Genomic DNA, 57671 nt, shown 5'->3' on the forward strand with positions numbered 1-57671 from the left:
CCACCTGGATGCCGAATCCATCCTGTGGCTGGAGCAGTTCCTGCACCAGTACAAGGGTGCCGTCATTGCCGTCACCCACGATCGTTACTTCATGGACAACGTGGCCGAGTGGATCTGCGAGGTCGACCGCGGCCACCTGTACCCGTACAAGGGTAACTACTCCACGTACCTCGAGACCAAGGCCAAGCGTCTTGAGATTCAGGGCGCCAAGGATGCCAAGCTGGCCAAGCGCCTGAAGAACGAGCTCGACTGGGTGCGCTCCTCCCCCAAGGCCCGTCAGGCCAAGAACAAGGCACGTCTGGAACGCTACGACCAGATGGAGAATGAGGCACGCAACAACAAGAAGCTCGACTTCTCCGAGATCCAGATCCCGGCCGGTCCGCGTCTGGGCTCCACCGTGCTGGAAGCCAAGCATATTCACAAGGCCTTCGGCGAGCGCGTGCTCATCGACGACCTGTCCTTCACGCTGCCGCGCAACGGCATCGTCGGCGTGATCGGCCCGAACGGCGTGGGTAAGTCCACGCTGTTCAAGACCATCGTGGGGCTCGAGCCGCTCACCAGCGGTGAACTGAAGATCGGCGATACCGTCAAGATCAGCTACGTGGATCAGAACCGCGAAGGCCTGGATCCGAACAAGAACCTGTGGGAGGCGGTGTCCGGAGGCCTCGACTTCATCGAAGTGGCCGGCGTGGAAGTGCCGACCCGCGCCTACGTGGCCAGCTTCGGGTTCAAGGGCGCCGACCAGCAGAAGCTGACCGGCGTGCTCTCCGGTGGTGAGCGCAACCGTCTGAACCTGGCCCTGACCCTGAAGCAGGGTGGCAACCTGCTGCTGCTCGACGAGCCCACCAACGATTTGGACGTCGAGACTTTGGAATCCCTCGAAAACGCACTGCTCGAATTCCCGGGCTGCGCCGTGGTGATCTCCCACGACCGTTGGTTCCTCGACCGCGTTGCCACGCACATCCTCGCGTGGGAGGGCGATGACGACAACCCGGCCAAGTGGTACTGGTTCGAAGGTAACTTCCAGGCCTACCAGGAGAACAAGGTGGCTCGCCTCGGCGAGGACGCGGCCCGTCCGCACCGTCTGCACAAGAAGCTCGTGCGCGGCTAAGCCCACAGCTAACCTGAGAACAAGGCATATTGCCTGTATTCATCGAAAACCGTCCTGAAAGGGGCGGTTTTCCTATAGCTGTGCATAACCGGCCGTTTACCTTCCAAACAGGCTCGTTACATTTCGCTCCTGAAACTCTTAACCCTCGCCGGATAGACTGCCAACCATACGTTGGAATAATAAAAACCGAATATCGAACAGGAATCGAGGAACACTATGGCTCAGGCGACCGCCGTCACTCCGCTGGATCATCTGGTGAAAGTGTTGAAGTTGGGTGAGCCTTCCGCTTACCGCAATCACACCTATATCAACGGCGAAAGCATGTACTTCCCCACCGGCCGCGTTTACGGCGGCCAGGTCATCGCCCAGTCGGTGGTCGCCGCATCCAAAACCGTCAACGCATCGCGTCTGCCACACTCGGTGCATGGCTATTTCATCGCCGCCGGCGATATTCGTCAGGATCTGCTGTTCGACGTGGAGAACCTGCGCGACGGCCGCTCGTTCTCGGCTCGCCGTGTCAATGTCACCCAAGCCGAAGGATCGATTTTGACTGCTATCGCCTCCTTCCAGGAAACCGATCAGGAAGGCGTGGAGTTCGCCGATCCGATGCCTGAAGACCTGCCTGATCCTGAAATGCTGACCTCCGCCAAGGAGCTTATGCAACCGTTCGCCGAAAAGTCGCCGTTCGCCAATTACTACGCCGAAAAGTCGCCATTTGATATTCGCCACGTGACACCCACCGTGATGCTGCGAGCCGATAAGGATTCCGCTGAGCATGATTCCGGCAAGCAGATGGTGTGGATGAAGGCCGACGGCCATGTCGATGTGTCGCAGGTCATGCACCGCGCGATGCTGGCACTCGGATGCGATCAGGTAATGATGGAACCGGTGCTGCGCCGAGCCGGGCTGTCGATTTCCACACCGGGCATCTCGTACGCTTCCATCGACCACTCGATGTGGTGGTATCGCGATATCGACATCAACGAATGGCACCTGTATGTGCAGGACACCCCGATTGCCGCACACGGCCGCGGCCTGGGCATTGCCAAGGTGTATGCGCGATCCGGCGAACTGGTGGCGGCCATCGCGCAGGAAGCCATGGTCCGCGTGCCGCAGAAGTAGACGAGTCTCGTCTGACTATTATTGCAACGGTCCTCTTTCTAGAAGCGGAAGGAGGACCGTTGCACGGATAAAGGGCTTATTGCCGGTATGCCTGAGCCATATCACGGCGACGCTTGGTCTCTTTCATTTTGGGATTCTCCGGCCCCTCGTTCGGCGGTAATTGGCACAGCCATTCGCCCAGTATGCCGATAATCATATCGGCGATGCACACAGCGGCAGCAATCGCGCATTCGGTGATGGCCTGGGAATAATACTCCGCCTCGATATGACCGATGCTCATCAGGATTTGGCCGCCGTACCAACCGGCAAGCCCCGCACCTGCCAGACCCAACGCCTTGGCCAGTACCAATGTATACACGGCGATGGTGGGGTTGATGAAGCTGTGCGGGCGCTTCTTGGGATCGGTATTGGCGTATTTATGCACCTGCAAGGCCATTACCAGCACGATGATGCCCAGCACGGCCAGCAACCCGGTCACAATCCATGGCGCACCAATCAGCGACAACCCTGAACTTTCGCCGTAGGAAGCCAGACCGGTGCCGGCCAACAGGCCAAGTCCGGTACCGATCACATACTGCCACCATGGCGTTCGTCGTGTTTTCACGTCCGGCCTCCTTATCTTGTACTCCACGTCCACCCTACCGGTTGAACCTGATTCACGCTCGCAGCATGATTGCATCAGAGGACGCGTCTCGCATCACTGCTGCGGCATCACCCAGTTGTCAGACAGCAGTCCGACCTGACCGGCATCCGGCGCCATAGCCAGCAGGAAGGACACAGGATCGCCTCCCAGCATGGCATCAGGATCCATGTCTAGCCAAGGGGCTAACACCGATGCGTGGCTGTGCGCAGAAGGCCAAGGAACACTGCAATTCGGCTCGTCGGAGGTCACGCCTTCCATATCAACCAAATCAAGATCGACCGCCAAATCATGAGCGGCCTCGATACTGCCCAACACGGCAATCAGGTCTGCCGCAGGCAGTTTGGTTTCGAGTTGCACCACCGCGCTCATGGCGTCCGGACCATCAAAATGACTGACGTGGTACAGCGGGGAAATGCCCTGCACCTGATTGCCGGGCACACTGTCAAGCGAGACGATGGTTTCGCGGAATATCTTTTCCGCATCATGCGATGCCGAATCCAACGAAACAATCGCCTTGCGCGAGACGGGTTTCTCATCCGTTCCCGCCGGCGGGAACTGGCTTGCGAAGCGAGACTGAGGGTGGTCTTCTTGTGCGCCGGCCGACAACCCCCAACCAGCAGGGGCAGATTCCTTCTTGCCCGCGTGGCTGCTCAGCATCCAATCTTCGCTTTCCAGCTGCACGGCATTGCGGTCTGGAGCGACCGCCAACAAACTGGCCACCGGTCCGCCGTGCGCACCTGCCAGCTTGGCATTGGGATTGAGCGCGGCCCATGGAGCCAGCACAAAAGCACGCTGCCATGCACGCGGGTGAGGCAACGCCAAATCGGGATCGGCGCTGGTAATGCCGTCATAATCGATGATGTCAAGATCCAAAGGCCTGGAGTCCCAATGGTTCTCGCGGATACGGCCATGATCCGCCTCAATGCCTTGCAATGCGGCAAGCAGCTCATGGCTGCCCATCTCAGTCTCCAGCTCCACTACGGCATTCAGGAAGTCCGGCGTGCCATCGGCCATACCCCATGCGGCAGTACGGTACAGCGGAGAAATACCGGTCACCTGCGTGCCGGGCAGTGCGTCGATCTCCCGCACTGCGGCCCGTAGCGTGGATTCCACCTCACTCACGTTGCCACCCAGCGCCACCACTGCGCTATGCATGGAAGGGATGACGGGGGAAACCACCGACGAAGCCGGTTCATGCAGCTGCTCCGACAAAGCTTGTTCCGCATCGCCGCAAGCCCCATCACGCACCCGAGTAATGGAGACGGACACATCATCGAACGCCACGACGATCGGCGCATGCGGCTTATGCACGGTGACGTCAATCTGCATCACAGCCGGTGCATCGGCAAGAATACGATCGGCGATGAGCTGAGCGAGCCGTTCGATAAGGCCCACATGAGGCCCCTCGATGACGGCGACGATATCTTTGGCCACACGGCCATAGTCGATGGTGTCGTTGAGATCATCGGATTGGCCGGCCCTCGTCAGATTAAGATGCAGCGTGGCATCCACGACGAACGTCTGCGGCCGCTCATGTTCAAAGGCGAGCACGCCGTGGGTGCCATTGGCATGCACGCCGGTAAGTGTGATGGTATCCATAATGCTGCTTTCTACGAGAGATACTGGCGCCAGATGTTGCCGGCTATGACGGCGGCATGGCTCTTGGCCACGTCATGCACACGTACGGCCCATGCGCCATGTTCGGCGCTGAGAGCCGACAGCGCAGCAGTCACATCGTCGCGCTGGGCCATGGTCGGCCCGTCCTCGCCGACTGCACCGGCCTCGGTGAGCATCGCCGAAATAAAGCGTTTGCGCGATTGACCAATCAGTACCGGGTATCCGGTGCCGCGGAAGGTCTCGAGGCCCGTCAGCAGCGGCAGGTTGTGCTCAATGCTGGGCTTGGAAAAGCCCAGACCCGGATCAATGATGATGCGTTCCGGCTTGACTCCAGCGGCCAGTACACCGTCAACCTGGCGCATGAGTTCGTCATGGACGTCGGTCAGCACACCATGCTCGTATACGGAAGTGTCCTGATCGGGGTTCGCCCCCTTGGATCCGGCAAGCCAGCCACGCCAGTGCTGCACGATATACAGGCAGTCATGGTCGGCAATCACATGAGGCAGATTCGCGTCCAGCGTACCTCCGGAGACGTCATTGATGATCTGCGCTCCCCCATCCAGAGCCGCTGCGGCCACGGACGCGCGGGTGGTGTCGATGGACAGCACCGCACCGGCCGGAATCAGCGCGTTGACGGCACCGGTGATGCGGGCCAGTTCATCCTCCTCAGACACTCGCTTGGCACCGGGACGCGTGGATTCGGCGCCGATGTCGATGATGTCGGCGCCGGCGGCCATCATATCGCGACCATGTTGTGCGGCCTTGGCCGGGTCCAACCACAGGCCGCCGTCCGAGAGCGAGTCCTCGGTGATATTGAGCACGCCCATCACCATGGTGTGCGATGCGTCGTGCAATGCTTGCAAACCAGTCATTGTGTTCCTTTCTGCTCCTGCTGGTGGGGGCTGCCCAGCCATAGGCTGACTGAGGGTGGTCGGGCTGTGGTTTACCACTCCCAGTCGGCTGTGCCGCCAGCCCCCGCCAGCAGGCGGCCAATTTATTGATGAGGTCTCTCCCTCAGTCAGCCTTACGGCTGCCAGCTCCCTCATCAGAAGGAGCTTGTCTCCTCCACTATTTATCCAGAATCAGGCTCATGGCCTCGGCTCGGGTGGCGGGGTTGCGCAGCAGGCCACGCACCGCGGAGGTCACTGTACGGGCGGAGGACTTCTTGATGCCACGCATCGACATGCACAGGTGCTCGCATTCAGTCACCACAATCACGCCGCGTGCGCCCGCATATTCCACCAGCGCATCGGCGATCTGCTGGGTCAATCGCTCCTGCACTTGCGGGCGGCGAGCATACACCTCGACCAATCGGGCAAGCTTGCTCAGACCCATCACTCCGTCTTTGGCCGGAATATAGCCGACGTGAGCCACTCCATGGAACGGGAGCAAATGGTGTTCGCATACCGAATACAGTTCGATGTCCTTGACCAGCACCAGTTCGTCGGTATCGACGTCGAAATGCTTCTCCAGCACATCGGCCGGCGAGGCCTGCAGGCCGGCGAACAGCTCACGGCAGGCACGGGCGATGCGGTCGGGTGTCTCCACCAGTCCCTCGCGCTCGGGATCCTCACCGATCGACTTCAGGAACAGGCGTACTGCCTGACGCACGCCTTCTTCGTCGTATGAAGATTCCTCCCGCTGGCGACTTTCGGACCCAGAACCACCCCCAGTCGGCTGCGCCGCCAGCCCCCGCCAGCGGGGGCAAGATTCTATATATTCGTTCATCTTCATCTCTCCCTTGATACCGGCTTTACAACGACGTCGGCCCGATCTGGCATACGGACGAAACCATATGCCGGATCGGGCCGAACAGTCATCGAATCACTCTTCCGTCTTCATACCGACTGAACGCTTGAGACTGTCGGGAATCTCCACCGGAGGCTTATCGGAGTCGGGGCGGTGTTCGTTGGACAGCCACACCGGACGGACCGGAGCCTTCTTGATCGGTGCGAAGATCTCCGCGAGCTCCTTCTCGTTGAGCGTTTCCTTGACCAGCAGCTGGCGAACCAGTTCGTCGAGGATATCGCGGTTCTCGTTGATGATGGTCCACGCTTCGGTATGCGCGGTTTCCACGAGCTTCAACACCTCGTCATCAATCACCTCGGCGGTGCGATCGGAGTACTTACGCGGCTGCAGACCGTCCATCACGGTGGTCTGGTCATCGTCGTCGCCCCACTTGATGGCACCGAGCTTGTCGGAGAACCCGTATTCGATCACCATGGTGCGGGCGATGTTCGTGGCCTTCTCGATATCGTTCGAGGCACCGGTGGTTGGATCGTGGAACACGATCTCCTCAGCAGTACGGCCGCCCATAGCGTAGGCCATCTGGTCGAGCAGCTGGTTGCGCGACTGCGAGTAGCGGTCGGAAGTGGGCATCACGGCGGTGTAGCCGAGTGCACGGCCGCGCGGCAGAATCGTCACCTTGGTCACCGGATCGGTGTTGTTCAGGGCGGCGGCCACCAGAGCATGGCCACCCTCGTGGTATGCGGTGTTGCGCAGCTCTTCCAGGGCCATGCCCTTGGACTTGCGCTTCGGACCGGCCTGGACACGATCAATGGCCTCGTCAATGGCACGGTTGTCGATGAGCTGGGCACCGGCGCGGGCGCACAGCAGGGCAGCTTCGTTGAGCACATTGGCCAAGTCGGCACCAGTGAAGCCCGGGGTACGCACGGCGACCATGTGCAGGTCGACATCCGGCACGAACGGCTTGCCCTTGGCATGCACCTTCAGGATCGCCTCACGGCCTTCCAAATCGGGTGCGGCCACGCCTACCTGACGGTCGAATCGACCCGGGCGCAGCAGGGCGGGGTCAAGCACGTCGGGACGGTTGGTCGCGGCGATGATGATGAGGTTAGTGTCGTTGTCGAAACCATCCATCTCCACGAGCAGCTGATTCAGCGTCTGCTCACGTTCGTCATGGCCACCACCCATGCCGGAGCCACGCTTGCGGCCCACGGCATCGATTTCGTCGATGAAGATAATGGCGGGAGCGTTCTTCTTGGCCTCGTCAAACAGGTCACGCACACGGGAGGCACCGAGTCCGACGAACATCTCGACGAAGTCGGAACCGGCCATCGAGTAGAACGGCACGCCGGCCTCGCCTGCGATGGCTCGGGCCAGCAGCGTCTTACCGGTTCCAGGAGGGCCATACAACAGCACGCCGCGCGGAATGCGAGCGCCCAATGCCTTGTACTTGGACGGATCCTTGAGGAAGTCCTTGATTTCCTCCACCTCGGCCACGGCCTCATCCTCGCCGGCCACATCGGCGAACTTGGTGGTGGGGGTCTGACCTTCGAGCAGCTTGCCGCTGTTCTTCTTGCCGCCCATGCCGAGCATGCCACCGGCACCGCCCATGCGGCTCATCAGGAACCAGAACAAGGCGAAGACGATGATGAACGGCAGAATAGAGGTGATGAGGTAGCTCATCATGCTGGTCTGCTCGATGTTGGAGGTCCAGCCCTTGGACAAATCACCGTTCTCCACGGCCTTGGCCACCTGAGCGCCCTGCGCAAAGGTGTAGTAGAACTGAACGTTCTTGCCGTAGTTGGTCACCTTGCCGGTGTCCGGATCCTTCTTGGAATAGTCGTTCTTGAGCTCAAGACGGACTACCTGCTTGTTATCCGTGATTTCGGCGTAGGTGGCTTTACCCTGGTTCAACAGCGCAAAGCCGTCTTTGGTGTCGATGGTTTTGGTGCCGCTGCCAGCAAACATCTGGAACATCAGCACGACCATAATCACCAGTACCGCGCCCCACAACCACGGCGACTGCCAGACCGGCTTGTTCTCATTGCCGTTCTTACGGCCATTGTTGTCGTTGCCGCGGTTGAACGGGTTGTTGAATGGGTTGCCGTTGTTGCGGTTATTGTTCGAGTTCGGGTTATTCCCGTTGCCCGAACCGGGCCCCTGGGGGAAACTCATGCTTGCACTCCTTGGTAAACGGACGGCTTGAGGACCGCGATCGAGTCGAGGTTGCGGTAGCGTTCGTCGTAATCGAGACCAAAGCCGACCACGAACTCATCCGGAATCTCATAGCCGGCGTACTTCACATCCACGTCCACCTCTCGGCGGGAAGGCTTGCTCAGCAGAGCAAACACCTCCACGGAGGCGGCGCCACGACGTTTCAGCTCCTCGACCAGCCACGCGAGCGTGCGTCCTGAATCAACAATATCCTCTACGATCACAATGTGCCGTCCGCGAACATCTGCGGACAAATCCTGACGAACCGTAATCTCACCACTGGATACTGTGCCCGAACCGTAACTGGACAGACTCATGAAATCAATCTGCACAGGGATGCTCATGGCCTGGCTGAACTCGACCAGCGTGTTCACGGCCCCCTTCAGCACGGCAACCAGCAGTGGGTCCTTGCCACGATAATCGTCACTTACCCGCGCGGCGACCTCATGGATTTTGGCATCGATCTGTTCTCTGCTGACCAGCTCGTGGTCAATATCTTCCTCAACGTCAGCGATTCGCATGGGCTCTATCTTGGCACACGCGAATGACGTGTTTCTGGCGCTTTGCTGAATATCCGCTGGGAAGTGCGACCGCCCCCTGACCATGCCAGTCGACGACCAGGCGATTGATGGCCTCGATTTGCGCGGAACTTGCGCTGATACCAGCCCGGGAGAGCGCATGGGCGATGGCTCGAAGACGGATTGCCTCATGTGTCGATTGCAGCGGTTTGACGGCAATGACCAAGCTGGGTTCTCGCTCCAGATCATTCGACTTGTCCGTCATGCCGGCAACGGAGGTTCCTTGTGATTCCGCCGTTTTCAGGGTGCTGCCAAGGGCTTCGATCATGGTCTTATCCGCCTGTTGATCCAGATACTCCTTGTCCAGTCTCGCCAATCGTGCGCCGTTGGCGATATGCTGCGTTACATCGGCACCGGCGAACCGCTTGATTGCCGGCAACAGGTCATGCCGGATACGTGAGCGGAGCGGGTAGTCTCGCGGCAGCTCGCCATCCACATCATCGCCGTTGGTGGGATCGTCCCAATAATGAATGTTCAAATCCTCGCAGATGCCGGTGGTTTCGGCTCGAGAAACGCCGATCAGCGGTCTGAGAAACATGATGCCGTCGCGGTGCATTACCTGCGGCATACCGGCCAGCGCATCAACGCCGCCACTGCGCAACAGCCCGATCAGCACCGTTTCCGCCTGGTCATCCAATGTATGAGCCAGCAACACCACAGCGGCATTCAGCTCGCGTGCCGCACCGCACAATTCCCCATACCGTGCCTCACGGGCGGCAGCCTCGACGCCTTCGCCCTGCACATGCACGCTGGCTGTACGAACAGCAACCGGGGCAAGGCCACAATCGCGGCATCGTTCAGCGGTCAAAGTCGCCACCCGATCGGAGCCTGACTGCAAACCATGATCCACGATCACCGCACCGCACCGCAAACCAAGACTAGCGCAGACAATTCGGCAAACCGCGGCCAGCGCCATCGAATCACGCCCACCCGAGCAGGCGACCAGCACCAAAGGCGCGTCGGGGGCCGCCTGGTGCTCACCATGCCGGGCAAATTCGGGCGACTGCATCCCTAATCCGGCCGATTCCAATGCCAGCCGGACGGCACCAATCGCCTTACGCAATCGAGCCGAATATGCCATGCCTCATCACCCGCCTTACCGTTACCGTTCGGCCATCACAGCTCGGCCAGCTTAGTGATGAATGCGCTGATGGCATTGCTCGCGGCCCAGTAATCCGCAGGATTATTAATCACCACCGCAAAAGACAACGCTCCCCCATGCGTACGGGACACATTGCCGGCCATCGAGGTGACCGTATCCAAACTACCGGTTTTGACGCGAAGCAAGCCGGCGACATCATCACTGGTGTATCGCTTCCGCGCCGAACCGACCAGACCAGCAACCGATAATCCTTCGGCCGCAGGGGCTCCATCGCCGACCGTCAGGTTACGCTGCTGCACGGCGGCCAATGTGCGCACGGTCAGCTGAGAGCCAGGAGACAGACCCGAGCAGTCGGCCATAGTAAGACCGTTGATGTCGATTTTGAGGTTGCCAAGCACTGTCCGCACCGCTTTGGTGGCACCTTCCGGGCTGTTGTTCTCCGAGCGTGCCAGTGCGGTGAGTCTGCCAAACTCCTCGGCCAAGGTATTGTCTGAATGACGCAACATGAACGCCAGGATTTCGGACAACGTTGCGGAGCTTACCGAAGTTATGGGGCTTGCGCCCTGAGGGGCGGCGTGTGCCGCCGGCTCCGCCTCCACGGTGATGCCGTGCTGTTGCAGCAGACCGGAGAACGTCGCGGCGACGTCCGCTGCAGTGTGCGGCGATAGTTCAGGGTATCCGGCCGAGGCATCCGGGTTGGCGGGCGCGGGCATGCTGTCGGAATATTGACGCCCGCCATCGATGGCCATGGATGATACCGATGTGAAATACGTGGTGTATTCGCCTAGCACGCCACCATCGGCGTTGCGCAGGCCCGTGGGTATGCGGGAATCGCCGAATAATGTGTCGTCGTAGTTGACGTGCACCGTGGTGATGCCGCGTTGCGCAAGGGCCGCAGCCGTGGCCTGCGCAAGAGTGTTCAGCCCGGCACGGCCGTTAATATGGTCGGCATCGGAATCGCCGGCAGACAGCAGCATGTCGCCATTGCCTTTGAGCGTCACCGTGTCGCTGCCGGTATCAGATTGGGTAAGAAACACCTGCGTGTCCAACGTGGCGGCCATGTTCAACGTGGATGATGCCGCGAGCGCGGTAAGCGTCTTCATAGTGGATGCGGGTTCGCGCGGAGTGCCTGACTCGTGCTCGGCGGCGACAGTGCCCCGGGCATCCTCGACCACCACCGAAACATCAGAGCCCACGCCTTCAGCCGCCAGCAGCTCGTTCATCACTTCGCCCGCAGCCGCGGCGTCGATAGTCTTGGTAGCGTCAAGGGAACCGGCGATGGTGCCTCCTTGCTTGGCCGAAACGGGGTCAGCGAAAGTGGGGGCGTCGACCGGTTTGAGGGTGAGCATACCAGGCATGACATCGTACACATCTGCAATGCAGTAGCCCGCGAATAGCGCAATCGTTATCAGCACGGAGATGATTACGGTAATCGTGCGTCGGACGGATCGGCGCGCGCTATGATTCGCCGCTCCACGCCGTTGGCGACGTGACATCGCAGTGGACGTCATCAGACTCCCTATCTCACGGGTCGGTTATTTCTGTAGTGATGCAAATGAATCGAGCGTGCTCACGATCGACAGTATTCGCGCCTCCAACAGCTTACCGCCCAGCCATGTCCCAAGCGCCAGAACACCGATGCCGTTGGCTAATGCGACCGGAATAATCACCAGCCAGCCGGCGATCCCCGCATGGATGACGAGCAGCACGATGGCGGCGATACCCGTGGGCAGCATCAGCAGCATGCTGCCAAGCATATAGACGAACGGGAAGAGGCCCTGAGCCATCGCTCGGCCTTGCGGCGAGGAGAACGGCTTGTCCATTGACGCCACGGGATACATGAGCACACAGGAGGTTATCTCAGCCACACCAAGACTGCTGAAGCCCACACCTAGGCCCACGGCAAGGAAGAACAACCCGATGATGAGATCGTCCGGCTGAGCCCAGCGCCCAGCAGTCACGCCGACTATCACTACGCAGCCCACATACAATAATGCCATGTAGACGACCATGATGCCGACATAGACTCGCACTCGGCCGAGCCTATCGGCCCAACCACGCACACCAGCGATGACCTCCATGGTGAAACCGCGGCCATCGTAGGCAAGACCATTGCTTTCCACAATGGACATGAACCATCCGCACCAAATCATCGACTGCCAGACGATTGCGTGTATACCGTGCGCCTGGAAGGCAAAGATAATTATGAACAGCACCGGCATGGCGAAGATCATGACCTGACGTGGGTCCCGCTTCAAGTAGGTGAGCACGCGTGCGGAAATCGCGCCGGACGTGGAATCGGGCATCCATGAGAATGCGCCGACGCCTTTCACGGTTGCGCTCTGCCCAGCGACTCCAACCGTCAGGCGTTCACGACGCAGGCACCATGTGCACACAGCGAAGCACACAACCCATGCAACCACCAATATGGCGATGCGCGCGAGCGCTGGCAACCATGCACCGGACAGCACATCGAACGGCAATTGGAATACCGCGCCGAACGGGGTCCATGCCATGACCGCCGCGGTGGCGCTCCATGCGGATGGATCAAGCCCGAACGCGATGCCGGAATTAACCAGAATATTCGGCAGCTGGCAAATCACCACGAACAGGAGAACAATCACAATATAGAATGTGCTTTTGCCTCGTTTGCTGGTCACCAGTGTGGTAGATAAGGCGATCAGCATTTTGGAAATGCTCATCATTGTGATGACGGCGAGCGGTGCGGCAACGAGCTCGGCGATCACCACTGCCGGGCCCATGGCACGGTAAGCCAGCGACCAGAGCATCAAGGAAATCACACCTGTGATGGCGGGGAGCCCGGATAAGCCAGAAAGCAGCAGGCCGAATTGCAAATTGCGATCTGCAATACCGTAGAGTGCGAATTTGCGCGGGCTCATGGTGGACCCTTCGCCCAACATCATGAGCTGAATCAAACCGATGAATACGGTGATTGTCGCACCGACCAGCACGGCGACCATGTTGACGATGCCGCCCGGCCCGAGAATGTTGAACGGATAGCCGTCCGAGTCCATGGTGGAAGGCGGGAGCATACCGACGAACCATGCGAGTATACCGGTCCCGATAATGGTGCCAGCGGCGAATATTGCGGAAAGAACGTAGGCAACCGTCTGCCATACCGATTTGCGCAGCGCCGCGAGGGTGAGCGCCCAACGCAGTCGGACCAGAGTGATTGCGGTACTCATTACCGGGCCTCGTTGTCTGCATTGTCCGCATTGTCCGCATTGCTTGCGCTACTCGAGCCGCCGACAATATCAGGATGAGGCTGAACTGTCTCCTGAGTGAAGGACTGAAGCGGGGTTGATTGGACGAGTTGCGATGCTGATTGCGTGGACGCAACAGGCTGCGCTGCCGGCTGATTGGGCTGTACTGCCGGCTGACCATCATGCGATAGACCACCATCGAGCCATGCGAGATGTGCCGCTTCATGGCGTCCACCAACCAACTGCAGGAAGCGGTCTTCAAGCTCTTCGCCGGAGGCAACCTCGTCCACCGTGCCGGCCGCGCACACCATGCCGTTGTTAATCACAGCCACATGCGTGCACATCTTCTCGACCAGTGTCATCACATGCGAGGAAATGATAACCGTGCCGCCGGTTTGCGCATATTCGACCAGGATGTCTTTGAGGTTGGCGCTAGATACCGGGTCCACGGACTCGAACGGCTCATCCAACACCAGAATGCGTGGGCTGTGAATCATCGCGGAGGCCAAGCAGATTTTCTTGGTCATGCCGGCCGAATAATCGGTGACCATAGTGTTGGCGACCTGGGCCAAATCGAAAGCATTCAGGAGGTCTTTCGCGCGGCGAGTGGTCTCCTCACGGCTCATGCCGCGTAGCATGCCGGAGTAGATGAGCAGCTGCAGGCCGGTGAGACGATCGAATATCTGATCGGATTGCGGCATTACGCCGATCATGCGTTTGGCGGTGTTGACATCGCTCCACACGTCGTGGCCCAGAATCATGGCGGTGCCAGCGTCCGGCACCAACAGACCGGTCACCATGTTAAGCGTGGTGGTTTTTCCGGCACCGTTCGGGCCTACAAGCCCATAGAACGAACCAATTGGGATGTCGAGCGCAAGCCCGTTGACTGCGATCTTCTGGTCGAAACGTTTAAATAGGCCACGAATCGACACCGCGGCAGTCGGATTCGGCGGCCATGCCTGCGGTTGTGGCTGTTGCGGCATCATCGGCGGCTGAGCAGGTGCGTCTCCAGGCCTCATCGCAGATTGAAATTCGGCATTCCCCTGGATATTGTCTAAGTTCATACACCCACTATAGTCCTTCAGCAGAGCAAAGCCCCCAGTAAATCGATATTTTGCCCTATTGACGAACCTTCAATGAAACAAAACCACAAGTCAATCAAGCTTTTGCTCCGCTGACAAACTTTCAGTGAGGTAATTCTGCGAGCCACCCAAGATTTTGCCCCGCTGACAGCCTCCCAGCGAAGCAAAATCTCCAGTCAATCGATGTCTTGCCCCACTGACGAGCCCTCAACGAAGCAAAACCACGGGTTACTAGTCGAATCACCCCGCTGACGGCCTCCCAGCGAAGCATATTGCCGAATAACTCGATGTTTTGCCCCGCTGAGACCCAACTAGCGAAGCAAAATCTCCAGTTAGTCGACGCCTTGTCCCACTAACAAGCCCTCAACAAAACAAAACCTTGGGCAATTGGTTGATTTGCTCCGCTGGACCTCATCAGCCTTTATGCGCGATGGGCTTCCACTGGACCTTGGCGAAGATGGCCTGGAATGAAATCGGCACATAGCTCAACATGTAAATAGGGAAGCTCAACACGTAGGCGAGCAACTCCTTGTTGGAGGCACCAATCTGATCGCGCTCAACGATGATGGTCAAGGCGGCCAGCGCCATCAGACCAAGCACCGACGTGACGATACCGTTCGACCAGCCAAGCAACGATTGCAGCTGGCTCGGCCAGCTCACAAAGCCAAAGGCGGCAAACAGCACACCCATAATGACGCGAATCACACCCAGCACGGTGAACGGGCACAACATCAAAGTGAAATCAATGCAGGAGAAATCGCGTTCTCGCACCGCTCGCTTGAGCAGGGCCGGACCGTAATAGCGGAACACCTGCAGGAATCCCTTACTCCAACGCAGTCGTTGACGCCAGCTCTGCGCAAAGGTGACAGGCTGCTCGTCGTACAGAATTGCGTTGCCGCAGTAGCCGATACGGTCGCCATGCAGAATCGAATCCATGGTGAATTCGAGATCCTCAGTAAGCAGATGGAACTTCCATCCACGATTGCGCTTCATCACGTCACGGGAGAACATGAATCCGGTACCGCCCACGTGGCAAGAGGATCCCAGAATCATGCGCGAGTTGGACAGGAATCGCGATTCACGGATGAACCACAACGCCGAGCCAGAGGAAACCCAGTTATCAGCCAAATTCACCGAGTTGCGGTAGCTGGTCAGGATCCTGAAGCCCGAGCAGAACGCCTTGTTCATTTCCTCGAAGTAATGCTTGTCGAGCTTGTTGTCGGCATCGAACACAAAGTAGGCCTCATAGTCATCTGCCGCGCCGGTATCGAGCATATGGTTCAGCAGATAGGTCAACGCATATCCCTTGCCAACCAGCTCAAGGTTATGCCGCTCAATCACATGGCATCCACGGGCACGCACCACTTCAGCGGTGTTGTCGGTGCAGTTATCCGCCACCAACCAGATATCAATGAGGCCGGTGGGATAGGTCTGCGCCTGAATCGAGTCGATGAGATTGCCGATGACGTTCTCCTCGTTGCGCGCGGAGATCAGCACGGCATAACGGTTGGTCATGGGCGCGTCGGGGAAACGCACGGGCTTGGCAAACAGGGACATCACAATGCACAGTCCCTGATACACCATGCCCGCTCCACCGACGATCACCAATAGGATGTCGAGCACAGTAAGCAATGTCATCAGTGCCACCCCGCTCTCGGATTGTCCGATACGGACGTATTGTCTGACGATGATTCAGGTTGTACAGCATCGGACGCGGCTGCCTCATCACCAGTGGAAGTGTGACGCTGAGGAATGGCGGAGGTATCCGGCTCATCGTCATCATCTTCCGCAGCGGTACCGCGCAATCCCTTGCGGGCATTGGCCGAAAGCACACGCTTCGGGATAGCCACCGTGGCGGAATCTTCGCCATCGTCTTCACTTCCCCCGTGCTCCGGAATCGCGTAGATCTGCTCCTGCAGCAAACGCAGCTCCTCGCTCATCGGCACCCGACTCGTCGACCCCTTGGCAGCACGCGGCATATGCTCGCCCAGTGGCTGCAGCACATGCTCGCCGAAGGCCTCAGATGCCTCGACGATCTTGGACTTCTTCTCCGGTTCGGGATCATTCATCAATGGCGAATCAATCAGGTCATACCGCTTGGTGTAGGCGCGGAAGATGGCCTGCAGGGAGGCGGTGACCGGCAAGGCCAGGAAAGCACCGAACGCACCAAACAGCGAACCGAAGGCCAGCACTGCGAGGAAGGCGACCGCGGCATTGATATCCATGGTGCGCTGGGAAATTCTCGGAGAAAGAATCAGGTTCTCAATCTGCTGGTAGACGATGATGAACACCAGCACAGCCACAGCATATGCCCAGCCGCGATCACCCCAAGCGAACAGCACCGGCAGCGCACCGCCGATATAGGTGCCGACTGTGGGGATGAACTGGGAGACCACACCGCAGAAGAGCGCCAGAGGCAGCCAATAGGGCACATGCAGAATCTCCAGGAAAATTGCGGTGCACGTGGCATTGATAAGCGCCAGGATGGAGCGGGAAAACAGGAAGGATGAAATCTGGCCTTGGGCCACAGTCCACACCAGCAAGAATCGGCGCTGCGTGCTGGGAGCCAGCCATTGGCAGAAGGAACGGCGCAGCTTGGGGCCGGCGGCGGAAATGTAGTACGTGGTCATCACCACGGTCATGAGATTCAGCAAGAAGGAGAACAGGCCACCCACAGTGCTCATGGCGGTACCGGCAAAGTCGGTAACCCACGAAGTCTGAATGTTGTTGACAATCTCAGTGCCAAGATTGTTGATTTCCGGCATCTTAAACGTGGCGTACTGATCGACGAACTCACGTATCTGCTCGTACATGCCCGGCAGACCTTTGAACATGGCGATCATCTGCTGCACGAACATGTTGCCGAACAAGGTGAACAGAACGCTCACCACCACGGCCACACCCACCAGGCTGACCATCGAGGCCACGCCGCGTTTCCAGCCATGGGCCACCAGCGCCACAACCAACGGTTCGATGGCGAGCGCCACGAACAGCGAGATGATGATGTCCAGCACCAGATAGGAGATGTCGCCCCATGAGCGCCAGCAGAACATGAACACGATGATGGCGATGGCCACATAGAGCAACGCACGACCGAACCATTCCGGAGGCCGGCGCGGATCGCCCCTAGAGGGGAACAAGGTACCAAAATCGATACGGTTCTCGTCTTCAGGACTAGCTGCGGTTTCGGCAGTGCCTACATTATCTGTGTTTCGCGCGCTTTCGCTCATGGCTCTCCATTGTAGCGAGTGGGTTTGAAGCTCGAGTCATCCCTGCGGAGTACACCCGCTTTCCTATTGTTGGGAATATGCTCAACGTTTCGATTATCATCCCCGCGTGGAACGAGTCCGAACGCATCCTCGATTGTCTGTTGAACGCCACACGCCAGACTGTTATGCCATATGAGGTACTGGTGGTGGATAACCGATCAACGGATGACACCTGCGCAATCGTGGAGCGGTTCATTGCCGAACATCCCGAGGCGCCGGTCAAACTGCTGCACCAGAACGACGAGCAAGGGCTGATTCCCACCCGCAATTTCGGCCTGAACGCCGCCACCGGCGATGTGCTGGGACGCTTTGACGCCGATTGCATGATTCGCCCCGATTGGGTTGAGGTGGTTTCCGGGATTTTCACCGAGGATCCCGGGGCCATGGGCGCCACCGGACCGGTGATGTATTACGATATGCCCTCACGCCACTTCGGCCTGAGGAGCGACAATTCCCTGCGCAAACGCATGTACAAAGCCGACGGCGGCCAGCCGCTGCTGTTCGGCTCGAATATGGCTTTGCGCGCTTCCGCTTGGTATCAGATCGCCAACGAGGTGTGCCGGGACAAAGCCGACGTGATGCATGAGGATATCGATATTTCGCTGCATTTGCTGGGCAAGGATTTGAAAACCGTATATTCGCCGCGCATGATTGCCGCGATGAGCGCTCGACGCATGGATACGTCGCTCAGTTCGTTCCTGAACTATATGCGTCGATTCAAGAACACGTTCGATGCGCATCCACAGCATTGGCGCAAGCATAAGCCGGAAATTCTCTTCACCGCCATGTATCCAGCAATGCATCTGTTCTATCCGGTATGGCAGAAAGTGCTGGACACTGCAGACATCAATCCGGCTGAGGCAGCGTGGATCAACGAGCAGATGGAACTGGCCGAGACCGAAGGCAAGCAGCTCTACGCCGAGACGCCTACTGACGAGGTCTATGACGAGCGCCACGAGAAATAAGTGGGCATATAGCGTTGCCCTCGCTGGCGGAGCTGTTAGCAAAGCTGACTGGGGGTGGCTACGGGAATACCGCAACCACCCCCAGTACGTCTCCGACGGACAGCCCCGCCAGCGGGGGCAACGCTATTGAGCAGATCACATCAGCGAGGTGTAGATCTTCAGGATGTCCTCTTCGGTGGCCTGACGCGGGTTGCCCGGTGTGCACACGTCGTTGAAGGCATCGTGGGCCAGCGGAGCCAGATCGGCCTCGGTGGCACCGACCTCGGAGATCGTGGTCGGGTTCTTCAGATCCACGGTGAGCTTGTGGACGGCCTGCACGGCCTCCTCACGCACCTTCTCCAGATCGCCGGTGTAGGCATCCTCAACGCCGAAGGCATCGGCGATGTCACGGTACTTCTCACCAGTGAAGTCCTTGTTGTATTCCATGACCGGAGCCAGCAGAATACCGTTGGCCACACCGTGGGCCACGCCCAGACGACCGCCCAGCGGGTGGGCCATGCCGTGCACCAGACCGAGGCCGACGTTGGAGTAAGCCATACCGGTGATGTAGGAGGCGTAGGCCATCTGCTCGCCGGCCGGGATATCGCCATCGGCGGACTTGGCCAGGTTCTTGGCAATCATGCGGATGGTCTGCATGGACAGGCAGTCAGACAGGCTCCAAGCACCCGGGGTGATGTAGCCCTCGATGGCGTGGGTCAGGGCATCCAGACCGGTGGCCACCTTCAGGCCGCGCGGCATGGAGTCGGTCAGATCCGGGTCCACAAAAGCGACAATCGGGATGTCATGCGGGTCGACGGCCACGAACTTACGCTTGTTGGCGGTATCGGTGACCACATAGTTGATGGTGGTCTCGGAGGCGGTGCCAGCGGTGGTGGGCACGCCGAAGATCGGGACGGACGGGTTCTTGGTGTCGGCCACGCCCTCGAGGGAGAGCACGTCGGCGAACTCCGGGTTGGCGGTGATGATGCCGATGCCCTTGCAGGTATCCTGCGGGGAACCGCCGCCCAGACCAATCAGGAAGTCGGCGCCGGATTCGGCGAACTTGGCCACGCCATCCTTGATGCACTCGACCGGCGGGTTCGGCTTGACGTTGGAGAACACCTCATAGGGCAGGCCGGCCTCGTCCAAAACCTTGGTGACCTTCTCCGCCGTGCCGGTCTCCAGGAGCACCGGGTCGGTGACGATGAACGCCTTCGTGAAGCCATGCTGCTTGGCAACAGCCGGAATCTCCTTGATGGCGCCGCGACCGAAGTATGCAGTCTGGTTGAAAATCATGCGATAGACCATAAGTGCTCTCCTTTTGAGCTCGTTCATTAACCGATGAGTCACTCTGTCATTGAGCGGTTCAACGGTTCTCCAGTGTACTCCGAATGTTAACGTTAACCTGAAAACACGCTGAAAAAACAACGCTGAAAATAATGTCAAGAACGGCGAAATTCCGCGCTTATTGAGATTCTGTCTCAATAAGTCGCAGCGATAAGAAACGAGGGAGTCCGGCATACGGGGCGCACCTGACCAATTCCATCAGCCGAACGCGAACGGGGTCATCAGATGACTCGCTCACCGTTTTCTACTTCTAGAAGAGGACTAAGATACGTCGCAGTTGGGGTGATCACAGGTAGTGGAATGAGGTAGATAATGGCAAACGGCAAGGCTATGACGGTCGGCGAGATGGCATCCCTATTTCTCGATCCCGCCACCCCTGTTCGCATCGACGCTTTCGATGGCTCTCATTTCGGACCGGCAGACGCCGATCTGAAAGTCAACGTCGCCACCCCGAATTGCATGTATCAGCTGCTCGCTCATCCGAGCGAAATCGGTATTGTGCGCGCGTATATTCTGGGCGATTTTGGCGTGGAAGGCATCGACTATGCCGATCCGTACCCTGCCATGCGCAAGCTGATTTCCCTGTCCAAGTACGTCAAGCCGCTCACTCCTGCTTCCATCGCCCGCGTATCCGCAGGAATACTCAGCCATGGCTTCAAGAAGCCGCCGGTGCCTTCCACCGAGGGACCGAGCAAGTTCGCCCGCATTAAGCGCGGCCTGATGCCACATACCGAAAAGGCCGATTCGGAAACCGTCAGCTTCCATTACGACATGTCTAACGAGTTCTATGCCGACTTCCTAGGTCCGTCCATGACCTACACCTGCGCGGTGTTCGACAACGAGCATATGAGCCTTGAAGACGCGCAGGCCAACAAGCTGCGCCTGATTCTCGACAAGCTGGATCTGAAGCCAGGCGAACGACTGCTCGATATCGGCTGCGGATGGGGTTCGATGGTCATCACCGCAGCCCGCCGCGGCATCAAGGCGCTGGGCGTCACGCTGTCCAAGGAACAGGCCGCATACGCCAACGAGTGGATCGCCCGTGAGGGATTGCAGGATCTGGCCGAGGTACGCGTGCAGGATTATCGCGAGGTGCCTGAGCATGACTTCGATGGCATCTGCTCAATCGGCATGATGGAACACGTGGGCGTCAAGAACTACCAAAGCTACTTCGAGGAGATGTTCCGCCTGCTGAAGCCGATGGGCCGCTTGGTGAACCACCAGATCACCATCAGCCATGACAAGCCACACGGCAAGCCCGGCACCGACGAATTCCTCGATCGCTACATCTTCCCGGATGGCGACCTCGGCGCGCCCGGCTTCATCGAATCATGCATTCATGACGCCGGTTTCAACGTGGTGCACCAGGAGAACCTGCGTCAGCATTACGCGCTCACCCTGCATCACTGGAACCAGAATCTCTCCGAGCACTGGGATGACGCGGTCAAGCAGGTCGGATTCGAGCGTGCCAAGGTGTGGGGCATGTATATGGCCGCCTGCGCCCTGAACTTCGAGCTCGACGGCATTCAAATTCACCAGTTCCTGGCCGCCAAGCCAGACCGCGTGGGCCACCCGGACGGCAAGTGGTATCCGTTGCGCCAATGGTGGCAGGCCTGACACCCCTCGCAACAACGAAAAGCCCCGCATCATGCAGGGCTTTTCTGTGGTGGCTCCGAGCGGCATCGATCCGCTGACCTAGCGATTTTCAGTCGCTCGCTCTACCAACTGAGCTACAGAGCCAGTGAACAGTCGAAAGCCCGGACAAAACCGGGCTTCATAACCATTCCAGCGACCCCGGCCGGACTTGAACCGGTGACCTCCGCCGTGACAGGGCGGCGCTCTAACCAACTGAGCTACGGGGCCATGTTGTTTCTGTCATGCGACAGACAACAGATGTATATCTTATATGAAATTAGCAACCTCGCAAACCACGGCGTGTTTCGCGATATTGCAGCGTTTCCGGCACTTGGCATATTCGTTGTGAATACCTGTAATTTCGCGACTCGCACTGACCGGCACCGCCGATTGCAGATATCCTCTAGGTAACTGGCTTGCTATGGTGAGTGATGCAACATATCAGCGACCCAAATGAATAGCAACACCATGAGTGAGACGCGCAACGTTACTCCAGGCAGCTCCAACCATTCCGAGGAACATATGACAGACCCGATGACTACCCCCACGACTGCCGGCGTGGCTCACGCCACCACCGCTAATGCGAGCGCCACGCATCCACACCCATTGCACAAAGTGCTCTCCTTTGTGCGACGCTCCGGAAGGCTTGACGACCGCCTGCAGCGCGCATGGGACAACTATGCCGACACGTATCTGCTCGATATCACCACTGGCAATCTGCTGGACGTACGCGAAGGCGTGACGCTCAACCGCAATTTCGTCGCACAGCATTGGGGCAACGACAACCCGCTCATTGTGGAAATCGGCACCGGCCAGGGCGAGAATGTGGTCGCCGCAGCGGCGGCCCACCCCGAAACGAACTTCCTGGCGCTCGAAGTTTACGACCCCGGCGTGGCCCACACGTTGCTGCTGGCGGGCAAGCAAGGGCTGCCCAATATCCGAGTGGCACAGGTCAACGCGCCTGAACTGTTTAAGGTCACCGAGCCCGGCACTGTGGCTGAGGTATGGACGTTCTTCCCCGATCCGTGGCCCAAGAAGAAGCACCATAAACGCCGTATCGTTCAGGTTGGCATGTCGGACGACATCCACCGCGCACTGGTCGAAAACGGGCTGTGGCGCATCGCCACCGATATCGAGGATTACGCCTTGCATGTGCACGAGGTGATGGATCATCTTGATGGCTGGACTAACTTGGGAGGCGTCACCGTCAGTCTTCCTGTGGAGCACGTGGGCAAGGGCAACGCAGACATGGCCGCCGATATGCCGCACGCTGACTTCAAGGAATCCGAACGGTTCGAGGGCCGTGTGCTCACCAACTTCGAGAAGAAGGGACTGGCAGCCGGCCGAGTGATTCACGATTTCACGTATCAGGCAGTACCGGTCTCCCGATAAGCGGGCATCCGCGGCACGTCCGACACACGGGCGTGTCGCGGATTTGCATAAAACCGATTCCTTCATTAAAGTAGCTCAAGTTGTTCGCCCCCATCGTCTAACGGTTAGGACACCAGACTTTCAATCTGACAACGAGAGTTCGACTCTCTCTGGGGGTACCGCATAGAAGAGCCTTGGAAACGTTGAGATTCCAAGGCTCTTCGCATATTCATCGTGCTAGACGCCACCGTTTTGCAAGGTTTTTGCAAGGCGTTCTACTCGTTGCTATCGCCTTCGGTGTCCAATGCCTCGCCGTATTCGTCCAGATCGGAGTCGTACAGGTCGGCGTATGTCTCCATCGTCTGCGCGAACGTATGGTGTCCGGCTATCCGCTGCACTAGTTTCGGGTTGACACCGGCATGGATAGCCAGACTCACCGCCGTATGCCTTAGATCATGTGGGGTCATGTAGTCGGGTACGCCCTCGGTCTTCTCGACGGACACGGTGAGCCAGCCGGTGCGACTGTCGGGATGACGCATGTAGTCGTCCTTGGTCAGGTTGGCTGGATTGGCTACAATGCATTAGACAGTCCGATGAGGGACGAACGACATGAGATCTGAGGCCGACGATGGCCGGCCCGAAACATCCCCGGATACCGGAGCCCGAAGGAATTCACCGAACAAGGACTCGTCCTCTAAGAAACTGTCCAACACACCGCTGCCAATCCATCGTCGCCCGCAGGTTCAGGCACGGAAACAACGCCGCCGGCCGCCACTCCGGCACGATGCAACCCGTCGATGCCGAGGACGCCGACGCGGATGCCGTCGAAACCGCGGAGCCGGTTCCCAGCGGACAATCCGCGGTCTGACCGAAGCGACAGAGACCGCTCTCCGCCGCGATGATTCTTCCGGCCGGACGACAATCCGACCGGGACCCCGACGGCTCTCTTCCTTCTTCTCTCCCCGTCGGGCATGGCAACGGCCCTGCGCCAACGGTTCAAACCGTTAACGCAGGGCCGTTCCCTCGCTGCTCGGACTCTTTACTGCTTGTCGGTTTCCTCGGAGGCGAGTCGTTCTTCGAGCTGTTCGACGATGTGGTCGTGCATGTTCTCGTCAATCTTAACGGCCAGGAGGAAGACGAGGAGGCTGGCGACGATACCGGCGAGCGGCAGGTAGTAGGCGCAGGTCTTGAACGTGCGAATGTTCGCGGCGGTCATGTCGGCGGCGGTGGCGTTGCCGACCATTCCGGCGGCGACGACCACGAAGCCCACGATGCCGTTGGACAGGGCGCCAGCGATCTTGTCGAGCATCGGGCGCACGGAGAGGGTGACGGCCTCGTTGCGCTTGCCGGTCTTGAGCTGTCCGTATTCGATGGAGTCGGTCATGCTCAGGATGGCGGTCATCTGGATGGTCTGCGCGGGAAGGTAGAAGAGGACGAGCGCGACGATGACGACGGGCAGGTTCATGGGCGCGATGATGAACAGCGTGTAGCCGGCGATCATGAGCGCCATGCCGGCGGTGTACAGCCAGCGGCGCGGAATGCGGCGGTTGAGCACCGGGTAGAGGGGCGTGGTGACCAGTCCGGTGATGACCGGGATGACGCCGGCGATGGAGAAGCTGTCCGGGGCGCCGAGCACGTATTTGAACTGGTAGAAGAGCACGCCGGTGGTGGCGACGTTGGCCACGGAGTACAGCAAGTAGCTCAGGGCGACCCACAGGAGCTGGTCGTTCTGGGCGATGGCCTTGAACGCCTCGATGGGGTTGCCGTTGGCCTCGGCCTTGGCGCGCAGCTCGCCCTGGTTCTCTCGGGTGCCGAACGCGACGCTCCACGCGGTGAACAAGCCGAGCACGGCAATGATGATGGCGAACGCCGCCCAGCCGGTGCGGCCCTGCTCCCACTGGCCGGTGAACTTCCAGGTGAACCAGCTGACGACGGGCACGACGATGACGGTGACGCCGTTGTAGCCGATGGATCCGGTGAACGCGCCGAGCGCGGTGTACGTGCTGCGCTCGTGCGAGTCGGAGGAAATCGCGGGGATCATGCCCCAGTACGAGATGTCGCGCAGCGAGTAGATCACGTCGAGCAGGATGAACACGATGACGAACAGGACCATGAACACGCCGGTGTTCACGTCCACGAGGCCGAACAGGCCGGTGAACACCATGATCAGCAGGATGCCGGGCACGATGCCGCCGATGAACTGCCAGGGACGGAACCGGCCCCATCGGGTGTTCGTGTTGTCCACGAGGTTGCCGAGCAGCGGGTCGAGGAAGATCTCCGCGATGCGGATGACCACTATGAGTCCGGTGATCACCGCGATGAGGCGCTTGGCCAGCGTCTTGTCCACATCGATGAACAGCGCGGTGGTCACGAATGTGATGAAGAACGTGCTCATCGTGTTGTAGAACGCGGCCTGGCCCAGGTTGCCGAATGCGTATGCGATCTTCTGCCCCATGTTTCCTGAAGGCGTGGCATGCGGCTGTTCCGACGTCGCCATGCGCTGTGTGGTGGATCCGCTCATGGTGTGGTGGCCTCCTTGCGACCTATAAAGAATCCGTACGCGGGAACCGCTCCAATCCCGCAAAACTTCAGTATAGAACTTTCTTGAAAAAGTAAAAAAATTTACCGCGTGTCGCAAATCATGCCAACGTTTTGCAACCAGCACTCCGTGTGGATGAGTAAGGTTTGAAGCTTGCTTGATGTGCTTGGGTCTTAAGAAATCCACGTATTTTGCATGTTGTAGGCCTTATGCCGCGAGATGCTGGAAAAATTTGCGCAATCAAGTAAAAATATTTATCCTTATTATATAAGGAACCCGATTCAACGAGGTTCCCTCACTGCGGCGGCAACGACGCGACGCAATCCGATGCGAAAGCGAGGACATCATGAACACAACCGACGATCAGCTGAAGAACGGCGATCCGATCGTCTCACCGTCCATGCCGACAACGGCATGGCTCACGGACCCGCGCGTGTACGCGGTCCACCGGCTCGACGCCCATTCCGATCATGCGTGCTGGTCGCACGCCCCCGTCAACGGCGAGGGTTCTGATCTCGGGCAGAGCCTTGACGGCGAATGGCGGGTCCGCGTCGAGACGGCGCCGACGGGCCGTTTCCCCGATGGGACGAGCGACGTGTCGCCTCTGTTCGCCGCGTCCGACTTCGACGATTCGTCGTTCTCCCGCGTGCAGGTGCCCTCGCATCTGGAGACTGCGGGGCTGCTTGCCCCGCAGTACGTGAACGTGCAGTACCCATGGGACGGACATGAGGACCCGGAGGCTCCGGCCATCCCCGAGCACGGCCATGTGGCGGTCTACCGGCGCGAGTTCGACGCGGATGGCGAAGTCGCCCAGGCCGTGCGCGAGGGGCACCCGGTGACGCTTACCTTCCAGGGCGCAGCCACAGCCATCTACGTGTGGCTCAACGGCTCGTTCGTTGGCTACGCCGAGGACTCCTTCACGCCCAGCGAGTTCGATGTGACGGACGCTATCAAGATGGAAGGCAACGTGCTGGCGGTCGCCTGCTACGAGTATTCGAGCGCGAGCTGGTTGGAGGATCAGGACTTCTGGCGGCTGCACGGCCTGTTCCGCTCCGTCGAACTCAACGCGAGGCCTTCCGCCCATGTCGCCGACATCCACGCCGACACCGATTGGGACCCCGCCACATCTCGCGGATCGCTCTCGCTGGACATACTAGTCGACGGCACACCGAACGCCGCGACGGCCGACCTCGTGCTGCGCGATAAGAACGGCACGACCGTCTGGCACACCTCCACCGAAGCGACAGGAACACTGCACGCCGAGGCCGAGATCGACGGCGCGTCGCCATGGAGCGCGGAACGACCCGACCTGTACACCCTGTCCATCGCCCTGCTCGACGCGGACGGCAGGATCCTGGAAATCGCGCGCACCCGCATCGGCTTCCGCCGCGTGTCCATCGAGGACGGCATCCTCAAGCTCAACGGCAAGCGCCTCGTGTTCCGCGGCGTCAACCGCCACGAGTTCGACTGCCGGCGCGGCCGGGCCATCACCGAAGAGGACATGCTGTGGGACATCCGCTTCATGAAGCGCCACAACATCAACGCGGTGCGCACCTCGCACTATCCGAACCAGTCACGCTGGTACGAACTGTGCGACGAATACGGCATCTACCTGATCGACGAGACCAACCTGGAAACCCACGGCAGCTGGAACAGCCCCGGCGACATCCCCGTGGGAACCTCCGTCCCCGGCGACGACGAAGCCTGGCTCGGCGCATGCATCGACCGACTCGACAGCATGATCATGCGCGACCGCAACCATCCCAGCGTGCTCATCTGGTCGCTGGGCAACGAATCCTATGCGGGCGAAGTCCTCAAGGCCATGAGCGCGCACGCGCACCGGCTTGATCCGGGTCGTCCCGTCCACTACGAAGGCGTCAACTGGAACCACGCCTACGACGAGATCAGCGATTTCGAGAGCCGTATGTACGCCAAGCCGGCCGAGATCCGAGACTGGCTCGAACACGGCGACGAACGAGGCGAGGCGAGCAAGCCGTTCGTCAGCTGCGAGTACATGCATGCCATGGGCAACTCATGCGGCGGCCTGAGCGAGTTCATCGACCTCGAACGGTACGAGCGCTACTCCGGCGGATTCATCTGGGACTACATCGACCAAGGGCTCGTCCAGCGTCTGCCCGACGGATGCGAACGCCTCAGCGTCGGCGGAGACTGGGGCGACCGGCCGACCGACTACGAATTCGTGGGCAACGGCATCGTATTCGCCGACCGCACCCCCAGCCCCAAGGCGCAGGAGGTCAAGCAGCTGTATTCGCCGGTCAAGCTCACCCCCGACGGACACGGCGTGACCATCGAGAACCGCAACCTGTTCGCCAGCACCGACGGCTATGTATTCGCCGCACGGCTCCTCGAAGACGGACGCGAGATTTGGCATGCCGACTACCGTTTCGACGTGGCCGCAGGAGATACCCAACACCATGACATCGCCTTCCCGGACATCGACTCCGACGAGGGCACGCGCGAGGTCACCTATGAGGTCGATCTCCTGCTCGCAGAGGCCACCGCGTGGGCACCCGCCGGCTACGAACTCGCCTTCGGACAACTCACCGACACCCTCAACCCCGAAGGGGACATCACCGGGAACAACCAAGACGACGGCCGCGCGACGGTCACTCTCAGCCGATGGAACGCCGGCATCCGCCGCGACGACGAGGAAATCCTCATGTCACGCACCCAGGGAGGCATCGTCTCCTGGAAGCGCAACGGGCGGGAAATGGTCATCCGCCGTCCCGAGATCGTCACCTTCCGTCCTCTGACCGACAACGACCGCGGCAATCGCTCCGGATACGACCGGGCCGCATGGTTCGCGGCCGGCCGCTACGCCGTCGTGACCGATACGAGCATCACGCAATCCGACGATGGCGGACTCACGGCCGCATACCGGTACGAACTCGCCGACCCGGATCACACGCCGGTGTCAGTCACCTACCGCGTCACGCCCGGCATGCGCATGCAACTGACCGTCGAATACCCCGGCAACGCCGCAGGAGCGGCCAGCCTGCCCGCATTCGGCATCGAATGGGAGCTGCCAGGCGAATACCAGCACCTGCGCTACTACGGTACCGGCCCCGAGGAGACCTATCGCGACCGCAAGCAGGGCGGCAAGCTCGGCATCTGGGACACCACCTCAGAGGCGAGCACGGCACCGTATCTCATGGTGCAGGAAACCGGCAGCCATGAGGACGTCCGCTGGCTCGAAGCCACCGACATCCAAGGCCACGGATTGCGCGTCACCCAACGCGGCGACCGCCACTTCACGGCGAGCCTGCTGCCCTGGAACACCTACACGATCGAAGCCGCGCGGCGCCACGAAGACCTGCCCGCACCGCGCCACAACTATCTGCGCCTGCTCGCGGCCCAGATGGGAGTCGGCGGAGACGACTCCTGGGGAGCCCCCGTCCACACGGCCTACCAGCTGCCCGCCGACAGGCCGCTCACCCTCGACGTGAACCTCGAACTCATCTGACCGGCAACGGGCGGCGGCATGCACCATCATGCCGCCGCCCGTACCCGTATATATTCATATTCCCCAAACACAACAACGACATCAACCAGGTGCCGACCCACTGCATCACGCAGGGCATCGGCACGGTGCTCAAGGCCCGCCACCTCGTGCTGCTCGCATTCGGCGCGGGCAAGGCCGCGAGCCAGTGCCGTCCGTCTTCGTCAATTCATCATGGCCGAGGGGACAAAACTGGCTCGCGGCACCAGCTCGGTCGTCAGCAGAATGTGCCGTCGCACCCGACGCTCATGCTTCAACCCATCGATCAGGGTGGAGAATGCCATGCGCGCCAACTCCCTTTGATCGATTGCATATGAGCTCAGCGACGGTGACGTGTACCGAGCGATCGACTGGTTGTTCACGCTTACCACGGCCAACTCGTCAGGAACCGCCACGCGTAGCGCGTTCAATGCTTGCAATGCCCCCACCGCGAGCACATCAGCCGCCACGATCAGACCGTCGGGCATGGTGCCTGTCCCGCGATGGTCAGAAACCAATTGCTCCGCGAGACGATAGCCGTTCTCCACGGTGAACGTGCCGGACGAATACACCAGCCCGTCCGTTTCCAATCTCAAGTGAGTAGCCCACTGACGGAACGACAGCTCGCGGATATCCTCCGGATAATCATGCGTACCCATGATGCTGCCTACGCCGCCAAGAAACGCGACACGCTTGCGGCCCGTCGCGATCATTGCATCCAGAGCGTCCAGCATCGTCTGCGACAGATCGGGTCGCACCGAATCGAACAGATGAGGCGCCGGATTCGTGTCGATACACACGCCATGAGGCAGCACCGCGTGCAACGCACGTAAATCCGCCTCGGGGAACACCGTGGCACCCACGGTGATGAACCCGTCGAACTCCGATGCGCGCTCCGTCAGCTCATGTATGGAACGGATGGATGCGGGAGGGTCCAATTCCATCGATTCCGCGCACTCCGCAAGGACTTTCCGCAGATCGGCGAAGTATACATCCTGTAGCTCCTCCCCAGACGGAGGCGCATCCAGCACTGCGATCGCAGGGCGGAACACGTTGCGATACCCCAGCTCTTCGCATACACGCAGCACACGCCGCCGCGTCTCCTCCTTGATGGAGAACGATGAGTCGTTCAGCAGACGCGACACCGTGCTCTGCGACACCCCGGCCCGTTCCGCGACTTCCTTGAGCGTGGCCATGACATCCTCCCCGCAAACTTTAGTAAAGGGTTTTACTACAGCATAACCCGAGATTTGCAAGATGCCCCGTTGCCCGCTGTCTATTTAGAAGTGCAACGCCCTTGTTTGTCGGTTAATTCTAGCAGTTCGTCGGCGAACGCCTCGGCCGGCGTGCGGTAGCCGAGCACCCACATGGGACGGTTGTTGATCTCGTCCACGATGGCCTGCACGTCGGCGGCCATGGACGGTTCGATGCGGGAGCGTTTGGGCAGGTAGCGGCGGATCACGCCGTTGCGGTTCCCGTCGTGCGGGTGTCCATCATGTCGTTCATGTCCATCGGTCCTTTCCATGTGGTTTCCATTTCGGACACCACCCGCCTGCCATGCGCGCAGCGCATGGCCCGGGGCCGTGTTCCCGCTCCGATAATAATGAATGCAAAAGCACCCTACCCCGGAAGGAGATTGGGGTAGGGTGCCTATCTTTGTCGACGGAAGATACCGACGTTATTCACCGTTTGGATTATTGGTCACTGAACGGTGAAGCCTTGATCCTTGGCGTAATCCTTTAGAGCCTTCTGCCAGTTGTCTGCGGCTGTTCTGAAGGAGGTTTTGCCCTCGAAGAACGATCCCATGCTGTCGCCGTAGATGGAGCGGGCGTAGGGTTCGAAGGGCAGGAACTCCCATTTGCCGGTGACATCCTTGGCGGCTTGGGAGAAGATCTCGTTGTATTTCTGTCCTCCGAAGAACTCGTTGTCGCTGCCGTCGGTGTTCTTGAGCGTGGTCCTGGTGAGGAAGTCCTTCTGGTTGAGGGTCTTGGTGGTGGCGGGGAAGCTGCCGTTGGATACGCGGGCGTCGATGCCTTCGTCGTTGGTGGTGACGTATTCGACGAACTTTTTGGCGGCGTCGAGTTTGCCGTCGGGGATCTTCTTGGCGATGGCTAGTCCGCTGCCGCCGTATTCGCCGTTGATGGGCGTTCCGTCGATGGTGGGCAGGAGGGCTACGCGGAATTTGCCGGTGGCTTGGGGCACGCCCTGCAGGAGGTTGTTGGCCATCCATGCGCCGCTGATGAGACTGGCGATGGAGCCGCCACCCAGTGACTTCATCCAATCGTCGGTCCAGCTCTTCGTGTGGACGTCGATGAGGTCTTCGTCGCGCATCTTCTGCCAGAGGTCCATGAACCGCTGGGCGCCTTTGTCCTTGGTGATATTGATGGTCAGTTTGTCGTCGTTGAGTTTGTAGGCGTGGCCGCCCATAGCCCACATCATCGCGTTGAACAGGCCACCGTCGCCGGAGTCGGAGGTGATGTAGGAGCCGGTGGCGCGGATCTTCTTCGCGTCTTCGTAGAACTCGTCCCAGGTGGCCGGTGGTTCGCTGATGCCGGCCTTGTCGAACACGTCCTTGTCGTAGAAGTAGGCCATGGGGCCCGAGTCGGCGGGCATCGCGTACAGGCCGCCGTTGATGTTCACGGAGTTCCATGTGCCGGGGGTGAACGTGTCCTTGAGCTTGGCGGTGTCGTAGACCTTGCTCAGGTCCATGAGCGTGTCCGAATGCACGAACTGCGGGATGGCGAGGTATTCGATCAGGGTGACGTCAGGCAGACCGCTGCCGGCTTGGGCCGCGTTGTTGAGTGCGGTGTAGGTCTCGTTGGGTTGGCCGACGTTGCTCACCTTCACCGTGATGTCAGGATTGGCCTTCATGAAGGATTTGGCGGCGCGATTGATGCTGGTGTCCCACGACCATACCGTCAGTTCGGTCTTGCCCGAGCTTGTGGTCGTGTTGCCGCATCCCGCGAGAGGGATGAGCAGGGCTCCGATGGCAGCCGTGGCTATGACTGCGCGCGTGGTGTTGTTCATGTTGGTCTTCTTTCCGTGCCTGACCGTCTCTGGCCGTAGCAACTACTTTGTTTGGACGTCGAGCATAATTATGTACAGAGATGGGAAACTCGTCAAAACACCAGCGTTTTCATATTGTCAGTCCCCTGATGGGCGCTATTCTGAAAGCCGTTCGAGGATGACGCCGGGATGTCTGTCCCGATAATGTGATTCCGCATTTCCGCAATCGTCTCACCCGAGGATGGCTCCCATGTACGCTAAATCCAATCCCAGCGACGCAAGGGCCAACAACCGCAGACTGTTGTTCCGGCTGCTGTTCCCCGACCGGCAACTGTCGCGCGCCGACCTATGCAAGGAGACGGGGCTCTCGCGCGCCACTGCGACGGACGTGACCGGCGAGATGATCGACGACGGCCTGCTACGTGAACTGGGGTCGGGGAAACGGGATGGCCGTGGCAAGCCGGGCACCTTGCTGGCCATCGATACGGATGTGCTTCGTCTGATATGCATCGATCTGTCGCACCCGTATGTGATGACCGGTGCCGTGATGGATCTGCGGGCCAGAATCGTGGAGCGTCGCGAACGTGTGCTTGATGATGGCGACCGGGTCGATCTCGACGATGTGCTCTCGCTTGTGGGCCAGATGATCCGGCTTGCCAGTTCGGGGCTTGTCGGCATCGGCGTCGCAGTCCCCGGCGTGGTCTCCGGCGCGGGGAGGGTGATCTCCAGTTCCAATCTCGGCTGGGACGACGTGGAGCTTCGCGACATGCTCGAAGGCGAGTTCTCGCTGCCGGCCCGAGTGGACAACGACGCGAACGCCGCGCTGCTCGCCGACCACTTCCTCGGGCACGGCAATCCCAACTGCCTGCTTGTGCAGATCACCCGGGGCATCGGCGCGTCGGTGCTGCTGAACGACGAGTTCGTGGATGGCGACGACCATGCGGCCGGCGAGATCGGCCATGTTGTGATCGACCCGAACGGTCCGGCATGCACCTGCGGCAAGCGCGGCTGCCTGGAGACCTACGTCTCCGCCATCGCGTTGCGCGACCGCATTCGCCGGGACCCGAATCGGCGCGCGGACATCCTGGCCGAAGCTGGTGCGAGGCTCGGCGAAGCTCTGGCCATGCCGGTGAGCCTGCTGAATCTTCATGACATCGCCGTCTACGGACCTCCCGACATCGTCGGCGAGACGCTGCTCAATGCATGCGACGAGACCGTCAACTCCTTGTCACGGAACGACTACCAGAGCGGTATGCGGGTGCGTCGGTGTGAGCTCGGCGACGACGCCACTCTGCGAGGGCAGGCGGTCTCCGTGCTGCGCGAGATCGTGGGCGGGCGCGGGCTGTACGCGGCGACCACGCAGGTGGACAAGTCCTGCTTTGAGGCGGCCCAGCTGGACGGCTGCTCAAAGCTGCGCTGCTACTAGCAGATCACCGTGCCGCCGATCAAGCCGAGCCTGATAGTCATCACGATGCCGTCGGTGATCTGGGACTTCAACGTGTTCAACCAGATCTGGCTCGTCTCCCAGGGAGGCCCCCGCGAGACGACCGCGACAATCGGCATCTTCACCTATAAGAAGGCGTTCGTGTCGTTCGGCGTGGCGGCACCGGCACCGGCGCCGCCACGAGCGTGCTGGTCACGCTCATCCTGCTCGCCCTGACGAGCGTGTACATCCGCTACCTGCTCAATCCGTGGAGGACCTGCGACCACGAATAGGGCAACCGCAAACCACGGCGTCGGGACCATCTCCGTACAATGGCCCCGACGCCGCACACGCCATCTCAGGACCGAACGAAACCCAAAACAATCCTTAGCGTCATCCCAAGAAAGGAACCTCCATGAACGGTCAAACATCTCTGCAAGGATGGACCATCATCCCCATGCCGCAAACCATGCAGCATAAAGCGAACATCGCATTGCTGCCAATGTGCGGACGAATCAACGAAGCGCGCGCAGTCGGTGACGATCGGCACATACTTGCCGTGCAGCTCATCGACGACATCCGCGCAGCCACCGGATTGGAATGGGATATCGCCACCGGCGACCGCTGGCCGGGATTCATCACCTTGACGACCTTTGACGACCCCCATGCACACCCGTCCGGTGCATATACGCTCGATGTCACCCCGGACGGCGTGACCGTAGCGGGAGCGGATTTCGAGGGTGTGCGTAACGGCGTGCAGACTTTGCGTCAGCTCATCCGCCAATGCGGCGCCGCCCTGCCCTGCCTGCACATCGAGGACCGACCCGCCTTCGAAACGCGCGGCTACTACCTCGACGTCACCCGCGGGCGCGTCCCCACCCTCGACTGGCTCAAACACTGGGCCGACAAGCTCTGCCTGTACAAATACAACCAGCTCCAGCTCTACATCGAACACACCTTCGCGTTCGACTCGATGAGCGAGACCTGGCGCGGTTCCAGCCCGCTCACCCCGCGCGACATCCTCGAATTCGACGACTACTGCGCCGAGCGCGGCATCGAGCTGGTCCCGTCGGTCTCCACGTTCGGACACCTCTACATGGCCCTGCGCACGCAATCCCTGCGCGACCTCGGCGAGTTCCCCGAAACCGCCGACGAGCCGTTCGGGTTCATCGACCGCATGCACCACCACACATTGAACATCGGCGACGACCACGCCTTCGCCCTGTCGTGCCGGCTCATCGACGACTACCTGCAACTGTTCCGCTCCAACAAATTCAACATCTGCGCCGACGAGACCTTCGACCTCGGCAAGGGCCGGTCCAAGCCCCTCGCCGACCGCATCGGCGTCGCGGCCATGTACGCCGACTACGTCACCCGCCTGTGCCGCCACCTCGAAGCCCAGGGCAGACGGCCGATGATGTGGGGCGACATCGCCCTCGAACACCCCGAGATCCTCGACCGGCTCCCCGAAACCGTCACCCTGCTCAACTGGCAGTACGACCCTCAGGTCACGGACGAGAAGATCCGCACCGTCGCCGAATCCGGTGCCAAGCAGATCGTATGCCCGGCCGTATGGTGCTGGAACGCGCTCCTGCCGCGCATCGACGACGCCTGGAGCAACATCACCCGCATGGCCCGCTACGGCAGGCAATACGGCGCCCAGGGCATGCTTGTCACCGACTGGGGCGACTTCGGCCATGTCAACGACCCACGCATGGCCATCCCCGGCATGATCATCGGTGCACAGGAATCATGGAACCCGGGACGAATCCCGGATGAGGCCGACATGCTCCGCCGTATCTCCCAACTCGAATACCACGACGCCAGCGGAGAACTGCTTGATATTCTTACGCATGCAAGTCATGCGGCCAGTTTCGAATGGAACCACCTGATCACTTGGCTGGAACTTGATGACGGACAAGGCGGAGTCAACACCGGGGTCCTGCAAACCATCCCGGGACTGCTGCCGGAAAACGAACGACCGGACGATGTGATCCGTTCCCTCCAGAACGAAAGCAAGACACCGTCACTTGCGGAATCCCGACGAATGCTGCTCCGCTATCTGAAACACCGCATCACGCTCGGCGAAACCGCAGATCACCTTCTGCAGGCCAGCGCCCGTCGAATCTCCGCGATCACCGCGACCGCAGGACCGCGGAACGCAGGAAACGCCGCTGCATTCCGCATAGCCGTCGAGGGGCAGCGACTGCTGAACCGGGTTGGCCTCCGGCTTGCGTCCGAGACCGGGATCACTGACACTTTGCAGCCGAACACCACATCTCAACATGACGATGAGGCGAACCTTGCTGAAGCATTGGAGATCTGGATGGAGGCGTATGCGACGCAATGGAGCACGGTCAGCCGAGACTCCGAACTCCGTCGTCTGCAAGATACGGTGTGGAAGTTAACGGACCATCTGCGCTTCCAATCCGTCTGAGGCTGCGATTGTGAGATTTCGACCAATCAGATAGCGAAATGCCGTGAGGGACCAGATTCAGATCCCTCACGGCATTTCCTATACGAAGGTGTGTCACGTATCGCGAGGGGGCGGTGACGTTTTGTTGGACTTCGTTGTCTGAATGGTCGTTCGCAACGATAGCACGCACGTTCAGGCGACGAGCATGCCGTCGTAGCGGTCGATGACCGGCGGCAGGTACATCTTGCCCGCCGGGATCCCGGACTCGGTAATGTCCGTGACCCACAGCTCGTTCGGGTTCGCGGCGCGGGTTCGGGCGAATCCGGCGTCTGGCACAAGACCGTCATCTGCTGGCTCGTCCTGGTCGTATACCTGTACATCCAATGCGAAAACTATGCGTTCGCCGCCCTGCCGCTCCTCGTGTTCGCTGCCTCGAAGGTGAGGCGCGAGCGCTGATTCCTCGCGGGCCGACGCATCGACGCGGCCCGCGATGGATCAAAATCCAGAATAACCGACATTCGCCGCTGTTCCGTCTTTCGCCCAAGGCGTATTCTCCCCGTATCTTGAGGTGCATCATGTATTGTCGCGGCTAACTAACCGGCGAAACGCGGCATGTTTCGCATTTTGGGCGAAAAGCCCAAGGCCCACAGGAGGTATTGATGACGTTCGTTGCACGGTCGGTGCGCTATGTGCTCAGAAAACGAGTGCGAACCATAGTGCTCCTCATAGTACTGACCATCATAACGGCGAGTATGCTATCCACGATCGCGGTTTCTCGGGCAGCTCAACAGGCCGCCGGACGAATCGAGAAGGAAGCGGTCGGTGGATTCGTGCTGGCCAGCAACCTGCAGGGCAGCATGCTCACGCCTCGCGGAGGCGGCATGGTGCGTCCCGCCGACGTGCGCCGGATCGCCCAACTGCCCGGGGTCGATTCGTATATGGTCCGTCAGAACGCCACCGCCGATCTCGTGGGGGCGAATGTGGCGAAGGTCCCCGGCGGCGATGATTACGATGCGACCAAGGAGCAGCAGTTCGGCAACGCCGCCAACGTCATAGGCACGAATGATTCGTCGAAACTCAACGTGTTCACGTCGCGCACGCTCGGCATGGCCGAAGGACGACACCTGAAGGCCTCCGACAAGTACACGTCGATGATCCATGAGGATCTCGCCAAAGCCAACGGGCTCAAAGTCGGAGACACGCTCACGCTCAAGGCCAACGCCTACGACGCCGACAACGAATCACATTCGACGGCGACCGTCAAGACCACCATCGTGGGCATATTCAAGGGCGACAGCGCCAGAAAGGTATCCAGCCGAGCGGAACTCACCGCCAACACCATCTACACCGATCTGGATACCACACGCGATCTGTACCAGTACAAGGACGGCAAGGAAATATACCAGGACGCCACCTTCGTGCTGTCCAAAGGCGTTGACGTGGAGAAGACCATGGATGCCGCGAAGAAACTCCCGGTGGATTGGAACAACTATCAGATCACGCGCAACGACCAGTATTCGTCGAGCATGCTGCATGCCGCCCGCGGCGTGCGCTCCATGATGCGCGGCGCCCTGATCGGCGTGACCGTCTCGGCCGTGCTCGTGCTCAGTCTCATGCTGCTGCTGTGGATGAACGACCGCCGTCAGGAGATGGGCATACTGGTGTCCCTTGGCGTCGGCAAGCCCTCCCTGGTCGCCCAATACCTCACCGAGATGATGCTGATCGGTCTGCCGTCCCTTGCCCTCGGCTGGCTGTGCGCGCAGGGAATGGCCCAATGGCTCGGCACCACGGCGCTCCATTCCGTGAACGCCTCCGCGGCGAAGGAGCTGAGCAGCATGGGGCAGGTCGGCGGCGATCTTGAATCCAGCATGTCGGTGCGCACCCTGGATTCGCTCACGGTGTCGGTCGACGGGACCGCCATGCTGTACGTGGCGCTCGGACTGTTGGCGGTGATGCTGGTGTGCGTCGCGGTGGCGTGCATGCCGATGCTGCGCAAATCGCCGCGAGACCTGTCGGAGATTCGATGATGAGCATGAATGTGTGGAAGCGTGCCACGTTGGCGATCGTGCGCAAGCCGGTACGCAGCGGCATCATCGGTCTGCTGATGCTGATGGTCTTCACGAGCCTGGTGGCGCAGGTCGGAGTCTCGACGGCCCTGCGTACCATGTCCGACAGCATCGGCGCGGGCATGGGCATAGGGTTTACCGTCAGCGCCGGCGAGAATCCCATCAGCGCCGAGGAGGCGAGCCGGTTCTCGCGTATCCCCGGTGTGACGAAGACCGCCTATGCGACGAAGACCTTGGCGCAGGTGGATGGCGCGCGTCCGGTCATGCCCCGGCAGGGCCCCCGACTGGACTCCGATCTGGCCATGCAGGTCAGCGTGCTGGGCACCACCGATTCCTCATTGTCCGAGGAATTCCAGAGTGGCCTGTACCGCTTGGAGCAGGGCCGCCACATCTCGGGCGACGGCGACAATGTGCTGGTCCACCGCGACTTCGCGCTGCAGAACGGCCTATCGGTCGGCTCGACATTCCGTCTCCGGCAGGAGGGGCGCAACGCCACGGTGCGTGTGGCCGGGATCTTCTCCGGCAACGTGCAGGCCCAAAGCCCCCTGCCCTCGGACACTTCCGAGAACCTCATCTATTCGGGCAGGCGAGTGACCTCCGCTCTGACCGGAAACGACCAGATCGGCATGATCCGATGCCTGTCGGATAATCCGCAGGACCTGTCCGCGGCGGTCAGTCAGGCCAAGACCATGGCCGGCGGCAAGTACGACGTCACCGACGATTCGGCCCGGCTCTCCGGCGTCCTGCAATCCGTGCAGACGGTGCGTGATCTGGTGCGCATGGTGCTGCTGTCCGTCTGCCTCGCGGACGTACTGGTGCTGGCGATGGCGCTGGTCTTCTGGATTCGTTCACGCATCCATGAGATAGGCACGCTTCTTGCCCTCGGCATCGGCAAGATGCGGATTGTCGCACAACTCGCCATCGAAACCGGACTCATGGCGGCGGTCGCCGCCCTGTGTTCGCTGGGCACCGGCGCCATGCTGTCGGGATACGTGTCTTCCCGACTGTTGCGCGATTCGGGCGTCGCGCCGCTGGAATCGTTGCATGTGGAGGCCTTGCCGCCTGAGCAGACGATGCTCATCCTGCTGCTCGGATGCGCGGTCATCGCCGTGGCCCTTGCCGTGTCATGCGCCGCCGTGCTGTCCAAATCCCCGAAATCCATTCTTTCCTCTATGCGTTAGGAGTCACCAATCATGTCTAACTGTCTGCAACTGGACCACGTCGATTACGCCTACGGCGCGGCGAAGATCCTTGTTCTTTCGGATGTCAGCGCGGATTTCGAATCCGGGAAGATGTATGCGATCACCGGCCCGTCCGGCGCCGGCAAGAGCACGCTGCTGTCGCTGCTGGCCGGCCTGGACGCCCCCTCCCGGGGAGTGGTTCGCTTCGAAGGGGAGGACATCGCCGCATCGGGCTATGCGAAGCACCGTCGGGAGCACGTGTCCCTGGTGTTCCAGGACCATAACCTGATCGACTACCTCACCCCCGAAGAGAACCTGCGGCTGGTCAGCACCAAGGCCGACATGAAGATCCTCGAGGAACTGGGTTTGAGCCGTGAGGAATCCAAACGCAACATCATGCACCTGTCGGGCGGCCAGCGTCAACGGGTGGCGGTCGGCCGCGCGCTGGTCGCGCCGGGCCGCGCGATTCTCGCGGACGAGCCGACGGGCAGCCTCGACCCGGAGATGACCGACGAGGTGATTCATCTGCTGCAGCACGCCGCCCATCAGATCGGCAAATGCGTGATCGTGGTGACGCATTCCAAGCGCGTCGCCGACTCCGCCGATGTCGTGCTGCGTCTCAGGAACAAGAAACTGACCCGGGCGTGACCAGTCTGAGCCGGGCGGCACCCATACACCGCTTCGGCATTTCGGCATTTCGGCACTCCGGCACTCCGGCACTCCGGCACCCCGGCACCCCGGCGACCCACTCGCGTTGCCGGGGTGCCGTATTCGTTCTGAGCCATAATGTGCGTGATAGTGGAACCATGCCAGTGATGAATGATGAAGTGCCCGGCGTGGCCGGCATAGAGAGGGAAACAACCAGCATGGCACACGACGGCACCCGATTCACGTCGTCGCATGGATCATCCGATGGCCACTCGGTCACGACACCCACACGCAACACCAACCGCTGGCTGCCGGCTCTCAAAGCGGCCTTCCCGCTCACCATCCCCATCTGCTTGGGATTCCTGTTTCTTGGAGCCTCCTATGGCATTCTTAGCGGCACAATCGTGTACATGCTGCTGGTGCAGCTGGTGTTCTGAGAACTCCCCTCAGTCCGCTACGCGGACAGCTCCCCTCAGAGAGGGGAGCCAAAAACTCACAATTGTTGGGCCACCCAGTCGACGATATAGGGCGCGACTTCCTCGATCTGGTCAATCGCGACCTCGAACTCATGCTGTCCGCCGTACCACGGGTCGACCAAGTCAATCTGATCCTCACGTCCAGGCTTCGGCTTGGGCAGGTTCGGATCGAAGCTGCGGTACATATGCACTTCAGCACGCTTGCCGGCAGGCAGCATGCGCAGCAGCGAGCGCATATGCGAGGCGGTCATCGGCAGGAACAAGTCGGTACGCTCGATTTCCTCGCGGGAGATGCGATGAGCAAAATGATCGCGCGGGATCTCGTCGCCATATCCACGCTCGCGCAGCACGCGCACGGCACGCGGGTCAATCGGATGGCTCCATTCCTCATCGGAAACACCACTGGACTCCACATCCACCTGATCACCCAGTCCGCGCTCATTGAAGAAGTGGCGCAAGATAATCTCTCCCATGGGGGAACGGCAGATATTGCCGGTGCAAACGGTCATTACGGTATAGGGCTGAGTGTCAGTCATCACGGTCTCATTCTTAATCGGGGCCATCACTGGCCAGTACGGATTATCACACGGTGGGTAATATGCAGAACCTCGTCAGGCGGCCGAACCATCAACCGTCAACGAGGTCGCTGCATCACTTGGTCTTGCGCAAGATGCGGAAACGGTACGCGGCGATGCCGGGCTCGTCCTTCGCGGGCGTGAGCCACTCCCCCGCTTCAGCTTCATGCCAAAGCCCTGCTTCAACCAGCGATTCGACATCCGGAGCATAGGCATCGGCATCCACAGTGGCGTCAAGATCGGTCACATAGGCCTTATCCGCAAACGGCAGCGCCTCGGAGAACAGCTGTGCACCTCCGATGACCCAAATCTCGGAACGATCCAGACCGTCATCCGGAATCGCCTCCTGACGAGCCAGATCAAGCGCATCATCAAGGCCGGTGACCACGGTCGCCCCCGGCGCACGATACATCGGATCATGGGAAATCACAATGTTGTCACGGTTGGGCAACGGACGGTACTTCACACCAAGCGATTCCCAGGTCTTACGGCCCATAATCACCGGATGAGAGACGGTCAGCTCCTTGAAATGCTTCATGTCTTCAGCGCAATGCCAAGGCATACCGCCGTTGAGCCCGATGGCACCAGCGCGACCTTCCTTGTCGCGGGCCTGAGCCCAAATAAGATTCACCGAGAAAGTCTTGGGGAAATCATCGCCCCAGTCTTCTTCAGTGGCAGACAGCCCGGCAGATCCGGGCTCGGGTTCGTGATAGCCGCTACGGCTACTGTCATGCTCCATTTCGCTGTACTCCTTTTGGATTGCGGAACTGGGCCTTAGTGTAGTGGACAGCGCAGACTCGGGCCGCGTTCACGGCCCAAGTTTTATGCCCTGCGGACAATGCCTGGTCAGACAATATCAGACAGCAACAGGCGCCTTGATGGTGGGGTGATGCTGGTATCCGACGATGGTGAAGTCCTCATACTGGTAATCGAACAAGGAATCAGCCTTGCGGATTTCAATGGTCGGGTAAGGGTACGGGTCGCGGCTCAGCTGCTCCAGGAACTGGTCGACATGGTTGTCGTAGACGTGGCAGTCACCACCGGTCCAGACGAATTCGCCAGGTTCAAGACCAGCCTGCTGGGCCATCATCATGGTCAGCAACGAGTAGGAAGCGATATTGAACGGCACGCCAAGGAACATGTCGCAGGAACGCTGGTACAGCTGGCAGGAGAGCTTGCCATTGGCCACGTAGAACTGGAACAGCGCATGGCAGGGAGGCAACGCCATCTTCTCCACCTCGGCCGGGTTCCACGCGGAGACGACCATACGGCGGGAATCGGGATGATTCTTGATCAGATCAAGCACATTGGAAATCTGGTCGATGGTGCGGTTCGGATCCTCAGGAGTGGGAGCCGGCCAGGAACGCCACTGCACGCCGTAGACCGGGCCCAAATCGCCGTTCTCATCCGCCCATTCATCCCAGATGTGGACGTTATGCTCCAGCAGCCAATTGATATTCGAAGAGCCCTTGAGGAACCACAGCAGCTCGTAGGCCAGCCCTTTGAAGAACACCGTTTTGGTGGTCAGCAGTGGGAAATACTGGGACAAGTCGAAACGCATTTGCTGCCCGAACAGGGAAATCGTACCGGTTCCGGTGCGATCGGACTTCAGCGTGCCTTCGGTCAGAATCTTGCGTACCAGATTCTCATACGGCATGGGAATGTCGGTTTGGGGGCGCGCAGGAATACGGGAACGGATATCTGCAAGTTGTTCTTCGGTCAAAGCCATACGCACCAGTGTAGCTTAGAGGCATAATAGAGACGTCCACATAAACGGGAGCACCGGTCACGAACCGTGCTTCCCCGCCGGTATCGGTCGATAGAGCCAGTTCGCCGACGGATGAAATGAAAGAGGATAGCCATGGGTAAGCGACTGTGGGTTGAGCGCAACAAGGACGGTTCATGGGATGCGTTCAGCGATGACGGCGCGCACATCAAGTTCGGCAAGGATCGCGGCCAGTTCACGCCGGGTGATCTGATGAAGGTCGCGCTGGCTGGTTGCGCGGCACTGTCCAGCCAGTTCGCCATCGAACACACGCTGGGTGAAGGCAAGGGCGCCAAGATTGTGGTGGATGGCACCTATGACGCCGACGGCGACGCCTACACCGGCTTTGACGAGCAAGTGGTGATCGATGCTTCCGACGCAGGCTTGAGCGATGAGGACGCCGACAAGCTCAAGGAGCGCGTCACCCGTCACATCGACAAGGGCTGCACGGTCAAGCACACATACGTGCAGGAAACCCCGGTGCGCATGAGCGTCACCGTCAAGCACTGAGACTTACTTGGCTCCCCTGAGGCTGAGCCGTGAAGCAGACAGCCCAGTGAGCTGTCTGTAGGCGAAGCCTGAGAGAGACGACAGTTGAACGAAAGCAGAAAAAACGAAGAGGCTCCCATTGGGAGCCTCTTTCCGTATTGAGACTTACTGCCGATCAGGATCGATGGTTTCCTCGATCTTCTTGGCCACCTCGGGCTCGGCCTTGGTCACCGGAATCTCCTCGACGCCGGCAATCTCCTCCAACGACTTGGTGGGCACATCAGCAGGCGAGCTCGGCACGGTGTCAAGACGAGACTCAGCAGCCTCCACATACTTGCGCGGCACCACATACACCGGTCCGGCTGCATGCTGCAGCAGTCCCTGACTGGTGGAACCCAGCAGCAGACCGGTGAAGCCACCGCGGCCACGAGAGCCTACAACCACTACATCATGGTCGAAGCTAGCCTTGGTCAACGCACTGACGGCCGGGCCGGAGACGATCTGCTTATTGATCTTCAGGTCAGGATGGGCCTCCTGCAGGGGCTTGATACGCACCTCAAGGTCTTCCTTGTAGGATTCCATGACCGCGTCTTCGCCGTCAACGCCCTTCAGGTTCGGCACAGCGGACATCACATCCAGCTCTGCGCCCCAGACGGCAGCAAAGTCGGCGGCAATCTCCAGAGCCTTCAGACCCCACTTGGATTCGTCGGAACCGACAGCCACCTTGGTGATGGTGTTGTTCAAGTGCATCAGGTTACCGTCATCATCGGTGTACGGAACCACCACAATCGGGCAGTATGCATATGCCGGCAGCGACGAAGACGTGGTGCCCAGCAGACGCTCGGCCAAGCCTCCCTTGCCGCGGTTGCCGATAACGATGAGGTTGTAGTTGCGCGATAGTTCGACGAACACCGAAGCGGGATCGCCCGTGACGATTAGTGTGGCAGCTTCCACACCCTGCTCATCTGCGATGGCCTTGGCCTTGGACAGAATCTCCTGAGCATCGGAATGCGCGGCGTTGTCATCCCCCATCGCCGTATATGTGGCATCGAACGATACAGCAGCATAGCTCGGCAGGGAATACGCGCAGACAATCTGCAACGTGAGTCCGGCATGCTTGGCATAATTCGCGGCCCACCATGTTGCCTTATAGCTGGCATGCGACCCGTCAACACCGACGAGAATGGCCTTGTCGTTAATCATGACGACCTCCTTGAAGTTATTGCGATATGTAATATCGCGTACTTTCAACAATACCCCGCGACACTCGGATTTGCTGGCAAACTCAGCCGAAAAAGAACAACACGGAATTTTGCTGGACATGTCTCGCTTTGCCGTGGAATACTTCTCCCCACTCCATACAGCGCTGGTAAAAACGCAAAAAGCGCGCCCCGAGGGACGCGCTTCATAAGAGCAATGCGAGCTACAGCACGCGGCGAATGGAATATCCGCCGGAGAACACGGAAGTGCTGGTCACCTGCGTTCCCAAGCCAGGAGACAGTGCGTTCATGACCAGACCATTGCCGATATAGATAGCTGCATGAGTGCCATTGGCAACGATATCGCCTGGCTGCGCTTGTGCGAGACTACCGACAGCAGTGCCCACACCGGCTTGTGCGCCGGAGGAGTGCGGCAGGGAGATGCCGAATTGCGCGTATACGTACTGCACAAAGCCGGAGCAATCCCAACCAGAGGGAGTGTTGCCGCCATACACATAGGGATAGCCGCTGAATTGGGAAGCAAAGCGGGCCACATCAGCACCGGAACCAGTGGCGCTGCCTAAATCAACCTGCGGAATCGCGGCACGTTGTGCCGAACGGCTCGCGGCCTGGGTCTGCGATGCCTGGGCCTGAGCGGCGGCCTGCTCTTCGGCGGCCTTACGAGCTGCGGCATCCTTTTCAGCCTGAGACTGCGTCTGCGGCACATCAAGGCTTTCCACATCACCCCAACTGGAATTGTCATCAGTGGAGGTGGCAGTCGATTCGGCAAGAATGTTCTTCTTGACCGTCGTCACTTTCGGGAAAGAGCGAGAAGACACCACAGCAGTGCCCATATCGGCAGCGTTGACCGTCGGCGTCACACAGGCGAACATTGCGGCAGCGGCCGCAATCGTCACCAATGTAGAAGCAATGTATTTAGCATTCATCATCAACACGGAACTGTAACACACCCGGGGCAATCTTCACCAGTCGAGCACAGCATCAACCGACTGGTCTCATAGGCAACACGCCGAAGCATCAATCAGCCCTATAACGCAATCGACTCCGACGCTGACGCAATCGGAGTCGATGTATAAAGCCTTTGGCGCTTACGGAATGCGCACCACCATGGTCAGGCGATTAGGCAACGTGCCGGCAAGCGCCACAACGCCGCCGGTCCAACCACCGTGAATGGCTTTGCCGCCTCCCACATAAAGACCAACATGATCATAGTGAGCGCCGCCATTGGTACCGTTGGTGTACTTGTAAATCAGGATATCGCCCGGCTGCAGCGAACCATCGGTCACCACATAGCCACCGGGAACATTGGCATACTGTTCCGGCCATCCATGGAAGCTGATACCACGGGCAGCCAGCGCGGCAGACACCAGAGCGGTGCAGTCCATCGCACTGCCGATCAAGGAGTACGCACGATCAACGGATGCCGCAGCACCAGCGGAAACACCGGCACCGGTATCGGCATAGCTCAACGAAGTACGAGCCTGGCTACGGCTGGCTGCAGCGGATTGAGCCTGAGCCGCTTGAGCGGCGTCCTGCTCCTTAGCGGCCTGCTCTTCGGCGGCCTTACGAGCTGCGGCTTCTTTTTCGGCCGGAGACTGCGTCTGTGGCACATTCAAGCTTTCCACATCACCCCAGCTGGAATTGTCATCAGTGGAGGTGGAAGTAGCTTCGGCGGTCAGGTTACGACGAACCTGCGAGTAGGACGGGAACGACTTCGTAGAGGTCACTGTGCCTTCATCGGCGGAGGCTGCGGGAACAACAGCAAACAGACATGCCACCGCCACACAGGACGCGAAAACAGAAGAAAGTGCTGATTTTGCCTTCATAAATCCTTCACCTTACACCGTGCCGGTTAATGGCCCAAAATGCGATGCCGTCTGCTCCCATTGGGAACATTGGATTTCTTCGGCGTGCCGAATGCGCCAGATCAGTAATGAATGTACTGCAGCGAGCCAGCCTCAGCAGCAGTGAACGAACGCGAGGAGATAACACCCAAACCCTTCACATTGGATTCGGATATCTCGATGGAACCATCGGCGTTGATCTTCTCGACCACGGCGACATGCCCATAGTAGGAATCAGCGCCTTGCTGGCCGGGCTGGAACACCACGACGTCGCCCACATGGCGAGGCGTGCTGTCCACCCAGTAGCCCAGCGCGCTGGCGCTGGAGGCCCACTGACCACCGTTACCGAAGCTGCCACCAACCGGCAGACCCAGCTCGGTGCGGCGCTGATAGGCGTACCACGTGCACTGACCCCACGGGTAAGTGTTTGACGCGCTCCTGCCTACAGCATGGTTCGGATTGAAACCAGCAGGCAGCACCGACTGATCCCCGTCCATCCACGCGGCAACCACCGGGTTGTTGGCGGTGTTGTGGTTCATCAAGTCGGTATTCAACGAGCTGTCCGAGTTGCTCAGGCCCCAGCCGCCCTCGTTGGAGGACTGCGTGGCATTGGCCGCGGATTCATTCAAATCGGTACGGGCCTCGGAACGGGAAGCGGAGCTCACATCGGTGACGCGCTTAATCTGCGTAGTCGTAGTGGCCGCATCGGCAAGCACCGGGGAATTCTCTTCAGTGTTGGCAAAAGCCATTGCAGTGGCGGCAGTGCCGGCCAAAGCTGCCAGAGAGGCAGAAGCAAGAATATGGCTGCGACGTTCAGCCGCGCGGGCGGCCTGACGAATAGAACGACGGGTCTGCGGAGCGATTTCGTTAATCTTCTCAGCTACCGCGGGATCAAGACCCAGCACGGCGGCATCGCTGCCGGCAGCTTGCATGGCACGAACGGCGCGAGCACGATGGGACCCTTTACCGGAGGCAAAAAATACCTTCGCTAAGCTGAACTGCTGGCGCGAGACCTTGGTCGCCTTGTGCGAAGCATGCTTCATACTGTAAAAACTCCTTGGATGGGCTCACGGGCACCTGATATGGGCGTCACCGTTCCGTCACAATTTGCTACTGTACAACGAACTGGGGCCAATGCCCAAACGCATAGCCTACACTTCGGGTGCATCAAACGTTTTACTTCGTGTCCTGAAATCACCGGAAAAGTGCTTCATTCCAACCGTTTACCGCCTATTGTTCATCCGATTATCGGAAAAGTTATGACACAGCTCCCCCACTCTGGCTACCCTTGGAATCATGACAGTGAACATTCCCGCATCGCTTAAACCCAGTGACGGCCGTTTCGGCTCTGGCCCCAGCAAGATTCGCACGGAGCAAATCGCCGCGCTCGGCGCCGGCGCCACCACGCTGCTCGGTACTTCGCATCGCCAGACTCCAGTCAAGCAATTGGTCGGCTCGATTCGCGAAGGGCTCACCGAATTCTTCCACCTGCCGGAAGGCTATGAAATCGCCTTGGGCAATGGTGGTGCCAGTGCGTTCTGGGAAATCGCCTGCGCATCGTTGATTACCCGCCGCGCCGCATTCGGCACGTACGGCTCGTTCAGTGCGAAGTTCGCCGCCTCCGCAGCCAACGCACCATTCCTTGAGGATCCGGTGTTGTTCGCCGGCGAGCCCGGCACCTATCGTCTGCCTGAGCTCACCGAGGGCGTGGACACTTACTGCTGGGCCCACAATGAGACCTCCACCGGCGTTGCAGCGCCGATTCGCCGTGTGCCGGAAAGCTTGGAAGCTGGCGCGTTGACTGTTATCGACGGCACAAGTGCGGCAGGCGCCCTGCCGGTGGATATCAGCCAGACCGACGTCTATTACTTCTCCCCGCAGAAGGCCTTCGGCTCCGATGGCGGCCTGTGGGTGGCAGCGCTCTCTCCCGCCGCCATCGACCGTGCGGCAGGTGTTGAGTCCAGCGCACACCTCGAAGGCGCACGCCGCTGGGTGCCTCCGTTCCTCTCATTGACCAGCGCACTCAACAATTCCCGCAAGGATCAGACGCTGAACACGCCGGCCGTGGCCACACTCATCATGATGGAGAATCAGGTGCGCTGGCTGAACAACAACGGCGGGCTCGACTGGGCCATCGCTCGTTGCGCCAAGTCCGCTTCCATTCTGTACTCCTGGGCCGAGCGTTCCGACTATGCACAGCCGTTCGTCTCCGATCCGGAAGCACGCTCGAGCGCAGTGGCCACTATTGATCTGGACGAGCAGGTTCCGGCAAGTCAGGTGCTTGCCATTCTGCGAGAGAACGGCATCGTCGACTGCGCCGGATACCGCAAGCTGGGGCGCAACCAGCTGCGTGTCGGCGTGTTCCCGTCTGTGGAACCGTCTGACGTCACTGCTCTGACCGCATGCATTGACTATGTGGTCGAGCATATGTAGCGCAATCGTATCCAGCGATTCATCGACGTACAGGAGAGGGGCATGTATAGCCCCTCTCATTTTTTTGACGTTCCTGTTTACTATTGTCGTTGAGTATGAAGTTCGCACCCATTATCGACCCAGCCGTCCGCAAACCCGCACCCAAACCCGTGCGAGTGGATTTGCGTAAGGCATTTGGCATGGGTACGGGCCTGTGGGCTGTGGCGCTGGTCATCGCCCTGATTCTACTGGCGTTTAATCACAGCACCCTTCCGCTGGTCATCATGTGCGCTGCTGGCGTGATTATCGGCGTGCTGCTGCTGATTTGGGAACACTTCGACCGCTGGGACTACCGCCGTCTCGGTCAATGATCATTGGGCCAACGGCAGTGTCAGACTGAACGTGCTGCCCTGTCCCGGCGCACTCCATACGGATACGTCACCGTGATGCGTCAGCGCCACATGCTTGACAATGGCCAGACCCAAGCCAACGCCATCCGCAGTACGTTCGCTCTGCGAGGAGCCACGATAGAACCGCTCGAAGATACGAGCTTGGTCTTTCTTGGCAATGCCCACGCCTTGGTCGATGACTCGGATTACCGCCTGCTCTCCATCCTTGGATTTGACCGCGGACACACTCACCGTGCCATTCGCCGGAGAGTATCCGATGGCGTTTTCCATAAGCTTGGTCACGGCACTGTCGATCTGGTCGGTCTCGCCGTTGATCACCAAGTCTTCATCGCCGGCGACATTGAGCTGGACTTTGGACTGGGCAGCCAGAGGTTCGAGACGTTCGGCCACTTGCCGCAATTGTCCCATCACATTCAGTCGGTTGGCCGAAGACGGCGTAATAGGCTCCTGCGCACGGATCAGCAGCAGCAAATCAGATACCATGTGGTTGAGCTTGCTGCAGCTGGATTTCACCTGCCGCGCATCGTCCATCACCTGTCGCTCATCAAGGTTTCCCGCCTCCAAAGAATCAGCAAGCTTGGCCAGGGCATCAGTGGGGCTGAGCAACTGTTCAGACACGTTCGTAATGAATGAATCACGCACCTGGGAGAACCGAATCGCCTCACTTACATCGGCAATCAACACCACGATGAAATGCTCATTGATGCGCCCCACAGTAACTTTCAGCCAGTTCGGTCGATGCACCGATCGTGTCTCTACATGATTGATTCTGTTCTCGGCGCTGTCGTACCGTTCGGGAGTGGCGGTGGTCAAATCGAACTGACGTTTGCCGCCGGTCTGCCGCACCTCATGCACGGCATTTAATACCTCTTGCTCCGCAATGGCATCGTCCGAGACCACACCCAATCGGTAGGCGGACGGAGAGCAACGCACCACATCATCATTGTCATCAATCACTATGGATGTGGTCGGCAGCATGGAGAGCAAGGCCGCGGTATCGTCGCACAGGTCGTCATCCTCGTCATCGTCGATGAGCGGGGAATCCAAGGAAATGCGATGCGTCACGAATCCCACCACCAGTACAACGACTAGTACCAGCAACACAACGGCCGCAACAATGAGGGCAGCCACAACAGGAAACGGCATCGATGTCATACTTTCATTGTTCCACACGTGCGGCGGCATTCACGTGCGACCGGCACGCCGATAACATGAATTTCAGGTGAACAACCCAATGAACAGTAGAACAACTTGAGGTTGCCATTATCTACATTGAAGTAGGAACGGAATGCTGGAATAATACACTGATACAGGTTGCACAACGAGAAGCATGAAAGGCTGGAGAAATGCGCGTTATTTTTAACGAGGAGCTGAAGCAGGTTGCCGATGACCTCGACCGCATGGCGCAAGATGTGCGCAAAGCGATCAAAGGAGCTGGGGATGCTCTGCTGAATCAGGACGTTGAAGCCGCTCAAACCGTGATTGATGGCGACATCGAAATCGATGCTTTGGAGTCCTCCGTTCTCGACCAGTGCGTGAAGCTGCTCGCCAAGCAGAATCCGGTGGCCACCGATCTGCGCGTGGTGGTTTCCACCATGCGTCTGGCCTCCACATTCGAGCGTATGGGCGATTTGGCCCGTCACGTGGCCGAAGCCGCACGCCGCACGTACCCGGCTGCCGCAATCCCGGAATCCGCTCAACCGGTATTTGCCGACATGGTCGCGTTCCTGGACAACACCGCCGATCAGCTGGTGGCCATGCTCACCGACCGCGATGCCAAGACCGCTGAGGCCATCATTCTGGCCGATGACAAGCTGGACGAGCTGCATCACCGGACCTTCGACCTGGCGCTGTCCGACGAGATCACTCGTCAGCAGACCGTAGACATCGTGCTGCTGGGCCGCTTCCTGGAGCGCCTTGGCGATCACGCCGTGTCCGCCGCCCGCCGTGTGGTCTACATCGTCTCCGGCTTCGACCCCACCAAGGAGCCGACCCGCGACGAAGGCACCGACATCGACTGATAATTGAACACTTATCCTCCTGTGGCTTGAGGAGGATGCCCGAAAAGCGGCGATCCGGCTACGGCTGGACGCCGTTTTTTTGTTGCTTTTAGGCGGTGCACCGGCATATCCACCACGTAGCAAATGTCTCACCACGTAGTGAATCTCCCACCACGATGTCAGCCGAATTTTGCATTTCGCGGAATTCCGCCGTTTTGGGACACCACGTGGTGGGCATTTCACAACGTCGTGGGTATTTCACCTCGCGGTGGGGAGTTCGCTTCGTGGTGGAGCGGCACAAACCGTTTGAAACTTGTTTCGGCATAGCAAAAGGGAGTCGCACGATAATTGTGCGACTCCCCTAATGCTTACCGTATTAGCGGCTTAGGCTCACTCCTGGCCCTGAGCAGCGACAGCGGCGGCACCGGCGGCGGCAGCCTCCGGGTCCAGATACTCACCACGCGGCTTGATCGGCTTGAAGTTCTCGTCCAGCTCGTAGAGCAGCGGGATAGCGGTCGGGATGTTGACCTTGGCGATCTCATCCTCGGACAGGTTGTCCAGCATCTTGACGATGGCACGCAGGCTGTTGCCGTGAGCAGCAATCAACACGGTCTTACCAGCGCGCAGCTCCGGCTCGATGGCGGACTCGAAGTACGGCTTCACACGCTCAACAACGTTGGCCAGGCACTCGGCTTCCGGAACCGGATCGCCGGCGTAGCGCGGGTCGTTATTCTGGGCGTACTGGTCGTTCGGGTCGATCTCGGGCGGCGGAGTGGCGTAGGAACGGCGCCACAGCATGAACTTCTCGTCACCGTACTCTTCGCGAATCTCGGTCTTGTTCTTGCCCTGCAGAGCGCCGTAGTGACGCTCGTTGAGACGCCAATCACGCTGAACCGGAATCCACAGGCGATCTGCGGCATCCAGAGCGATGTTGGCAGTGTTGATGGCGCGACGCAGCAGGGAGGTGAACACGATGTCCGGAAGGACGTTCTTCTCCTTGAGCAGCTCGCCGCCACGCTTGGCTTCGGCTTCACCCTGCTCGGTCAGCGGTACGTCGACCCAGCCGGTGAACTGGTTGGTTTTATTCCATGCGCTCTGTCCATGACGGAGCAGTACTAATTTATAAGTCATACGGTTCAGTCTACAGCCGTATGCCGCCAAACACGAGTATCCGTCTTAGATATTTCATCTCAATTAGGTCACAACGCCGCGTTCCTTTTCCCGGCTCCCTTCCCAAGGGGAGCTGCCAGCGTAGCTGACTGAGGGAATTACAGCGCTACGGAAAGTGCGAGCACCACTGCGAACAGCAGCGTCTGGAAGCTGGCCGCACCCAAAGCGGGACCAAATGCATGCTTCTTGACGCTGGAAATCATGCGCACCGGCACACCCGCTCCAGAGAGCAGCAGCACCACACCCCACGGCCACCATAATGTGCCGCACATCAGTAGGGCAATAATCCATGCAATAACACAGCACACAATCAGCAACGTGCGTGCGCCGGACTCCCCCATACGCACGGCCAGCGTACGTTTGTTATGTTCGCGGTCTTCGTCGATATCACGTAGGTTGTTCACCATCAGTATGTGGCAGGAGAACAATCCTGCCGCCACGGCACCCAGCAGACCGCCGACATCCACCATGCCACACAGCGCATATTCGGTGCCCAACACTGCGGCCAGACCGAAGAACAGGAACACGCCGACCTCTCCAAGACCGACATAACCGTACGGATGCTTGCCACCGGTGTAGAACCAGCCGGCCACTAGCGAGGCCGCACCCACGGCAAACAGCCACCATGCTTGGGAAATCACGATGGCGGCAATGCCGCAGACGCAGGCGATACCTGCACAGATGATTGCCGCAATGAATACGTGCTTGGCCGGCACCAGACCGGATTCGGTCAACCGCTGCGGTTTGCCGGATTGCGATTCACTACCGCCACGTCCGGCATCGGTACCGCGAACGCCATCGGAGTAATCATTCGCATAGTTGACGGCGATTTGCAGGAACAGCGCCACCAACAGGCACAGGAAAGTCACCATCCAGAACCGACCCAACAGCAGATCCTGCTGCGCCCGGTTCACGGCGCAATAAGCCGGCTCAGGATAGATTGCGACGCAGGTGCCCATCTGCTCGATATGCACACGAGCCATCGCCGCACCCACCATCACCGAGGCGATGGAGGCGGCCAACGTCTTGGGACGCGCACCCTTGAGCCACAAACCAATGGACATAAGCAACCTTCTTTCCGATATAACTCGGCTCCCCTCTCTGAGAGGAGCTGTCACCGTAAGTGACTGAGGGGAGTCGCTGGCGGTATCACCCTTCGACTCCCCTCAGTCTCACTTCGTTCGACAGCTCCCCTCACCCGAGGGGAGCCGGAAATAGGTTTCAGCCAACCAGCGGCTTGACCAGCGGGAAGGTGATGGTCTCGCGAATCGTGGCACCGGTCAGCGCGATAAGCAGTCGGTCAATGCCCATGCCCATGCCGCCTGCCGGGGGCATGCCCACACCAAGGGCCTCGAGGAAGTCCTCATCAATATCGCAGGCTTCCTCGTCACCGGCGAGCGCGTCCTTGGCCTGAGCCACGAAGCGTTCGCGCTGCACGATCGGATCGTTGAGCTCGGAGTAGCCAGTGGCCAGCTCGAAGCCGCGCACGTAGAGATCCCACTTCTCCACCACGCCGGGCTTGGTGCGGTGCCCCTTGACCAGCGGGGAGGTTTCAACCGGGAAGTCACGCACGAAAGTGGGCTCGTAGAGCTTGTCCTCGTAGAAGTGCTCCCACAGGTGCTCGACGAGCTTGCCGTGGTTCTCCACGTCGTCACGCTCCACACCGAGCTTGTCGGCGATCTCGCCCAGATGCTCCACGGAGGTACCGGGGTGCTCGGGGCCGCCGTTCGGCACGATTTCCTCGCCCAATGCCTCGGACAGGGAGTCGTACATGCTGATGGTCTTCCATTCGCCGCCGAAGTCGTATTCAGTGCCGTCGAGCAGCGTGACCTTGTGCGAACCGTAGACGTCCATAGCGGTCTGCTGCACGAGTTCCTTGACCAGCTGGCCGATGGAATCATAGGTGCCGTAGGCCTGGTAGGCCTCGACCATAGTGAACTCGGGAGCATGGGTGGCGTCGACGCCCTCGTTGCGGAAATCGCGGTTGATCTCGAACACACGGTCGATGCCGCCGACCAGGCAGCGCTTGAGGAACAGTTCCGGGGCGATGCGCAGGTACAGATCCAGGTCGAAGGCGTTCATGTGCGTGGTGAACGGACGGGCGGCCGCGCCACCGTGCAGGGTCTGCAGCATCGGGGTTTCGACCTCGAGGAAGTCGTGGGCATCGAAGGTGCGACGCAGGGATGCCACGGCCTTGGAACGATTGCGCACCATGTTGCGAATGTTCTCGTCCGCGATCATGCCGATGTACGGCTTGCGGGTGCGGGTGTCTTCGTTCAGATCCTTGTGCAGGGCCGGCAGCGGCTGCAGAGCCTTGGATGCGATGGCCCATTCGGTGGCGAATACGGACAGCTCACCGGTCTTGGAAGCGATGACGCGACCCTTCAGGTACAGATGATCGCCAAGGTCAACGAGCTGCTTGAACTGCTTCAAGGAGTCGGCTCCGATCTCCTTCTTGGAGATCATGCCCTGAATCCTGGTGCCGTCGCCGGCGGACAGCTGCACGAAGCACAGGCCGCCAGCGTTGCGCAGGAACAGCACGCGGCCGGCGATGCCGACCATGTCTTCGGTCTCCTGGCCAGCTTCGAGCTTGCCGTCGTACTTGGCGCGTACCTCTTCGATGGTGTTGGTCACATCAAGGTGCACCGGGTAGGGGGCAATGCCGGACTCAAGCATCATCGCGCGCTTGGCCACGCGCATCTGCACCTGCTCGGGGTGACCCAGCGGGCCGAACTCCTTATTGGAGGGATCCACAGCCTCGTCCAGCGTGGCGCCGGACTTGATTTTCTCACGGATAGTGGCATCCTGCTTGAGCAGCATTTCCGCACGCTCAACAGTGCTCATCTGCGGGACTGCCGGGGTTTCGTTCTCAGTATTTTCAGTGTTCTCAACAACTTCAGCCATGGTTCATCAGTGTACGCAAAGCCTACGATTAAGAACGACATGCCGAGTTGCTTTGTCCAGCACCATAATGTAATATCTACGACTGTTGCCAAAACGGGCTGTAGCGCAGCTTGGTAGCGCGCTTCGTTCGGGACGAAGAGGCCGCGGGTTCAAATCCCGCCAGCCCGACCCATAAGGAGAAACGTTGATTTTTCAACGTTTCTCCTTTTTTTGTTTTATCCTCACCAAGTATCACTATCCACATCATTATTTTGGGTTCCGAGACTTAAAGAAAGTCGGCGGATTCTAGTGGTGGTTGCAACACCTGTGTTGCAACCACCACTAGAATCCGCCAATCAACGGTTCCATCCACCGACGCAATGGCAATATCTTCGGGAATGCGCATTTGCACCCAGACAGACTTCTTGGTCGATCGAGCACCACCACATGCCATCGCTCCACAAGTAGCCGCATTTTTCGCAGCTCAAACTAACAATATCGGAACAGGCGCCGCAGCTGCGTTGCTCGCAGCACTGCCCGTCATCATTGCCTATCTATTTCTTCAGCGATATTTCATTGCTGGAATGGTTGCAGGTGTCGAAAAAACATTATTCAAGTGCAGCACGACTCTGAATAAATACCGGCACAAGGAATAAGCATTCAAAGCAACACATGCTCATGGCATTGTTGATGGCGCACCGTAACATATCGCCCGAATCAATCGATCGCTGCTTCCGTATGCAATACCGTGAAATCTCATGAGAGGAAATATGAAGAAGAGCTTGCTTGCGCTGGCCTCAGGCGCATTCATTCTCGGCGCCGCCGAGTTCGTGATGATGGGCATTCTGCCGCAGGCCGCAGCCGCCACCGGCGTGGACATCCCTACCGCCGGCCACTATATTTCCGCGTATGCCATCGGCGTGTGTTTCGGCACATTGATTCTGGTGTTCGGCCGCAAAGTGCCACCAAAGGATCTCATTATTGCGTTCATGGTTATCGCCTTGATGGGTAACCTGTTCTCCGCATTCTCAGCCAACGCTGCCATGCTCGTCATTGCGCGATTCATCTCCGGTCTGCCGCACGGCGCATTCTTCGGCACCGCCACGCTTATCGCCAAAACCCTGGCCGATAAAGGCAAAGAGGCGCAGGCCGTATCCATAATGGTCACGGGACAAACTTTGGCCAATATGTTGGGCGTGCCGGCAGGCACCTTGATGGCCGAGTTTCTCTCCTGGCGTCTTGCCTTCGGCATTCTGGCCGCATGGGCCGCAATGACGATAGTGCTGTCACTGGCATGGATTCCATTCGTGGCACCAATCAAAGATGCCGGCATCGCCGGTCAGTTCAAATTCCTCACTCGCCGAGGCCCCTGGGTGATCTTGGCTGCCGTGTTCACTGGCAACGCAGGCGTGTTCTGCTGGTGGAGCTACATCTCTCCCTGGCTGCAAAAGACTGGTGGCTGGTCATCTTCCCTCGTACCAATGCTGATGATGCTCGCCGGATTCGGCATGGTAGTTGGCGGCATCATCGGTGGCCGTATTACCGATCGGTGGCGTCATGCCGGCACTGCCGCTCTCGGCCAGTCCATCTCCTGCATTGGTCTGCTGCTTGTGGTGCTGCTGCCCGGCAACCATGGCACTACCGCGTTGTTGACGTTCTGGATTGCATTCGGATTGTTCTTCATCTCCGCACCGCAACAATTGCTGATGACCGAGGCCGGTCAGGGAGGCGGCGAACTCATTGCAGGAGCCGCCGTACAAGTGGCATTCAATTTTGGCAATGCCATCGGCTCGATTGTGGGCGGTGCTATGCTCACTTCATTCTCCATGAACTACCGCTTCACCGGTTTGGGTGGCGTTCCTCTCACCCTGCTCGCAGTCGGCCTGCTCACGTTCTACTCATGGCGATGCGAAACGGACACCGAGGCCATCCATCGCATGCGTGAAATCAAGGTCGACTGAGACCAAGCTCACAGCCTATTCCCTGACGTGTCTGTGCACAGTATTAATAGACTGGAATCAGACGCGATTCAGGGAGGTCTCTCGTGGCTGACGAAGAAGCATTGCTCAAACAATTTGCCGCACAATTCGCTCACGGCCCGAATGATGCTGACGACACAGACGCAGCGGCCGCGGCACAACACGCGAACAACCCAAAAAATCAGGCCGCGACCAACGCCGAACAATCGTCAACGAGCTTTGACACCCAACAATTCCTGAACGGATTGGACGCGATTTTCGACCGTCATGCGGCCGCCACCGAAGCCGGCCCGTATTTGGAACAGGCGATGGTTGACGCAGAGAATGCCGGCGATGAAGCCGGACTGTTGACCGTACTCAACGAAACAATGGGCTTCTACCGTTCGCAAGGACGTCATAAGGACAACCAGTGGATCGTGCAGCGAGCTCTGGAACTGGCCGCTCGCATGGGCCTGACCACCGGCACATCCGAAGCATGGGCCACCACGCTCATCAACTGCGCCACCGCCATGCGCGCCGCCAAGCAATATGACCAGGCCGAAGACCTCTACCACCAGGCCCAGGATGTATGCCGTCATTCGCTGGCGCCCACCGACCGCAGACTTGCGGCGCTTCACAATAACCTCTCAATGCTCTACAGCGAAACGAACCGACCGGATAAGGCC

The 57671-nt window shown here is 59.6% G+C and carries 48 protein-coding genes, 4 tRNA genes and 4 pseudogenes (2 of these 56 cut by a window edge); 24 read left to right on the forward strand and 32 right to left on the reverse strand.

What is annotated here, in order from left to right:
- Window positions 1–1111 carry the 3' portion of an energy-dependent translational throttle protein EttA gene (ettA, locus tag BBBR_RS07770; protein ID WP_003830062.1) on the forward strand. The gene continues 569 nt to the left of window position 1, outside the view, so only the last 1111 of its 1680 coding nucleotides appear in the window; the start codon falls outside the window, past its left edge; its stop codon occupies window positions 1109–1111.
- A gap of 216 nt (window positions 1112–1327) precedes the next feature.
- Entirely contained in the window at window positions 1328–2233 is a 906-nt protein-coding gene (locus tag BBBR_RS07775) for an acyl-CoA thioesterase (RefSeq protein WP_003830060.1), read from the forward strand.
- Window positions 2234–2309: 76 nt separating this feature from the next.
- On the opposite strand, the gene BBBR_RS07780 is transcribed toward BBBR_RS07775, so the two are convergent.
- The 12 genes from BBBR_RS07780 to BBBR_RS07835 all read right to left on the reverse strand — a co-directional run bounded on the left by BBBR_RS07780 (window position 2310) and on the right by BBBR_RS07835 (window position 17669).
- A complete protein-coding gene (locus BBBR_RS07780; RefSeq protein ID WP_014484163.1) occupies window positions 2310–2837 on the reverse strand; it encodes a DUF3180 domain-containing protein in 528 nt (175 codons plus the stop codon).
- A gap of 93 nt (window positions 2838–2930) precedes the next feature.
- Window positions 2931–4475 (reverse strand): 2-amino-4-hydroxy-6-hydroxymethyldihydropteridine diphosphokinase, encoded by a 1545-nt coding sequence (gene folK, locus BBBR_RS07785; protein ID WP_003830057.1) that lies wholly within the window; start codon window positions 4473–4475, stop codon window positions 2931–2933.
- An 11-nt stretch (window positions 4476–4486) separates the two neighbouring features.
- On the reverse strand, window positions 4487–5365 hold the full coding sequence (gene folP / locus BBBR_RS07790; protein ID WP_003830054.1) for a dihydropteroate synthase: 879 nt from the start codon (window positions 5363–5365) through the stop codon (window positions 4487–4489).
- A gap of 196 nt (window positions 5366–5561) precedes the next feature.
- Window positions 5562–6221: a GTP cyclohydrolase I FolE gene (folE, locus tag BBBR_RS07795; protein ID WP_014484165.1), complete on the reverse strand. Its 660-nt coding sequence runs from the start codon at window positions 6219–6221 to the stop codon at window positions 5562–5564.
- A 96-nt stretch (window positions 6222–6317) separates the two neighbouring features.
- Window positions 6318–8414, reverse strand: a complete 2097-nt coding sequence (ftsH, locus tag BBBR_RS07800) for an ATP-dependent zinc metalloprotease FtsH (RefSeq protein ID WP_003830049.1) — start codon at window positions 8412–8414, stop codon at window positions 6318–6320.
- On the reverse strand, window positions 8411–8974 hold the full coding sequence (hpt, locus tag BBBR_RS07805; protein ID WP_003830048.1) for a hypoxanthine phosphoribosyltransferase: 564 nt from the start codon (window positions 8972–8974) through the stop codon (window positions 8411–8413). The genes ftsH and hpt overlap by 4 nt, the downstream gene beginning before the upstream one ends.
- Window positions 8961–10112 carry a tRNA lysidine(34) synthetase TilS gene (tilS, locus tag BBBR_RS07810; protein WP_003830046.1) on the reverse strand — a complete coding sequence of 384 codons (1152 nt, stop codon included), beginning with the start codon at window positions 10110–10112 and terminating at the stop codon, window positions 8961–8963. Before tilS ends, hpt begins: the two co-directional genes overlap by 14 nt.
- Before the next feature lie 35 nt (window positions 10113–10147).
- Window positions 10148–11644: a D-alanyl-D-alanine carboxypeptidase/D-alanyl-D-alanine-endopeptidase gene (locus BBBR_RS07815; protein ID WP_032738311.1), complete on the reverse strand. Its 1497-nt coding sequence runs from the start codon at window positions 11642–11644 to the stop codon at window positions 10148–10150.
- Window positions 11645–11668: 24 nt separating this feature from the next.
- A complete protein-coding gene (locus tag BBBR_RS07820; protein WP_003830039.1) occupies window positions 11669–13339 on the reverse strand; it encodes a hypothetical protein in 1671 nt (556 codons plus the stop codon).
- Window positions 13339–14376, reverse strand: a complete 1038-nt coding sequence (locus BBBR_RS07825) for an ABC transporter ATP-binding protein (RefSeq protein ID WP_225851403.1) — start codon at window positions 14374–14376, stop codon at window positions 13339–13341. Before BBBR_RS07825 ends, BBBR_RS07820 begins: the two co-directional genes overlap by 1 nt.
- Before the next feature lie 477 nt (window positions 14377–14853).
- On the reverse strand, window positions 14854–16077 hold the full coding sequence (locus BBBR_RS07830) for a glycosyltransferase family 2 protein (protein ID WP_003830036.1): 1224 nt from the start codon (window positions 16075–16077) through the stop codon (window positions 14854–14856).
- Window positions 16077–17669, reverse strand: coding sequence for an AI-2E family transporter (locus tag BBBR_RS07835; protein WP_003830035.1), 1593 nt, complete (start codon window positions 17667–17669; stop codon window positions 16077–16079). The genes BBBR_RS07830 and BBBR_RS07835 overlap by 1 nt, the downstream gene beginning before the upstream one ends.
- Before the next feature lie 77 nt (window positions 17670–17746).
- Here BBBR_RS07835 and BBBR_RS07840 point away from each other — a divergent pair, with 77 nt between their 5' ends.
- A complete protein-coding gene (locus tag BBBR_RS07840; RefSeq protein WP_003830034.1) occupies window positions 17747–18673 on the forward strand; it encodes a glycosyltransferase in 927 nt (308 codons plus the stop codon).
- Window positions 18674–18808: 135 nt separating this feature from the next.
- On the opposite strand, the gene fucO is transcribed toward BBBR_RS07840, so the two are convergent.
- The gene (fucO, locus tag BBBR_RS07845) at window positions 18809–19960 is read right to left on the reverse strand and encodes a lactaldehyde reductase (protein WP_014484170.1); all 1152 of its coding nucleotides are present in this window, start codon (window positions 19958–19960) and stop codon (window positions 18809–18811) included.
- Window positions 19961–20311: 351 nt separating this feature from the next.
- Between fucO and BBBR_RS07850 the strand changes: the two genes are divergently transcribed.
- Window positions 20312–21616: a class I SAM-dependent methyltransferase gene (locus BBBR_RS07850; RefSeq protein ID WP_003830029.1), complete on the forward strand. Its 1305-nt coding sequence runs from the start codon at window positions 20312–20314 to the stop codon at window positions 21614–21616.
- A 47-nt stretch (window positions 21617–21663) separates the two neighbouring features.
- On the opposite strand, the gene BBBR_RS07855 is transcribed toward BBBR_RS07850, so the two are convergent.
- Both BBBR_RS07855 and BBBR_RS07860 read right to left on the reverse strand, forming a co-directional pair.
- Window positions 21664–21739, reverse strand: a tRNA-Phe gene (locus BBBR_RS07855).
- A 49-nt stretch (window positions 21740–21788) separates the two neighbouring features.
- Window positions 21789–21862: transfer RNA gene (locus tag BBBR_RS07860), tRNA-Asp, on the reverse strand.
- Window positions 21863–22102: 240 nt separating this feature from the next.
- Between BBBR_RS07860 and trmB the strand changes: the two genes are divergently transcribed.
- Together trmB and BBBR_RS07870 are read left to right on the forward strand one after the other, a co-directional pair.
- The gene (gene trmB / locus BBBR_RS07865; RefSeq protein WP_032738310.1) at window positions 22103–23026 is read left to right on the forward strand and encodes a tRNA (guanosine(46)-N7)-methyltransferase TrmB; all 924 of its coding nucleotides are present in this window, start codon (window positions 22103–22105) and stop codon (window positions 23024–23026) included.
- Between the two features lie 86 nt (window positions 23027–23112).
- Window positions 23113–23184 (forward strand) — tRNA-Glu (locus BBBR_RS07870).
- 96 nt (window positions 23185–23280) lie between these two features.
- On the opposite strand, the gene BBBR_RS07875 is transcribed toward BBBR_RS07870, so the two are convergent.
- Together BBBR_RS07875 and BBBR_RS07880 are read right to left on the reverse strand one after the other, a co-directional pair.
- Window positions 23281–23544, reverse strand: a complete 264-nt coding sequence (locus BBBR_RS07875) for a tyrosine-type recombinase/integrase (RefSeq protein WP_003830024.1) — start codon at window positions 23542–23544, stop codon at window positions 23281–23283.
- Window positions 23545–24044: 500 nt separating this feature from the next.
- On the reverse strand, window positions 24045–25526 hold the full coding sequence (locus BBBR_RS07880) for a glycoside-pentoside-hexuronide (GPH):cation symporter (RefSeq protein WP_032738309.1): 1482 nt from the start codon (window positions 25524–25526) through the stop codon (window positions 24045–24047).
- A 364-nt stretch (window positions 25527–25890) separates the two neighbouring features.
- Between BBBR_RS07880 and BBBR_RS07885 the strand changes: the two genes are divergently transcribed.
- Window positions 25891–29028 (forward strand): glycoside hydrolase family 2 TIM barrel-domain containing protein, encoded by a 3138-nt coding sequence (locus tag BBBR_RS07885; protein WP_003830017.1) that lies wholly within the window; start codon window positions 25891–25893, stop codon window positions 29026–29028.
- Between the two features lie 71 nt (window positions 29029–29099).
- Window positions 29100–29204: pseudogene (locus tag BBBR_RS10750) on the forward strand (glucosamine-6-phosphate deaminase); the annotation flags it as partial.
- Between the two features lie 24 nt (window positions 29205–29228).
- Here BBBR_RS10750 and BBBR_RS07890 read toward each other — a convergent pair.
- The 3 genes and pseudogenes from BBBR_RS07890 to BBBR_RS07900 form a co-directional block, all read right to left on the reverse strand.
- The gene (locus BBBR_RS07890; protein ID WP_003830015.1) at window positions 29229–30239 is read right to left on the reverse strand and encodes a LacI family DNA-binding transcriptional regulator; all 1011 of its coding nucleotides are present in this window, start codon (window positions 30237–30239) and stop codon (window positions 29229–29231) included.
- An 80-nt stretch (window positions 30240–30319) separates the two neighbouring features.
- Window positions 30320–30517, reverse strand: a pseudogene (locus tag BBBR_RS07895) (IS30 family transposase); the annotation flags it as partial.
- A 227-nt stretch (window positions 30518–30744) separates the two neighbouring features.
- Window positions 30745–32070, reverse strand: a complete 1326-nt coding sequence (locus BBBR_RS07900) for an ABC transporter substrate-binding protein (protein ID WP_003830012.1) — start codon at window positions 32068–32070, stop codon at window positions 30745–30747.
- Window positions 32071–32299: 229 nt separating this feature from the next.
- On the opposite strand from BBBR_RS07900, the gene BBBR_RS07905 reads away from it, so the two are divergent.
- From BBBR_RS07905 to BBBR_RS07910, 3 genes are all read left to right on the forward strand, one after another.
- A complete protein-coding gene (locus BBBR_RS07905) occupies window positions 32300–33475 on the forward strand; it encodes an ROK family protein (RefSeq protein ID WP_047928295.1) in 1176 nt (391 codons plus the stop codon).
- A gap of 9 nt (window positions 33476–33484) precedes the next feature.
- Complete coding sequence (locus tag BBBR_RS10755) at window positions 33485–33709, forward strand: sugar ABC transporter permease (protein ID WP_003830009.1); 225 nt, start codon at window positions 33485–33487, stop codon at window positions 33707–33709.
- Window positions 33710–33887: 178 nt separating this feature from the next.
- Window positions 33888–35909 (forward strand): beta-N-acetylhexosaminidase, encoded by a 2022-nt coding sequence (locus BBBR_RS07910; protein ID WP_003830007.1) that lies wholly within the window; start codon window positions 33888–33890, stop codon window positions 35907–35909.
- 171 nt (window positions 35910–36080) lie between these two features.
- Here BBBR_RS07910 and BBBR_RS10760 read toward each other — a convergent pair whose 3' ends face one another.
- A complete protein-coding gene (locus BBBR_RS10760; protein ID WP_003830005.1) occupies window positions 36081–36272 on the reverse strand; it encodes a hypothetical protein in 192 nt (63 codons plus the stop codon).
- Here BBBR_RS10760 and BBBR_RS11270 point away from each other — a divergent pair.
- From BBBR_RS11270 to BBBR_RS11275, 5 genes and pseudogenes are all read left to right on the forward strand, one after another.
- Window positions 36186–36399 (forward strand): annotated as a pseudogene (locus BBBR_RS11270) (hypothetical protein); the annotation flags it as partial. The gene BBBR_RS10760 and the pseudogene BBBR_RS11270 sit on opposite strands and share 87 nt — an antisense overlap.
- Window positions 36400–36547: 148 nt before the next feature.
- Window positions 36548–37915 carry an ABC transporter permease gene (locus tag BBBR_RS07920; RefSeq protein WP_003830000.1) on the forward strand — a complete coding sequence of 456 codons (1368 nt, stop codon included), beginning with the start codon at window positions 36548–36550 and terminating at the stop codon, window positions 37913–37915.
- Window positions 37912–39135 (forward strand): ABC transporter permease, encoded by a 1224-nt coding sequence (locus BBBR_RS07925; protein ID WP_003829997.1) that lies wholly within the window; start codon window positions 37912–37914, stop codon window positions 39133–39135. The genes BBBR_RS07920 and BBBR_RS07925 overlap by 4 nt, the downstream gene beginning before the upstream one ends.
- A gap of 12 nt (window positions 39136–39147) precedes the next feature.
- On the forward strand, window positions 39148–39783 hold the full coding sequence (locus BBBR_RS07930; protein ID WP_003829995.1) for an ABC transporter ATP-binding protein: 636 nt from the start codon (window positions 39148–39150) through the stop codon (window positions 39781–39783).
- Between the two features lie 308 nt (window positions 39784–40091).
- Window positions 40092–40184: pseudogene (locus BBBR_RS11275) on the forward strand (branched-chain amino acid ABC transporter permease); the annotation flags it as partial.
- Between the two features lie 92 nt (window positions 40185–40276).
- On the opposite strand, the gene BBBR_RS07940 reads toward BBBR_RS11275, so the two are convergent.
- From BBBR_RS07940 to BBBR_RS07950, 3 genes are all read right to left on the reverse strand, one after another.
- Window positions 40277–40795, reverse strand: a complete 519-nt coding sequence (locus BBBR_RS07940) for a low molecular weight protein-tyrosine-phosphatase (protein WP_015439171.1) — start codon at window positions 40793–40795, stop codon at window positions 40277–40279.
- A gap of 115 nt (window positions 40796–40910) precedes the next feature.
- Window positions 40911–41573, reverse strand: coding sequence for a dihydrofolate reductase (locus tag BBBR_RS07945; RefSeq protein WP_003829989.1), 663 nt, complete (start codon window positions 41571–41573; stop codon window positions 40911–40913).
- Between the two features lie 117 nt (window positions 41574–41690).
- Window positions 41691–42491 carry a thymidylate synthase gene (locus tag BBBR_RS07950; RefSeq protein ID WP_015439172.1) on the reverse strand — a complete coding sequence of 267 codons (801 nt, stop codon included), beginning with the start codon at window positions 42489–42491 and terminating at the stop codon, window positions 41691–41693.
- 204 nt (window positions 42492–42695) lie between these two features.
- On the opposite strand from BBBR_RS07950, the gene BBBR_RS07955 reads away from it, so the two are divergent.
- Entirely contained in the window at window positions 42696–43109 is a 414-nt protein-coding gene (locus tag BBBR_RS07955) for an OsmC family protein (protein WP_003829986.1), read from the forward strand.
- A gap of 144 nt (window positions 43110–43253) precedes the next feature.
- Here the strand turns inward: BBBR_RS07955 and BBBR_RS07960 are convergent, their stop codons facing one another.
- The 4 genes from BBBR_RS07960 to BBBR_RS07975 form a co-directional block, all read right to left on the reverse strand.
- Window positions 43254–44291, reverse strand: a complete 1038-nt coding sequence (locus BBBR_RS07960; RefSeq protein ID WP_032738308.1) for a universal stress protein — start codon at window positions 44289–44291, stop codon at window positions 43254–43256.
- A 220-nt stretch (window positions 44292–44511) separates the two neighbouring features.
- Window positions 44512–45237 carry a C40 family peptidase gene (locus BBBR_RS07965; RefSeq protein WP_003829981.1) on the reverse strand — a complete coding sequence of 242 codons (726 nt, stop codon included), beginning with the start codon at window positions 45235–45237 and terminating at the stop codon, window positions 44512–44514.
- 159 nt (window positions 45238–45396) lie between these two features.
- Window positions 45397–46134, reverse strand: coding sequence for an NlpC/P60 family protein (locus BBBR_RS07970; RefSeq protein WP_003829978.1), 738 nt, complete (start codon window positions 46132–46134; stop codon window positions 45397–45399).
- Between the two features lie 101 nt (window positions 46135–46235).
- The gene (locus tag BBBR_RS07975) at window positions 46236–47195 is read right to left on the reverse strand and encodes a CHAP domain-containing protein (RefSeq protein ID WP_003829974.1); all 960 of its coding nucleotides are present in this window, start codon (window positions 47193–47195) and stop codon (window positions 46236–46238) included.
- Window positions 47196–47448: 253 nt separating this feature from the next.
- Between BBBR_RS07975 and serC the strand changes: the two genes are divergently transcribed.
- Window positions 47449–48585: a phosphoserine transaminase gene (gene serC, locus BBBR_RS07980; protein ID WP_003829972.1), complete on the forward strand. Its 1137-nt coding sequence runs from the start codon at window positions 47449–47451 to the stop codon at window positions 48583–48585.
- Window positions 48586–48680: 95 nt separating this feature from the next.
- Window positions 48681–48935 (forward strand): hypothetical protein, encoded by a 255-nt coding sequence (locus tag BBBR_RS07985; protein ID WP_003829971.1) that lies wholly within the window; start codon window positions 48681–48683, stop codon window positions 48933–48935.
- On the opposite strand, the gene BBBR_RS07990 is transcribed toward BBBR_RS07985, so the two are convergent.
- On the reverse strand, window positions 48936–50129 hold the full coding sequence (locus BBBR_RS07990) for a sensor histidine kinase (protein WP_019727328.1): 1194 nt from the start codon (window positions 50127–50129) through the stop codon (window positions 48936–48938).
- Window positions 50130–50320: 191 nt separating this feature from the next.
- Here BBBR_RS07990 and phoU point away from each other — a divergent pair, with 191 nt between their 5' ends.
- The gene (gene phoU / locus BBBR_RS07995; RefSeq protein ID WP_003829968.1) at window positions 50321–50995 is read left to right on the forward strand and encodes a phosphate signaling complex protein PhoU; all 675 of its coding nucleotides are present in this window, start codon (window positions 50321–50323) and stop codon (window positions 50993–50995) included.
- 369 nt (window positions 50996–51364) lie between these two features.
- On the opposite strand, the gene BBBR_RS08000 is transcribed toward phoU, so the two are convergent.
- From BBBR_RS08000 to lysS, 3 genes are all read right to left on the reverse strand, one after another.
- Window positions 51365–52105 (reverse strand): phosphoglyceromutase, encoded by a 741-nt coding sequence (locus BBBR_RS08000; RefSeq protein ID WP_003829967.1) that lies wholly within the window; start codon window positions 52103–52105, stop codon window positions 51365–51367.
- Between the two features lie 137 nt (window positions 52106–52242).
- The gene (menA, locus tag BBBR_RS08005; protein ID WP_033892452.1) at window positions 52243–53208 is read right to left on the reverse strand and encodes a 1,4-dihydroxy-2-naphthoate octaprenyltransferase; all 966 of its coding nucleotides are present in this window, start codon (window positions 53206–53208) and stop codon (window positions 52243–52245) included.
- 157 nt (window positions 53209–53365) lie between these two features.
- Window positions 53366–55048, reverse strand: coding sequence for a lysine--tRNA ligase (lysS, locus tag BBBR_RS08010; protein WP_003829965.1), 1683 nt, complete (start codon window positions 55046–55048; stop codon window positions 53366–53368).
- A 94-nt stretch (window positions 55049–55142) separates the two neighbouring features.
- On the opposite strand from lysS, the gene BBBR_RS08015 reads away from it, so the two are divergent.
- The 4 genes from BBBR_RS08015 to BBBR_RS08030 all read left to right on the forward strand — a co-directional run.
- Window positions 55143–55216 (forward strand) — tRNA-Pro (locus tag BBBR_RS08015).
- A gap of 191 nt (window positions 55217–55407) precedes the next feature.
- Window positions 55408–55683, forward strand: a complete 276-nt coding sequence (locus tag BBBR_RS08020; RefSeq protein WP_223261670.1) for a maltose ABC transporter permease — start codon at window positions 55408–55410, stop codon at window positions 55681–55683.
- Window positions 55684–55797: 114 nt separating this feature from the next.
- Window positions 55798–56988, forward strand: a complete 1191-nt coding sequence (locus tag BBBR_RS08025) for an MFS transporter (RefSeq protein WP_003829962.1) — start codon at window positions 55798–55800, stop codon at window positions 56986–56988.
- A gap of 83 nt (window positions 56989–57071) precedes the next feature.
- Window positions 57072–57671, forward strand: the 5' end (the start) of a protein-coding gene (locus tag BBBR_RS08030; protein WP_003829961.1) for a DUF4037 domain-containing protein. Its footprint extends 1602 nt past the window's final position; 600 of the gene's 2202 nt are visible here — the first part of the coding sequence; its start codon is at window positions 57072–57074; the stop codon falls past the right edge of the window.

The sequence above is a fragment of the Bifidobacterium breve DSM 20213 = JCM 1192 genome (assembly GCF_001025175.1).
In the GTDB taxonomy this organism is placed as follows: Bacteria; Actinomycetota; Actinomycetes; order Actinomycetales; family Bifidobacteriaceae; genus Bifidobacterium; species Bifidobacterium breve.

Excerpts from the sequence above, each read along its gene's own strand:
- BBBR_RS07945 (WP_003829989.1), bottom strand. The coding sequence starts at position 41,573 with ATGGAGCATGACAGTAGCCGTAGCGGCTATCACGAACCCGAGCCCGGA.
- BBBR_RS07990 (WP_019727328.1), bottom strand. The coding sequence starts at position 50,129 with ATGACATCGATGCCGTTTCCTGTTGTGGCTGCCCTCATTGTTGCGGCC.
- BBBR_RS07930 (WP_003829995.1), top strand. The coding sequence starts at position 39,148 with ATGTCTAACTGTCTGCAACTGGACCACGTCGATTACGCCTACGGCGCG.
- BBBR_RS08000 (WP_003829967.1), bottom strand. The coding sequence starts at position 52,105 with ATGACTTATAAATTAGTACTGCTCCGTCATGGACAGAGCGCATGGAAT.
- ftsH (WP_003830049.1), bottom strand. The coding sequence starts at position 8,414 with ATGAGTTTCCCCCAGGGGCCCGGTTCGGGCAACGGGAATAACCCGAAC.
- BBBR_RS07960 (WP_032738308.1), bottom strand. The coding sequence starts at position 44,291 with ATGATTAACGACAAGGCCATTCTCGTCGGTGTTGACGGGTCGCATGCC.
- BBBR_RS07885 (WP_003830017.1), top strand. The coding sequence starts at position 25,891 with ATGAACACAACCGACGATCAGCTGAAGAACGGCGATCCGATCGTCTCA.
- fucO (WP_014484170.1), bottom strand. The coding sequence starts at position 19,960 with ATGGTCTATCGCATGATTTTCAACCAGACTGCATACTTCGGTCGCGGC.
- BBBR_RS07955 (WP_003829986.1), top strand. The coding sequence starts at position 42,696 with ATGGGTAAGCGACTGTGGGTTGAGCGCAACAAGGACGGTTCATGGGAT.
- hpt (WP_003830048.1), bottom strand. The coding sequence starts at position 8,974 with ATGCGAATCGCTGACGTTGAGGAAGATATTGACCACGAGCTGGTCAGC.
- BBBR_RS07985 (WP_003829971.1), top strand. The coding sequence starts at position 48,681 with ATGAAGTTCGCACCCATTATCGACCCAGCCGTCCGCAAACCCGCACCC.
- lysS (WP_003829965.1), bottom strand. The coding sequence starts at position 55,048 with ATGGCTGAAGTTGTTGAGAACACTGAAAATACTGAGAACGAAACCCCG.
- tilS (WP_003830046.1), bottom strand. The coding sequence starts at position 10,112 with ATGGCATATTCGGCTCGATTGCGTAAGGCGATTGGTGCCGTCCGGCTG.
- BBBR_RS07940 (WP_015439171.1), bottom strand. The coding sequence starts at position 40,795 with ATGACTGACACTCAGCCCTATACCGTAATGACCGTTTGCACCGGCAAT.
- menA (WP_033892452.1), bottom strand. The coding sequence starts at position 53,208 with ATGTCCATTGGTTTGTGGCTCAAGGGTGCGCGTCCCAAGACGTTGGCC.
- BBBR_RS07875 (WP_003830024.1), bottom strand. The coding sequence starts at position 23,544 with ATGCGTCATCCCGACAGTCGCACCGGCTGGCTCACCGTGTCCGTCGAG.
- serC (WP_003829972.1), top strand. The coding sequence starts at position 47,449 with ATGACAGTGAACATTCCCGCATCGCTTAAACCCAGTGACGGCCGTTTC.
- trmB (WP_032738310.1), top strand. The coding sequence starts at position 22,103 with ATGAGTGAGACGCGCAACGTTACTCCAGGCAGCTCCAACCATTCCGAG.
- BBBR_RS07890 (WP_003830015.1), bottom strand. The coding sequence starts at position 30,239 with ATGGCCACGCTCAAGGAAGTCGCGGAACGGGCCGGGGTGTCGCAGAGC.
- phoU (WP_003829968.1), top strand. The coding sequence starts at position 50,321 with ATGCGCGTTATTTTTAACGAGGAGCTGAAGCAGGTTGCCGATGACCTC.
- BBBR_RS07835 (WP_003830035.1), bottom strand. The coding sequence starts at position 17,669 with ATGAGCGAAAGCGCGCGAAACACAGATAATGTAGGCACTGCCGAAACC.
- BBBR_RS07775 (WP_003830060.1), top strand. The coding sequence starts at position 1,328 with ATGGCTCAGGCGACCGCCGTCACTCCGCTGGATCATCTGGTGAAAGTG.
- BBBR_RS07840 (WP_003830034.1), top strand. The coding sequence starts at position 17,747 with ATGCTCAACGTTTCGATTATCATCCCCGCGTGGAACGAGTCCGAACGC.
- BBBR_RS08025 (WP_003829962.1), top strand. The coding sequence starts at position 55,798 with ATGAAGAAGAGCTTGCTTGCGCTGGCCTCAGGCGCATTCATTCTCGGC.
- BBBR_RS07910 (WP_003830007.1), top strand. The coding sequence starts at position 33,888 with ATGAACGGTCAAACATCTCTGCAAGGATGGACCATCATCCCCATGCCG.
- BBBR_RS07920 (WP_003830000.1), top strand. The coding sequence starts at position 36,548 with ATGACGTTCGTTGCACGGTCGGTGCGCTATGTGCTCAGAAAACGAGTG.
- BBBR_RS07830 (WP_003830036.1), bottom strand. The coding sequence starts at position 16,077 with ATGACATTGCTTACTGTGCTCGACATCCTATTGGTGATCGTCGGTGGA.
- BBBR_RS07905 (WP_047928295.1), top strand. The coding sequence starts at position 32,300 with ATGTACGCTAAATCCAATCCCAGCGACGCAAGGGCCAACAACCGCAGA.
- BBBR_RS07975 (WP_003829974.1), bottom strand. The coding sequence starts at position 47,195 with ATGAAGCATGCTTCGCACAAGGCGACCAAGGTCTCGCGCCAGCAGTTC.
- folP (WP_003830054.1), bottom strand. The coding sequence starts at position 5,365 with ATGACTGGTTTGCAAGCATTGCACGACGCATCGCACACCATGGTGATG.
- BBBR_RS07970 (WP_003829978.1), bottom strand. The coding sequence starts at position 46,134 with ATGAAGGCAAAATCAGCACTTTCTTCTGTTTTCGCGTCCTGTGTGGCG.
- BBBR_RS07850 (WP_003830029.1), top strand. The coding sequence starts at position 20,312 with ATGGCAAACGGCAAGGCTATGACGGTCGGCGAGATGGCATCCCTATTT.
- folE (WP_014484165.1), bottom strand. The coding sequence starts at position 6,221 with ATGAACGAATATATAGAATCTTGCCCCCGCTGGCGGGGGCTGGCGGCG.
- BBBR_RS07820 (WP_003830039.1), bottom strand. The coding sequence starts at position 13,339 with ATGAGTACCGCAATCACTCTGGTCCGACTGCGTTGGGCGCTCACCCTC.
- BBBR_RS07815 (WP_032738311.1), bottom strand. The coding sequence starts at position 11,644 with ATGACGTCCACTGCGATGTCACGTCGCCAACGGCGTGGAGCGGCGAAT.
- BBBR_RS07950 (WP_015439172.1), bottom strand. The coding sequence starts at position 42,491 with ATGCCGTATGAGAATCTGGTACGCAAGATTCTGACCGAAGGCACGCTG.
- BBBR_RS07965 (WP_003829981.1), bottom strand. The coding sequence starts at position 45,237 with ATGATGAATGCTAAATACATTGCTTCTACATTGGTGACGATTGCGGCC.
- folK (WP_003830057.1), bottom strand. The coding sequence starts at position 4,475 with ATGGATACCATCACACTTACCGGCGTGCATGCCAATGGCACCCACGGC.
- BBBR_RS08020 (WP_223261670.1), top strand. The coding sequence starts at position 55,408 with ATGGCAATATCTTCGGGAATGCGCATTTGCACCCAGACAGACTTCTTG.
- BBBR_RS07880 (WP_032738309.1), bottom strand. The coding sequence starts at position 25,526 with ATGAGCGGATCCACCACACAGCGCATGGCGACGTCGGAACAGCCGCAT.
- BBBR_RS07900 (WP_003830012.1), bottom strand. The coding sequence starts at position 32,070 with ATGAACAACACCACGCGCGCAGTCATAGCCACGGCTGCCATCGGAGCC.
- BBBR_RS07925 (WP_003829997.1), top strand. The coding sequence starts at position 37,912 with ATGATGAGCATGAATGTGTGGAAGCGTGCCACGTTGGCGATCGTGCGC.
- BBBR_RS07825 (WP_225851403.1), bottom strand. The coding sequence starts at position 14,376 with ATGAGGCCTGGAGACGCACCTGCTCAGCCGCCGATGATGCCGCAACAG.